Annotated in this window: 44 protein-coding genes (1 of these 44 only partly in view); 16 read left to right on the top strand and 28 right to left on the bottom strand. The window is 39.9% G+C overall.

All coding sequences use genetic code 11. The features are described 5' to 3' along the window. On the top strand, positions 1–394 hold the final stretch of the coding sequence (ggt, locus tag HII16_RS06060) for a gamma-glutamyltransferase (protein WP_211183430.1). It extends 1,301 nt beyond the left edge of the window; only the last 394 of its 1,695 coding nucleotides appear in the window; its start codon lies beyond the left edge, outside the window; it ends in the stop codon at positions 392–394. A 213-nt stretch (positions 395–607) separates the two neighbouring features. After that, entirely contained in the window at positions 608–1,180 is a 573-nt protein-coding gene (locus HII16_RS06055; RefSeq protein WP_169128379.1) for a cation transporter, read from the top strand. A gap of 261 nt (positions 1,181–1,441) precedes the next feature. On the opposite strand, the gene HII16_RS06050 is transcribed toward HII16_RS06055, so the two are convergent. The 5 genes from HII16_RS06050 to HII16_RS06030 form a co-directional block, all read right to left on the bottom strand. Continuing rightward, on the bottom strand, positions 1,442–2,116 hold the full coding sequence (locus tag HII16_RS06050; RefSeq protein ID WP_169128377.1) for a DUF4386 family protein: 675 nt from the start codon (positions 2,114–2,116) through the stop codon (positions 1,442–1,444). Between the two features lie 104 nt (positions 2,117–2,220). Further along, positions 2,221–2,577, bottom strand: coding sequence for a hypothetical protein (locus HII16_RS06045; RefSeq protein WP_169128375.1), 357 nt, complete (start codon positions 2,575–2,577; stop codon positions 2,221–2,223). A gap of 6 nt (positions 2,578–2,583) precedes the next feature. Then, the gene (locus HII16_RS06040; RefSeq protein WP_169128373.1) at positions 2,584–2,985 is read right to left on the bottom strand and encodes an ACT domain-containing protein; all 402 of its coding nucleotides are present in this window, start codon (positions 2,983–2,985) and stop codon (positions 2,584–2,586) included. Between the two features lie 64 nt (positions 2,986–3,049). Further along, entirely contained in the window at positions 3,050–5,458 is a 2,409-nt protein-coding gene (locus HII16_RS06035; RefSeq protein ID WP_169128371.1) for a penicillin acylase family protein, read from the bottom strand. 103 nt (positions 5,459–5,561) lie between these two features. Then, positions 5,562–7,700, bottom strand: a complete 2,139-nt coding sequence (locus HII16_RS06030; RefSeq protein WP_169128369.1) for a winged helix-turn-helix domain-containing protein — start codon at positions 7,698–7,700, stop codon at positions 5,562–5,564. Between the two features lie 147 nt (positions 7,701–7,847). On the opposite strand from HII16_RS06030, the gene HII16_RS06025 reads away from it, so the two are divergent. Both HII16_RS06025 and HII16_RS06020 read left to right on the top strand, forming a co-directional pair. Further along, positions 7,848–9,704, top strand: coding sequence for a serine hydrolase domain-containing protein (locus tag HII16_RS06025; protein WP_169128367.1), 1,857 nt, complete (start codon positions 7,848–7,850; stop codon positions 9,702–9,704). Between the two features lie 146 nt (positions 9,705–9,850). Next, positions 9,851–10,807: a S41 family peptidase gene (locus HII16_RS06020; protein WP_169128365.1), complete on the top strand. Its 957-nt coding sequence runs from the start codon at positions 9,851–9,853 to the stop codon at positions 10,805–10,807. A 49-nt stretch (positions 10,808–10,856) separates the two neighbouring features. On the opposite strand, the gene dmpG is transcribed toward HII16_RS06020, so the two are convergent. The 3 genes from dmpG to HII16_RS06005 are packed head-to-tail and all read right to left on the bottom strand — an operon-like array spanning position 10,857 to position 13,606. Continuing rightward, the gene (dmpG, locus tag HII16_RS06015; protein WP_169128363.1) at positions 10,857–11,879 is read right to left on the bottom strand and encodes a 4-hydroxy-2-oxovalerate aldolase; all 1,023 of its coding nucleotides are present in this window, start codon (positions 11,877–11,879) and stop codon (positions 10,857–10,859) included. Positions 11,880–11,881: 2 nt separating this feature from the next. Next, positions 11,882–12,775, bottom strand: a complete 894-nt coding sequence (locus HII16_RS06010; protein WP_169128361.1) for an acetaldehyde dehydrogenase (acetylating) — start codon at positions 12,773–12,775, stop codon at positions 11,882–11,884. Between the two features lie 42 nt (positions 12,776–12,817). Continuing rightward, on the bottom strand, positions 12,818–13,606 hold the full coding sequence (locus HII16_RS06005; RefSeq protein ID WP_169128359.1) for a fumarylacetoacetate hydrolase family protein: 789 nt from the start codon (positions 13,604–13,606) through the stop codon (positions 12,818–12,820). A gap of 143 nt (positions 13,607–13,749) precedes the next feature. Here HII16_RS06005 and HII16_RS06000 point away from each other — a divergent pair, with 143 nt between their 5' ends. After that, complete coding sequence (locus HII16_RS06000; RefSeq protein WP_135439173.1) at positions 13,750–14,670, top strand: LysR family transcriptional regulator; 921 nt, start codon at positions 13,750–13,752, stop codon at positions 14,668–14,670. Positions 14,671–14,701: 31 nt separating this feature from the next. Here the strand turns inward: HII16_RS06000 and HII16_RS05995 are convergent, their stop codons facing one another. Beyond that, complete coding sequence (locus HII16_RS05995) at positions 14,702–15,604, bottom strand: alpha/beta hydrolase (protein WP_169128357.1); 903 nt, start codon at positions 15,602–15,604, stop codon at positions 14,702–14,704. A gap of 183 nt (positions 15,605–15,787) precedes the next feature. On the opposite strand from HII16_RS05995, the gene HII16_RS05990 reads away from it, so the two are divergent. The 8 genes from HII16_RS05990 to HII16_RS05950 are packed head-to-tail and all read left to right on the top strand — an operon-like array spanning position 15,788 to position 24,618. Beyond that, positions 15,788–17,257, top strand: coding sequence for a 2-hydroxymuconic semialdehyde dehydrogenase (locus HII16_RS05990; protein WP_169128355.1), 1,470 nt, complete (start codon positions 15,788–15,790; stop codon positions 17,255–17,257). A gap of 48 nt (positions 17,258–17,305) precedes the next feature. Continuing rightward, positions 17,306–17,725 carry a RidA family protein gene (locus HII16_RS05985; protein ID WP_169128353.1) on the top strand — a complete coding sequence of 140 codons (420 nt, stop codon included), beginning with the start codon at positions 17,306–17,308 and terminating at the stop codon, positions 17,723–17,725. A 7-nt stretch (positions 17,726–17,732) separates the two neighbouring features. Further along, positions 17,733–18,305 (top strand): 3-hydroxyanthranilate 3,4-dioxygenase, encoded by a 573-nt coding sequence (locus HII16_RS05980; RefSeq protein WP_169128351.1) that lies wholly within the window; start codon positions 17,733–17,735, stop codon positions 18,303–18,305. A gap of 2 nt (positions 18,306–18,307) precedes the next feature. Further along, positions 18,308–19,300: an amidohydrolase family protein gene (locus HII16_RS05975; protein ID WP_169128349.1), complete on the top strand. Its 993-nt coding sequence runs from the start codon at positions 18,308–18,310 to the stop codon at positions 19,298–19,300. A 44-nt stretch (positions 19,301–19,344) separates the two neighbouring features. Next, positions 19,345–21,393 (top strand): kynureninase, encoded by a 2,049-nt coding sequence (gene kynU, locus HII16_RS16880; protein WP_248289518.1) that lies wholly within the window; start codon positions 19,345–19,347, stop codon positions 21,391–21,393. Between the two features lie 11 nt (positions 21,394–21,404). Beyond that, complete coding sequence (locus tag HII16_RS05960) at positions 21,405–22,769, top strand: NAD(P)/FAD-dependent oxidoreductase (protein ID WP_169128347.1); 1,365 nt, start codon at positions 21,405–21,407, stop codon at positions 22,767–22,769. Further along, positions 22,769–23,623 (top strand): tryptophan 2,3-dioxygenase, encoded by an 855-nt coding sequence (gene kynA / locus HII16_RS05955; RefSeq protein ID WP_169128345.1) that lies wholly within the window; start codon positions 22,769–22,771, stop codon positions 23,621–23,623. The genes HII16_RS05960 and kynA overlap by 1 nt, the downstream gene beginning before the upstream one ends. A 44-nt stretch (positions 23,624–23,667) precedes the next feature. Then, on the top strand, positions 23,668–24,618 hold the full coding sequence (locus tag HII16_RS05950) for a class I SAM-dependent methyltransferase (RefSeq protein WP_169128343.1): 951 nt from the start codon (positions 23,668–23,670) through the stop codon (positions 24,616–24,618). A 372-nt stretch (positions 24,619–24,990) separates the two neighbouring features. On the opposite strand, the gene HII16_RS05945 is transcribed toward HII16_RS05950, so the two are convergent. The 10 genes from HII16_RS05945 to HII16_RS05900 form a co-directional block, all read right to left on the bottom strand. Next, the gene (locus HII16_RS05945; RefSeq protein WP_169128341.1) at positions 24,991–25,644 is read right to left on the bottom strand and encodes a hypothetical protein; all 654 of its coding nucleotides are present in this window, start codon (positions 25,642–25,644) and stop codon (positions 24,991–24,993) included. Positions 25,645–25,803: 159 nt separating this feature from the next. Further along, complete coding sequence (locus HII16_RS05940; protein WP_169128339.1) at positions 25,804–26,166, bottom strand: hypothetical protein; 363 nt, start codon at positions 26,164–26,166, stop codon at positions 25,804–25,806. Positions 26,167–26,318: 152 nt separating this feature from the next. Next, positions 26,319–30,134 carry an RNA-directed DNA polymerase gene (locus tag HII16_RS05935; RefSeq protein WP_169128337.1) on the bottom strand — a complete coding sequence of 1,272 codons (3,816 nt, stop codon included), beginning with the start codon at positions 30,132–30,134 and terminating at the stop codon, positions 26,319–26,321. A gap of 30 nt (positions 30,135–30,164) precedes the next feature. Beyond that, the gene (locus HII16_RS05930) at positions 30,165–32,102 is read right to left on the bottom strand and encodes an ATP-binding protein (RefSeq protein WP_169128335.1); all 1,938 of its coding nucleotides are present in this window, start codon (positions 32,100–32,102) and stop codon (positions 30,165–30,167) included. A gap of 14 nt (positions 32,103–32,116) precedes the next feature. After that, positions 32,117–35,107, bottom strand: coding sequence for an HsdR family type I site-specific deoxyribonuclease (locus tag HII16_RS05925; RefSeq protein WP_169128333.1), 2,991 nt, complete (start codon positions 35,105–35,107; stop codon positions 32,117–32,119). Between the two features lie 2 nt (positions 35,108–35,109). Then, positions 35,110–36,261, bottom strand: coding sequence for a restriction endonuclease subunit S (locus tag HII16_RS05920; RefSeq protein WP_169128331.1), 1,152 nt, complete (start codon positions 36,259–36,261; stop codon positions 35,110–35,112). Beyond that, the gene (locus tag HII16_RS05915; RefSeq protein WP_248289516.1) at positions 36,261–37,727 is read right to left on the bottom strand and encodes a class I SAM-dependent DNA methyltransferase; all 1,467 of its coding nucleotides are present in this window, start codon (positions 37,725–37,727) and stop codon (positions 36,261–36,263) included. The genes HII16_RS05920 and HII16_RS05915 overlap by 1 nt, the downstream gene beginning before the upstream one ends. Then, complete coding sequence (locus tag HII16_RS05910) at positions 37,724–39,595, bottom strand: DUF262 domain-containing protein (protein WP_169128329.1); 1,872 nt, start codon at positions 39,593–39,595, stop codon at positions 37,724–37,726. Before HII16_RS05910 ends, HII16_RS05915 begins: the two co-directional genes overlap by 4 nt. Then, on the bottom strand, positions 39,595–41,070 hold the full coding sequence (locus HII16_RS05905; RefSeq protein WP_169128327.1) for a class I SAM-dependent DNA methyltransferase: 1,476 nt from the start codon (positions 41,068–41,070) through the stop codon (positions 39,595–39,597). The genes HII16_RS05910 and HII16_RS05905 overlap by 1 nt, the downstream gene beginning before the upstream one ends. Further along, positions 41,063–41,953, bottom strand: a complete 891-nt coding sequence (locus HII16_RS05900; RefSeq protein WP_169128325.1) for a WYL domain-containing protein — start codon at positions 41,951–41,953, stop codon at positions 41,063–41,065. Before HII16_RS05900 ends, HII16_RS05905 begins: the two co-directional genes overlap by 8 nt. 129 nt (positions 41,954–42,082) lie before the next feature. On the opposite strand from HII16_RS05900, the gene HII16_RS16755 reads away from it, so the two are divergent. Both HII16_RS16755 and HII16_RS05890 read left to right on the top strand, forming a co-directional pair. Beyond that, on the top strand, positions 42,083–42,337 hold the full coding sequence (locus HII16_RS16755; RefSeq protein WP_211183418.1) for an antitoxin Xre/MbcA/ParS toxin-binding domain-containing protein: 255 nt from the start codon (positions 42,083–42,085) through the stop codon (positions 42,335–42,337). A gap of 13 nt (positions 42,338–42,350) precedes the next feature. Beyond that, positions 42,351–43,055 carry a hypothetical protein gene (locus HII16_RS05890; protein ID WP_169128323.1) on the top strand — a complete coding sequence of 235 codons (705 nt, stop codon included), beginning with the start codon at positions 42,351–42,353 and terminating at the stop codon, positions 43,053–43,055. 27 nt (positions 43,056–43,082) lie between these two features. Here HII16_RS05890 and HII16_RS05885 read toward each other — a convergent pair whose 3' ends face one another. From HII16_RS05885 to HII16_RS05845, 9 genes are all read right to left on the bottom strand, one after another. After that, positions 43,083–45,251 (bottom strand): AAA family ATPase, encoded by a 2,169-nt coding sequence (locus tag HII16_RS05885; RefSeq protein WP_169128321.1) that lies wholly within the window; start codon positions 45,249–45,251, stop codon positions 43,083–43,085. Continuing rightward, positions 45,248–45,700 carry a VPA1267 family protein gene (locus HII16_RS05880; RefSeq protein ID WP_348981393.1) on the bottom strand — a complete coding sequence of 151 codons (453 nt, stop codon included), beginning with the start codon at positions 45,698–45,700 and terminating at the stop codon, positions 45,248–45,250. Before HII16_RS05880 ends, HII16_RS05885 begins: the two co-directional genes overlap by 4 nt. After that, positions 45,700–46,137 (bottom strand): hypothetical protein, encoded by a 438-nt coding sequence (locus HII16_RS05875; protein ID WP_169128319.1) that lies wholly within the window; start codon positions 46,135–46,137, stop codon positions 45,700–45,702. Before HII16_RS05875 ends, HII16_RS05880 begins: the two co-directional genes overlap by 1 nt. Positions 46,138–46,139: 2 nt before the next feature. Next, on the bottom strand, positions 46,140–48,185 hold the full coding sequence (locus tag HII16_RS05870) for an integrase (RefSeq protein ID WP_169128317.1): 2,046 nt from the start codon (positions 48,183–48,185) through the stop codon (positions 46,140–46,142). Then, on the bottom strand, positions 48,185–49,768 hold the full coding sequence (locus tag HII16_RS05865) for a site-specific integrase (RefSeq protein WP_211183417.1): 1,584 nt from the start codon (positions 49,766–49,768) through the stop codon (positions 48,185–48,187). Before HII16_RS05865 ends, HII16_RS05870 begins: the two co-directional genes overlap by 1 nt. After that, positions 49,761–51,077: a site-specific integrase gene (locus tag HII16_RS05860; protein WP_211183416.1), complete on the bottom strand. Its 1,317-nt coding sequence runs from the start codon at positions 51,075–51,077 to the stop codon at positions 49,761–49,763. The genes HII16_RS05865 and HII16_RS05860 overlap by 8 nt, the downstream gene beginning before the upstream one ends. A 357-nt stretch (positions 51,078–51,434) precedes the next feature. Beyond that, positions 51,435–52,127, bottom strand: a complete 693-nt coding sequence (gene ssb, locus HII16_RS05855) for a single-stranded DNA-binding protein (RefSeq protein ID WP_169128315.1) — start codon at positions 52,125–52,127, stop codon at positions 51,435–51,437. Between the two features lie 347 nt (positions 52,128–52,474). Then, the gene (locus HII16_RS05850; RefSeq protein ID WP_169128313.1) at positions 52,475–54,010 is read right to left on the bottom strand and encodes an SO2930 family diheme c-type cytochrome; all 1,536 of its coding nucleotides are present in this window, start codon (positions 54,008–54,010) and stop codon (positions 52,475–52,477) included. Between the two features lie 104 nt (positions 54,011–54,114). After that, positions 54,115–55,923, bottom strand: coding sequence for a parallel beta-helix domain-containing protein (locus HII16_RS05845; RefSeq protein ID WP_169128311.1), 1,809 nt, complete (start codon positions 55,921–55,923; stop codon positions 54,115–54,117). Between the two features lie 669 nt (positions 55,924–56,592). Here HII16_RS05845 and HII16_RS05840 point away from each other — a divergent pair. Next, a complete protein-coding gene (locus HII16_RS05840; RefSeq protein ID WP_169128309.1) occupies positions 56,593–57,408 on the top strand; it encodes a formyl transferase in 816 nt (271 codons plus the stop codon). Positions 57,409–57,671: the final 263 nt, after the last annotated feature.

The raw sequence follows: 57,671 nt of genomic DNA, 5'->3' as shown, positions 1-57,671 counted from the left end.
TACCATTATCCCAGCTTTTTTAACCAAAGACGGTCAACCATTGATGAGCTTTGGGTTAATGGGTGGCGCTATGCAGCCTCAAGGTCATGTACAAATGGTTGCCAACATCATCGACTTTGGTATGGGCGTGCAACAATCGGGTGATGCCGCGCGTTATCACCACAGAGGCTCAACTGAACCCACTTGGCAGGAGCGTATGCAAGACGGCGGTGTGCTTGAATTAGAAAGTGGCGTAAACGCTGACGTGGTTCTTGAATTACAAAAACGCGGTCACAAAGTGGATATCACCTCAGGTCCATTTGGTGGTTACCAAGCCATCTGGCGCGATCCTGAAACGGGTGTTTATTACGGTGCCAGCGAGATGCGTAAAGACGGTATGGCCATAGGTTACTAACCTAGACAACACTAATTAACCTCTCATTCTAAAGCCACCAAATAACGGTGGCTTTTTTATATCTAAACGCCCCAAAAAACATCGTAACTCAAGTATGATTTTGCTTGATTTGGATCAACGAAAAACTCGATATTTATTGTTGTTTATTTGACCAGGAGTAATATAGCCAGGTCGTAGGTTTCTCGATTTCTGTTTTGCAGTAAGGGCGATCAAATGAATGAACAAACGATACTAAAGATCTGTGTTTATACCACAGCATCCTTTTCTATTTTAGGTGTTAGCTGGGGCTTATATGCGGGCTCTGGCATGGTATTGTTTGATGGTATTTACTCCACCATCAGTCTGCTGCTTAGTCTGGTGTCTCTAATCGTTCTTAAACAAATTCAGTGTGAAAATGAAGACATGCGCTTTCCTTTTGGCAAAGCGCACTTTGAGCCTCTGATCATCATGTTTAAGTCGCTTATCATCATTGGTGTCTGTTTGTTCTCAAGTATCGATGCCGTATTAGTTGTGCTGCAAGGTGGCCGTCAGGTGGCGATAGAATCTGCGCTTATTTATGCTGTGATAAGCACCATAGGTTGTTTTGTTATTTTCATGTTTTTATTACTTAAAAACAGAAAGATAGGCTCAAAACTTCTTGATGCCGAAAAGAACCAATGGTTTGGTGACACCTTACTCAGTGCAGGTGTGTTGGTTGGCTTTAGTGCTTCGTTGTTCTTGAGAGATGGCCAATATAGTCACCTCATTCCTTTTGCCGATCCTGTAATGGTGGTTATCGACATCTGAGATGGACGCTATACGAAAAAGGCTAGGCAAAGCGGCAGAGCAAATTAACGAACAACACTGGGTAAATATCAACTTTACCGCTTGTGAAGCACGGTTGTAGATATATCAGCACGGACACCGGCGGAATCACATTTGTGTGCTACGTTGGCATTATTACACCCATGTCCATTAACCCACCATATTTTTGGTTGGGATCTTCGTCAGTGTCAAGGGACTCTGTAAGGCTGCTTTGTGCCATTTGCCACCAAAACCTCAACTAACTTACGCGTTCGCGCTCGGTTGCATTGGCTTGTTTACATCACTTTGACCTAACAAGGATATACCAAGCCAGATAAACCAAATGATCTGTGTAATACCAAAAATTTCGGTAAATATTTCATCGGGGTAGATTGTTGCCACACCAGCTATTCCGACAAAAACACCAAGGTAATTCAGTCCTCGTGAGAAGGTTTTCGATTTTAAAGCCGCGACACTGATTAAGAGTACCCAAAGTCCGCTAACAAGCTCGTTTCCTCCACCAAGACTTTCGATGATTACTGAAATCGTTCTCCACATATCAAAAGCTTTCTCGGCGGATACGTCCATCAGATTAACTGCGTGTGAAAGCCCTATATTTGCCAACATACCACTTGCAATGACCAGAACAACCCAAACAACGCCGAAAACAGATCCCACTTTCACAAGTAGTTCATTGGTTGATTTTAATTTCTCATATAAGCCAACAACAAGAACCGCGAGAAATATTCCAAATACCGCATACATTAAGAAATAAATCATCGAAAACACAAGCTGATTATCGGCCAAATAGGCCATTTTTTCTGATGCCGAATCTTGTGCGGGGTATGCCCAAAAAGCGCCAAAATATACGAAGGCAACAATATAAATTAACGCCTCAAAAATAGCTGAAATGCCTGCAACTTTTTGTAAATTATTCATTAAAACTATCCTGTTTTATTGGTAATGCTAACACCATCATCAAGCGCTCAAAACAGAGCGAAGTGGTGACTTTTGCTCTAGTGGCAACTGACTAAAAGACCTTGTTAGGAAACTTTACCAACTTTATTTAATGTGTCTTTCGCTAATTTCATGATCTGCATCCATTGTGGATCATTTAATAAACCATCAATAGAAAGTTCTTCATCATTTAAATTCTGCTCAAAGAGCTTTGTAAATTCCCAGAGTATTGATTTCTCGCTTGCATTGAAGCTTTCAGAAATTAATCTTGTTCCATTTGGTAAAGATTCCATAACTAAATCATCAAACCACCAACAAACAAATTCACTTTTATAATCGCTGTATTCTACTTTTGCAGCAAATTCTCTCTGTCGATATACAGGCGAGATAAAATTCAATGTATCTAAACACGAATTTCTGAATTCTTGAGCCGCACTATCCATAGCTATCTAACCGTTACTGGCAAACTCTTCTAATGCAGACTTTGCAATATCTGCTTTAGCCGTTTGTACAAAAATATGATCGTGATAATAAGCGGCAATAACATTTGCGCTTACCCCTTTTGAGGCTAACTTGCTTGCTACTGCCGCGGTAAGTCCTACCGCCTCTAAACTTGAATGGACCGTTAATATAATTTGGCTGTAAGTCCCCGAAAACGAAAAGCCTGCTTTCTCAGCAACTGACTTTTCAACAACAAGCGTTAGTCCTTCTGGCTCTATAAACGTTGCGACGGGATTTAACTCAACATACTCTTTTAGGTCACCTGAAACGGTACAAAATACAAACTCAGCGGCAACTAATTTTGGCCTCATAGAACGCAACAACTCGTCTAAATCGGTAATGCCTGACATGTATCGTTTCCCCCTTATATTGCTAACAATTTCATTAAAGATAAATCTGTACTACGTTGGCCGTCTACTTAGGCAAAAACTCAAGTGTGTATTTAGTGTCGCCCGGCAACAGTGGTGAGGCGATGCCTTTTACCCAATCGTCATGCCCCTTGCCATAAAACGGTGACAATGGATGGCCAGATTGTGATGATGGCATGTGAAAAATGGCCTGTTTTTCATGCCCCGGAGATACCACCATACGTTGTGATGAACCAAAGTTGACGCCTTGAACGCGAGGCATAAACGTATCGCCACGAACAGCTTCTTGTGGCATGTCCAATAGCCAACCCAATGCAGGTATGGCTTTTGATAATGGGTGTTGAATTTTGGTGGTGTTAAATGCGCCCCAAGTTGCGTTATCAATTGCGCCGTATTGTTCAACGAGCTCTTGGTAGGTTGATTGTGCAATCGATTGACTGAACTCTGCCCATGAAGAAAAACCTTCAGGTAGCAAGTGCTCTGGTTGCTCGGTTAGCATTTGCCACATAGGCACTTCAATCTGATTACGAATAGGTCGAAACGACAGTGGTAACTCATTTTCTTCATTCATCGACTCCATCATATTGATTAGCGGAGAGAATAGCTTATCTCTTAGATTCAAGCGAAATTGACGTACATACAAATAACCAACAGAATCAACCGATGCTCGTGCTTGCCAATCGTTTAACAAGACTACCAATTGGGCATAATCGTGCTGATTGACAAACTCTTCGGTAAATACCGTATCCAATAAATAGTTATGCCAAGGCGTTAAAAACACCGCTTTGTCGTCATTTTGAATGTCTAGTAAATCCTGTTCGCTGAATTGTTCAATCGCCATTAAACCGTCGCGAATTTGCTGGCTACGTGCGCCTAGTGCATAGCCGCCATTACCCACTTTTTGGTACATATTGCCACCAACCACACGGCTATTACCGGTCCATAATCGATTATGTTCTGGGTTAATCACCACAGGGTATTCATTTGATTCAATGTAACCAGACCAACCAACCGCACCGGTACTCCAGTCTTGCGGTATTGCCCAGCCTTGGCTGCCGGTATTATCCAAACCAAACTTTCTTGGCATGGCACCAGCTATTGTCCAAGCGATATTGCCATCTTTGTCACCAACCATTAAGTTTTGTGCGGGAATACCTGCACTGTGAGCCACATCGATGGCTTGTTGAACATTTTGCGCACGCTCCAAACCAAGCAGATTAAAATTGATACCTTCGGCATCATGAGCCACCCAACGCATGGCCAACAAATTGCCTTGATGATCTTCTCCAATCACAGGTCCCCATTGAGTCACTTTAATATCGATCAATTGTTCTTCGTCGCCTTTTATAGCGATACGCTCTTGCTCTACCATAAACGGCTTGTAGCCATCTGGGGTTAAATATTGGCTACCATCTTCAGATAGCACTAATTTGATCAGATCATTCCAATCGCCGTAACTGTTGGTAAAGCCCCAGGCAATGTTGTGGTTACTGCCAACCACAATAGCAGGTGTCCCAGGTAAAGAAACACCGTCAATCAATTGAGGTTTATTGTTGGCGGAATAACGTAAGCTGGTTCTGAACCAGATATTGGGTACATCAATGCCCAAGTGCATATCATCGGCGACAATTGCACTGCCGGTTTTAGAAATCTTGCCGGACACAGCCCAGTTATTACTACCCTTTTGTCCTTCTTGATTATCCGGAAATAGATTGAATTCTTGCGCTTGTTTTTTGGTTACAGATACAGTGTCATCAATAAATATCTTATTTGCAGGAATTTGACCTTTCGGCAACTCAGTTGCATCTACTGCCGCATCCCAGTTAGAACCTTCAGGGGTTAAGAATTGAAAGGCATCTGCCGATAATAAATCAGACATCGCCCCTAGCAATAACTCTCTATCGCCGTATTCATACTGCAAATCCAAATACATTGAATAAAGCACTAACATACTGTCTTCTGTGACCCAAGGCTTGGGTTCTGATCTTAATAAAGCATATTCAAACGGTTTTGCTGAAAGCTCGTATAAGCCTTGGTTAACGCCTGCGGTGTAATTTTGCAAAATGGCTTGTTGCTCATCGGTAAGCAGTTTCACATACTCGCCAACACGCTTTCTAAACTGGTGTTTACGAATTTTGCTATCGTGTTTTACGGCTATTTCACCAAATAATTCAGACAACTCACCCGCGGAATTTTTTCGCAAAAGGTCCATTTGGAAAAAGCGCTCTTGCGCATGCAAATAACCCAGTGCAAAACTGACATCTTGACGAGTACCACCGGTAATTTGTGCAATGCCCTGGTCATCTCGAGTTGCGGTTACGGCCTGCTCAACCTGCGCATCTACTTTACCTTCCAACTTAGGCAAGCTCTGGCGCAAATATAGATAGATAGCGACAGCCGCTACTATCAGAATAACGAGCGCTATTTTTGCAGATTTAACTAACCGATGAGTCATTAAGTTGTCCTTGTTTTTATTATTATGGTTTGATGTTTTAGTCATCTTACTCTGTATATACTGTCATTTTCGACCTAAACGGTCAGAAAAAACGATTAAGCCTTTACCAAGTTAATTGCACTATATCGCTTTCTGCACTTAATGATTCCACTAGCATCACTTTGTTGCTGTCGGTATTGATATCAAAGTTTAAGCGAAAGCGATTATCACCAATGGACCAACAGCTTTCTTTTTTCTCGCTAGGTTCTTGAACAAGCGCTATTTTACACAAGAATGCTTCCGGGATTTGATACTTGGTATAATAAAAAGCATCGTCCGTTAATCGCCAGCGATTTGGGCTTGCAGATGCCACTTTACCCAAGCTTTGCATCGGCTGCCATTGCTCATTTTCCTTTGTTAAACGAATAACCGTTAGGTCTGGCTTTATTCCTATGGCCTCATTTGTATGGTTAGCCCTAAGAGAAAAAGCCAACATGTTTTCAACCACTGGAAACATGTGTTGCGTTGTAACATCAAGTGACACGATATCCGGTTTATTGGCGGTCATTCGGGCGACATAAACATGGCGACTATCCAAATGCCAAACTGGATTGGCAAATCGCTCCAGAGCCGGAGTAATAAAAGTTACAGGGTTATTTTTATCACCATTCATTGGGGCGCTAAATAGCCGCCCACCAGAGGCACCAATAAGTAACGCCTTGTCCGGAGAAGCGGAAATTGAATTAAGCTGAGCACTATTTTCTAGTGTCGCGATATCTCGCAATTGATTCTGCTTTGATAGCTGCTGAAACTGCAACTGCTTGCCCTGTAGCGACACCAATAACAGTCCAGAATCATTACCTAAGTATTGAGGAAAGTCCTGAGCATTGGCGCGCCTGAGTAAACGACCACCATTAAGAATAGGTGCCGATTTATCCGCGTTATCTGGCAAGCGTAATGACGCCAACGGCGTTTCCTGTAGATCAAGAAAATTGCCATTATGCTGACGCAAGACATAACATTGTTCACCACAGGCTGCGAATAAGTCGAGGCTATGCTCAGGTAATGGTGGTGTATTTACGTACTGACCAGAAGCGATACTAAAGCGCCCATGTTCACCATAAAAGTTACTCATCGCAATGGTGTTGCCATCCGGTGTCCAGATAAGTCGACTGGGAACAAAAGGTAAGGTCGTTTTCACTACCAAATTGCCCGTCAACAATGAGGTGACTATTAAACTGGACTCTTGAGACACCTCTTCACGTAATATTGCCAGCAGTTCACCATTTGGCGACAAAGCCGCTTTGTAATCGCCACGTCCAGCCACATTGGGATTGGTTAAAGGTTGCAGCGTTTGCGTACTTGGATCAAATGCATAGATACGGTGTTGCTTATTCGGCTTAATGGTTTCAGCAAGCAATAAGCCTTTATCATCATGCAACCAACCAATAACGAACTTACCTTTCAATACAGGTGAATCGAGAGTTTGTAGATGGGTAACCTCACCGTTTTCATCAAAATCGGCGACATGAAAGCTCGACTTCTGAGCAAGCAAGCGCATAAATGCCAACTTGGAACCATCCGCTGACCAATAACTGTCGCTATAATTAGCCTCATCCCAACTTAAACGTTTGACGATATTGTCGTTTAGCGATTTAACGTACAGTTGCTGCGGGCTATTGCGGGTATCACGATGGATAAATGCCAATTTGCCTTGCTCGGCATGATAATTGGCGTCTACTTCCGAGCCGGTTAATTCGGTTAAACGGGTGAGCTTGGGCGCTTTATTTGTATCAAGGTTTGATTTGTCTGAGTTTGGAAGGTAAGAATTTAATAACATTGCTGCGATGCCAATCCCCCCTGCCATGAAAGCATATGTTAGCCATTTGCGTTTCGCCGGTACCTTTGCGGACATTTGCCCTTCTTCAAACTCAAAACTCACTTTGGCGAGCCATTTATAGCCTTGTTTTGGTATGGTCTTTATAAAGCTAGGAGAGCGAGCATCATCACCTAGCAAATCCCGCAATTTTTTCATGGCTGCACGCAGTGCTTCATCGGTAACCGGTCTACCACCCCACACGACTTGTTCAATCGTATTTCTGGATATAATGACACCGGGGTTTTCGATAAATAGCCACAACAACGAATACAGTTGCGGCTCAATTTTGACATGTTCGCCTTTTTTCATCAGTTGTTCAGTCGCCTTTAGCAGGCGAAATTCAGTGAAAATATAAATATCTGGTGACTGTGCTCTTTCTACCATAAATCAATGTTTTAGCTAATGTGACTTTTTGTGAAGTAGTCAGTTTGACACAAGTTAACGAGACATAACATAAGTTTTGTATCTTTACGTTTTCAAATAATTTACAACCTATTTACTTATCTGAATTTTGTATTTAAGGAGATGGGTTTGCAAAATCTACACAAGATCATAAGGCAATTATTAACGACAACTTTAGTGTTGGTATTGAGCTTTGTATTGGGCACTGCCAACGTCAATGCAAAGGCACCACAAGATATTAGACAACTAGATAAACAGCTCGTCGACATTGTTGCCAAACATAAACTGCCTTCACTAAGTTACGCTGTTTTAGAGCAAGGCAAGCCATTGCATCAACGTTCAATTGGTTTTGCCAATATACAGTCAAAACAAGCAGCAAGCATAGATACTTCTTATCGAATTGCCTCAGTCAGTAAAATGATTGTCGGCCTTGCTATCATGCAATTGGTGGAATCGAAACAATTAACATTGGAAGATGAACTAAAAACTTTACTTCCTGATTTGCAATTTCGAAACCAGTGGCAATCAACTCACCCAATAAAACTTGTACACCTAATGGAAAACACCACAGGTTGGGATGAAATCGCTTTGCAAGAATTTGCTTACAACAATGAATCACAGCTACCGCTGGCACAAGCACTGGCTTTGTATCCGGATAGCCGAACATCTCGTTGGCCACCAGGTACCCGTCACACTTATACGAACTCTGCGGCAACCGTTGCAGCTCTTATCGTAGAGACTGTGACGGACATGCCGTTTGATAAATATGTACAACAATATATTTTTTCGCCCCTCGAAATATCCACCGCCAATTACAGTAATGATAATCCCGCTAATGCCAAAGGCTATGGGCCCGTGCAGCAAGAAATCACATACAAGCCTATCCTGATGACACCTTCTGGTGGCTTAACCATTAGCTTGAATGACCTTAGCAAGATATTACATGCCTTTATTGTGCGTTCACCCAGTTTATTAAGCTCTGACAGTTATCAACGAATCGAGCACTCTCATTCAACAAATGCTGGAATTTTTCCTGCTGGGTACGGCATATTCAATTACGCCCGCTATTATCAAGGTTGGCGTTTTCGAGGTCACGATGGTGCATTACCTGGTTGGCGCTCTGAGTTGTCCTACTCGCCCGAATTCAAATCTGGCTTTGTTGTCCTACAAAACAGTGAAAATGATGCCGCATTTAGAGCGATAATTACCGCAATCAGTAATTTTGTTATTGCTAATTGGGATAAGCCGAGTTTAAGTGCAGCCGATCAATCAACAACACCTCAAGAGGTAACAGGCTATTACCGTTACCAAAACCCACGTAACGCCAAACGCTATTTTATAGAGCGTCTGGCAGCCACCAACAAATTAAGCGAACAAGCTGAAAGTACGACATTTACCAGTGTTTTTCCTCCAGGTTGGCGACGAGATTTACATTATGCAGGAGACAATAGGTGGAAAAATGATAAAGGTGAAGTGGTGATGATACAAACCACCGATCCACAGTTAGGCAAGGTATTTCATTACGGCGATCGCGTCTTTAGCCAAGTATCCGGATTTAGTGCTTGGATTGACAAGGTCCTTCTTGTTCTCTGGTTATTATGTTTGATCATTACCTTGCCAGTAGCGATATTTTGGTTAATTCGCTTATCGAAAAAACACTATCAAAATACCGCTAGTGAAAAATTACGTTGTGCGGTGTTATTGGCCTCATTAAGTGCTTGGTTATTTATATTCTTCCTTGCCTTCGGATTGTTGTCGCCAATAAATCGACTAGGTGGACCAACATGGATATCGATTGGCTTGATGTTGAGTAGTTTACTCTTAGTAGCAATAACCATGCTAGCTATAAGGTGGTATGCAAAAAACGTGAAACTGTCTGTGGGTAAATTTGCCAATGTCTTCGCGACCATCTTATTACCTATACAATTGATAATTGTTGTCTACCTTGGTTGGTACGGCGTAATCGGCGTTCAATCCTGGACCTAAGCTGGTTATAAATAGCAACAATCTAAAAGGTGTATATGCATTCAAATATACACCTTTCTTGCTTCTAGGTTACTTTTGCTATTGAAAACAACAAAATAAATACAATATTCATATAGGTAACAGATAAATTTAACCTAAGAGCAATTATGCAACGACTATGGATTCTAATAACGTTTATTCTTTCCACTTGTTTTGTCCAAGCAGGGCAACAACAGCGTGATGACAGTTCAGTCATTTCTTCCAGCGAAGCTAAATTGGTCATAGGTAATATTGTATCTGAACTTGAGCACACCTACCTTTATCCAGATAAAGGCGTAAAAGCATCTCGTGCATTACAACAAGCTTCAGACAGCAAAGACATGCAAAGCAATCAAAGTAGCGAATGGTTTCGAGATGAAATTCGCCGCATTTTACTCACTAGCACTCAAGATACAGGCTTTGATATTGTTCTTGAAAAAGAATTACTGCAATCGTCAGCAAATGGCACTGACTTTGATAAATTGTCTAACGGTAATGTTAATGTGGAAATTCTCGAGTCGAACATTGGTCACTTGACGATAAGCGAAAATTTTATCTTTGCAGATTCACATCAAATATTGCTTGATGCTTTCCAGCTAATGGCCAATGTTGAGGCAATGATCATTGACCTGCGAGCCGCAGATCATGTCGATTTATCGCTGGTTCAGCAAATGATTAGTTTTTTTATTAAACCTGAGACTCTCATAGGCAATGTTCAATTCAACAACCACACATCACCATTGATGTCATTAAAGACACCTGGTTATGACAAACTTAAAGATGACTTCCCTTTGTACATTATCAATTCAGCCTTTGTGTCTGGCGAGTGGGAGTTCTTTAGTCATTCCCTGCAACAGTTTGATAAAGCCGTGGTTCTTGGCGCGGAAACGATGGGCTTAGGTTATTTCACCAAACCAATTAACGTAGGCTCACAATTGATAGTAAAAATACCGTATGCGGTGATCAAAGACCCGGTATCGGAAGAGTCTTGGGATAAACATGGTGTCACACCGGATGTATTTGCCAAAGATGAAGAGGTAGTGGATAAAGCGTTTCATTTGGCTTTGACTGCGCTGTCTGAATAAAAATAAAGGGAGCATAATGCTCCCTTTTAATTTGAATGTGTTTTGACCATTAAGACTGTTTTCTTGCCAGGTTTAGCGCCACATCTTCAATCATATCTTCCTGACCGCCAACGGTTTTCATACGACCAAGTTCCATTAAGATCTCTTCTGAGCGAACACCGTATTTAGCGGCAGCACGTTTAGCATGTAACAAGAATGATGAATAAACACCAGCGTAACCAAGAACTAAAGAGTCGCGATCAACACGAATAGGTTGTTCCATCATAGGCACGACAATTTCTTCAGCTGCTGCCATTAACTTGAATACATCAACACCAGTATGTGCGCCCATGCGAGTAGCTACCGCATTAAATACCTCCAACGGTGTATTGCCTGCACCAGCGCCAAGACCCGCTGCTGAACCATCAATTCGGGTTGCGCCCGCTTCCACAGCCGATAATGAATTAGCAACACCTAATGCTAAGTTGTGATGGCCGTGAAAGCCTATTTCAGTTTCTGACTTTAATCCGTCTCGTAACGCGCTAATGCGAGAGTAAACATCGTCTTGTAGCATGTAACCCGCAGAGTCTGTGCAATAAATACAATTCGCACCATAGCTTTCCATAAGCTTGGCCTGCTCAAGCAGTTGTTCTGGTTCAAGCATATGCGCCATCATCAAGAAGCCAACGGTATCCATGCCTAGCTCACGAGACTTGGCAATATGCTGTTCGCTTACATCTGCCTCGGTACACTGGGTGGCGACACGAATGGTATTAACGCCTAGCTCATGCGCCATTTTTAGATGATCAACGGTACCGATACCTGGCAATAACAAAGCGGAAATTTTCGCTTGCTTCATCTTTGGAATTACTGCAGATAAATACTCTTCATCAGTATGTGCCGGAAAGCCATAGTTAACCGAAGCGCCACCCAAGCCATCTCCGTGGGTTACTTCAATTAAAGGCACGCCAGCATCATCCAGTGAGGTAGCTAAGCTAACCATTTCATCCAAAGATATTTGATGACGTTTAGCATGCATGCCATCGCGTAAACACATGTCGTGCAAGGTAATTTTTTTATTGCGTAAATCCATAATTATTCTCCTTGCTCTTGCATATGTCTGGCGATCATCTCACCGGTTTTCAATGCTGCCGCGGTCATGATATCGAGGTTACCAGCATAGGTTGGTAGATAGTCACCAAGACCAGCAACTTCTAAAAATACCGATACGCGTTTGCCATCAAACACAGGGCCATTTTTTAACGTATAACCTGGTACATACTGTTGCACAGATTCAATCATGGCCAATACCGATTCAGTAATAGCTTGCTCATCGGGTGTATCTGCCAGCAAACAGTGAACCGTATCGCGCATCATTAAAGGAGGCTCAGCCGGATTCATAACAATGATGGCTTTACCCTGTTTTGCACCACCAACTTTTTCCAGAGCACCTGCCGTGGTACGAGTAAATTCATCGATGTTTTTTCGGGTCCCAGGCCCCGCTGATTTTGATGCAATAGTTGCAACAATTTCTGCATAATCAACATCTTGCACTCGAGAGATGGCATTAACAATTGGAATTGTCGCTTGACCACCACAAGTGACCATATTGACGTTATCCAGATTCGCTTTGATGTGCTCATCTAAGTTGACCGGCGGCACACAAAACGGACCGATAGCGGCAGGAGTTAAATCGATGACCTTAACGCCTTTGCTTTGCAGCTTGGCATTATTCTCACCATGCACATATGCCGACGTCGCATCAAAGGCGATTTGAATATTGTCCGCTTCAATATGTTCTAGTAAACCATCAACACCCTCTGCCGTTACTTTTAAGCCGGCGGCTTTGGCTTTTGCCAAGCCATCCGATTCTGGGTCAATGCCGACCATCCATACCGGGTTAATGATGTCGCTTCTCAGTGCTTTTATCATAAGATCGGTACCAATATTGCCCGAGCCAATTAACGCGACATTAATCTTGTTTGTCATATAACTTTTCTCTTTACTTTCGTAAGAACAGGTAATGTTTATTTATTCGATAAATTGATAGTTGGCGCTGCCAACACCATCAATATGCATACGCATGTCGTCATCAGACTTGCACGGGATCATCGCCGCTAGTGAACCAGACAAGATAATTTCGCCGGCTTTTAATGATTCACCGTAATCACCCAATGCATTAGCTAACCAGGCAACGCAATTTAGCGGGGAACCTAGCGCAGCACTGCCCTGACCCTCTGCAATAAGTTCATCGTGGTTATGGATCTGCATCTGACAATTCTCAAAATCCACCGAGCGCGGATCGACTCGTTCATCACTTAATACAAAAATACCGCAGGACGCATTATCAGCAACGGTATCTGTGATCTTGATGCGCCAATCTTCAACTCGAGAATCGACGATTTCAAAACAAGCAGCAACGGCTTCTGTGGCTGCTAACACATCTTCTGGGGTAACACCTGGACCTTGCAAATCGTGCTTTAAAATAAAGGCTATTTCACCTTCAGACTTTGCTTGAATTAAGTCCTTAGAAAATGGAATTTTTGCACCACTTTGATAAATCATGGCATCGGTAAGAAAGCCAAAGTCTGGCTGATGTACGCCTAACATGTCTTGTACAACCTTACTGGTTAAACCGATCTTTTTACCAATAACCTTTTCACCACGTTGCAGACGTTGTTGTAAAAACAATTGCGACACTATATAGGCGTCATCTAAGGTAAATTCACCTTCTCGTTCGCTGATTGGTGTGATTGTCTGACGTGACGTTAATGCGCTGTATAGCTCATCGGCCAGTGCTTGTAATTGTTGCTGTTGCATAACGGCTGAGAAACCCTTTTATTCAATAATTTATTGCCAAACTAACTCTACTTGATAAAATTAAATAAAAATAATTGAATTAAGTTAAGCTAATCATTCAAATCTTGAATATTTAGTATAACCACAGCGAAAGAAATGCACCTATGGATCTTGCCAAAAGTCAGCTCAATATCAGTCATTTAAAGATGATCAGTACCATCGCTGAGTCAGAAACAGTAAAAGAGGCTGCTGAACGTTTGTTTATCACCCAACCAGCGTTAACCAATCGCATTAGAGAAGCCGAGCGACGCTTGAATACCGAGTTATTCGTAAGGCGAGGACGTAAACTGATCATCTCTTCTGCTGGTAAACGCTTATTGCATTCAGCCAATAAGATATTAGAGGAGCTGGCACGGGTCGAGCATGATATTGCGCGTTTAACCGACGGTGTGGAACAAGTGGTACGCTTAGGTTTACCAAACTATTCATCCTTTAAATGGTTGCCAGAAACCATTCAGGCATTTGCCAAGCATATGCCACAGGTTGAATTGGAAATTAATGCCAACGCACAGCTGCAACCACTTAATGCGCTGTATAACGGTGATATTGATATCGCCTTGATTTGCAGTGATAACCAAAACCTAAAAATCGATGAAAGCCAATATCAGTCGATGTTTATTCATCGCGATGAGCTTATGGTGTGTTTGAGTAATGACAACCCATTGGCAAGTAAAAGACACTTAGACATTGAAGATTTTAAACAGTCAACTTACATCACTAATTCAACGGTACCCGAGAAACACCGTGAATATGAGTTGTTCTTCAAGCCCAATAACATCATTCCTAAAAAGGTAATGCAGGTTGGTTTTAATGACGCCATTATTGAGCTGGTCAATGTTAACTTGGGTATTTCAATCATGTCGAAGCACTTGCTGTTACCATACAAGAATAGCCACAACATTCGCACCGCAAAGGTTAATAGCGATGGATTGCATGTGTATTGGCATTTGGCATTCGCCAAACGTGAAAACATTCAGGCGCCAGCGAATTTATTAGCAACGGCTTTAAGTCATTTCAGCTCTTAAGCTGTATAGAATTTGTGGCCAGTTTTGTTACCTAAGCCAACTCCATTTGCTTAATCACCTGCTGAGACAATGTCGAATTGGCATCACTAAGTTCCATGATCACATCAAAGTGATTGCATCGGGCAACTTGCAAACTTGTGCAGTCTAGGCGACGCGCCATGTCATCACTTTGGCGTTTAAATTCGCTGGTTTCATTGTCACCATAGGCAATAATGACATGACATTGTGGCGTTGATAATCGTATGGGGCTTAAGGTTTGAATTTCTTGCTCGCTTAACTGCAGCGGCTCATTGATATAGGTATGGGCAATAGGCTCGAGATCATATATGCCACTGACTGCGCATATTCCTTTGATAAAATCGCCATTCTCAATACCGTATTGTCGCCAGTCGGTTTGCGCCATCAGCATCGCTAAATGACCACCAGCAGAGCTACCAGACAAGTATATTTGTTCAGCATCATAACCAAACTTATCGGCATTTAAGTAGAGCCAGGCAATGGCACGACGGTTTTGTTCAACAATATCCGCTAGACGCACTTTAGGCGCCAGCGCATAGTTGATCACAGCAAAGTGACAGCCCAGCTGCTGAAAATTATTGGCAGCAAAGGCACTTTCATCCTTGGTTAATTGTTGCCAATATCCGCCATGAATATATACCTGTAATTTACCTTTGGCTTGCTTAGCCGTTGGTAAATACATATCAATCAGTTCATCCTCACTGTCGCCATAAGCTAAGTTGCTGCGCAGGCTTTGATGTTGCTCAGCCCATAGCGCCGAGGATTTACTGTCATCAACATAACGCTGAATAAACACGTTAATATCGTCAATACAGCTACTCGGTGAGTATTGAGATTCTAATTGTTCAAGGTCAAATTCACGGTACAACATGGCAATATCCGAAACGTTGTTAAAGGTTATTATTATTGTTTTCACACGTCAGCTAAAAACTATAGACCCGAAATGGCATTTCGATAAATTGAATTAATTATCACTAAAGATAAATATTTTGAATATAAAAGCATTCACAATATTTATTAAAAACGTAATTTTTTAAAAATTTTGTTATTTAATAAAACGCGCTAGAGTTAATAATTATTTGTTAACACCGTGTTTACTATGTCCAATATTCAGGATTTATATTGCTATGTTGACGGCGAATTTGTCGAAACAAGGCAATGTTTTGACAACATCAACCCGGTCGATGGCAGCAAAATTGGCGATATTTACCAAGCCGACAAGCCATTGATTGACCAAGCCGTATATGCCGCTCGTCATGCCCAGCAACATAGCTGGGGCAAAATGACCGTTAATCAACGTTGCGCCTTATTACATAAAGTCGCTGACCGAATGGCCGAGCGAGAGCAAGAATTTATTGATGCAGAAATGCGCGACACCGGTAAGTCATTGCATCAATTAAAAACCATTGATATTCCGCGTGGCACCGCAAATTTTAGAACCTTTGCTGATATGGTTAAGTTTCAGGGCGGTGAAACCTTTATGACCGAACAAGCCAATGGTGATAAAGCCTTAAACTACACCATCAATAAACCGTTAGGTGTGGTTGCTATTATCTCTCCGTGGAATTTACCGTTATTGTTAGCGACATGGAAAATAGCGCCAGCGATGGCCTGTGGCAATTCAGTTATTGTAAAACCTTCTGAAGAAACCTCGTCGACCATGTATTTATTGGCGCAGATCATGGATGAAGTTGGCATACCAAAAGGTGCATTTAACCTCATATTGGGTCGTGGTACAGATATTGGCGATGCCATAACCGCGAACACCGGCATTAATGCGGTTACCTTTACCGGTGCGTCAAAAACTGGCAAACACATAATGCAAAACGCGGCTAGTACGGTAAAACCCTTGTCATTTGAACTAGGCGGCAAGAACTCGGCCATTGTATTTGCAGATGCTGATCTCGATAAAGCCATCAAAGGCGTTGCCCGCTCTACGTTTACCAATTGTGGTCAAGTGTGTTTGTGCACCGAAAAAGTCTATGTGCACCGCAGTATTTTTGCCGAATTTGTCGGCGGATTAAAACGCGAAGCAGAAAACATCACCATAGGTTACCCAACCGATGAAAAGGTTTTTATGGGTCCTTTGGTATCGCAAGCTCATCAACAAAAAGTGTTGGCATGCTACCAGTTAGCCAAGGATGAAGGGGCGACGTTTATTAGTGGCGGTAGCGTACCAAAATTTAACGATGAACGCGATAACGGCTATTTCATTGAACCCACCATCATCACCGATTTAGACGATACCTCTCGCACTAATCAGGAAGAGATTTTTGGCCCGATTTGTCATGTCTCAGTATTTGACGACGAAGATGAGGTTCTACAACGTGCTAATAATACCGAATACGGTCTCGCAGCCTCGATATGGACAGAAAACTTAAGCCGAGCGCATCGCACAGCAGCACAATTAGATGTTGGCTTGGTATGGGTTAACACCTGGTTTTTACGGGATTTACGTACCCCATTTGGTGGTATGAAGTTATCCGGTGTCGGCCGTGAAGGTGGTCAGCATTCGCTAGGGTTCTACAGCGAGCCAAGCAATATTTGTATCCAAATAGAACAACAATAAAATTAATAACACATTAAATTACAACAAGTTAAATATACCGAGAACAGTATGACTACAGAAGCAAAAGTTGTCAGTGGCAAAGCCACACCAAGAGGTAAGTTTCCCCACGTTAAACGTGCTGGCGATTTTATTTTTATCTCTGGTACCTCATCACGCCTGCCAGATAACAGTTTCGCCGGTGTCAGCGTCGATGCCATGGGCGTTACCGATTTAGACATTCGTGAGCAAACTCGTGTGGTTATCGAAAACATCCAAGATTTATTAAACAGTGTTGGCGCCAGTCTTGACGATTTAGTTGAGTTCAATACCTTTTTGGTCAACATGAATGACTTTGGCGGTTACAACGAGGTGTATGCCGAGTTTTTCGATTACGACGGCCCTACTCGCACCACCGTTGCGGTTCATCAATTGCCTCACCCGCATTTGTTGATCGAATGCAAAGCGGTAGCCTACAAACCACAAGGATGAGCACAATATGTCAGCGTTAAAAGCATTTAATTTTCATGCCTGGATTGAAGAGCATAAACACTTATTGAAGCCACCTGTGGGCAATGTGCAAATATGGCAGGATACCGACATGATGGTGACGGTTGTGGGTGGTCCAAACCAACGCACCGATTTTCACGACGACCCGGTAGAAGAGTTTTTCTATCAACTTAAAGGCGACATGGTTCTTAAAGTCATTGAAGACGGTAAATGCAAAGATGTGTTTATTCGTGAAGGCGATATCTTCTTCTTACCGAAACATGTACGCCACTCACCACAGCGCCCACAAGAGGGCAGCATCGGTTTGGTTATTGAACCCAAACGCCCTGGCGGCATGAAAGATGCCTTTGAATGGTACTGCTTCAACTGTGAATCATTGGTGCATCGTTCAGAAGTCATATTGAAATCCATCGTTGATGATTTACCTAAGGTTTATCAAGCCTTTTACAATGATCAGCAGGCGCGTACTTGCCCCAATTGCGGTGAATTACACCCGGGCAAGCAACCACCACAAGGCTGGGTACATATCCCACCTCGCGAAGAACAACAAGGAGAGTCATAATCATGCGTGTTGTTGATATTCACTCTCACTTTTTCCCCAAAACATGGCAAGACTTACAAGCCAAATTTGGCGGTGACGACTGGCCTTGGCTGCGTCATCAGGACGATGGCAAAGCCATGCTAATGAAAGGCCAGCAAGAATTTCGCCCGATCTATTCCGCTTGCTGGGATCCTGCTGTACGCCTTGAAGAAATGGACAGAGATGGTGTAGAAAAACAAATCATTTCTGCGACGCCGATTTTGTTTGCCTATCAAAAGCCGCCAGAACAAGCGCATTATTGCGCACAAATATTTAATGATGCGGCAATGGAGATTTGTAGTCATAATTCAAACCGTCTTTTTGCCATGTCACAAGTGCCGCTACAAGATGTCGATTTGGCCTGTGAAGAAGTGAGCCGCGCCAAGAGCATTGGTCATGTTGGGGTGCAAATCGGTAATCATGTTGGCTTAAAAAATATGGATGATGAAGGTGTGCTGACTTTCTTACAACATTGTGCCGATGAAGATATTGCCGTATTCGTGCATCCTTGGGACATGATGGCGAGCGAGCGCACCAAAGATTACATGATGGGCTGGACTGTGGGCATGCCCGCAGAAACGCAACTGTCTATTGTATCTATGATCTTGGGCGGTGGTTTTGATCGCGTATCCGACAACCTGAAAATATGCTTCGCCCATGGCGGCGGCTCCTTCGCCTTCCTACTTGGTCGCCTTGATAACGCCTGGCACCACCGTGATATTGCTCGTGGAAAATCAGAGTTTCCACCAAGCCATTATCTCAACCGTTTTCATCTCGATACCGCTGTTTTCGACCATGACTCTCTAGAGTTATTGGTGAGAAAAATGGGTACCGAACGCTTGATGTTTGGTACAGACTACCCATTTCCGTTGGGCGAACAACAAATGGGCCAGTTAATTAAAACAGCGCCAATGTTAAACGACGATATTAAACAAAAACTGCTGGCTAATAACGCCGAGCAATTTTTTGGTATTTAACGCCAGCAAATATGTATTAAAGAATTAAAGTAAAGAATTTTATTATGTTAAACGAATTAGCAATCAAGTTAGACAAAGCCGCGATGAACGCAGAAAGTGTCGAGCAACTATCTATAGACACAGAACTCTCATTGCCAGACGCGTACCAAGTACAAAAGTTAAGTATTGATCAACGCTTACAACGCGGTGAGCAATTGGTCGGCTACAAGATGGGCTTCACCTCTCGTGCGAAAATGGTGCAAATGGGCGTTGATGATCTAATCTGGGGTCGCCTTACCGATACCATGTTCATCAAACAAAACGAAAGCATTGATTTAAATGATTACGTGCATCCGCGCGCCGAGCCTGAAATTGCTTTCAAATTAAAAGCGCCTTTATCTGGCATAGTAACGCCAGAACAAGCACTCGCCGCGGTAGAAGCCATAGCACCAGCCATTGAAATCATTGACTCGCGCTACCGTAATTTTAAGTTTTCATTGTCCGATGTTATCGCCGATAACTGCTCTAGTACCGGCTTTATCATTGGTAACTGGCACCCAGCCGATACTGATATCAGCAAATTACACATGGACTTACTGGTCGATGGTGAAAGCGCCGCCAGTGGTGATAGCAGCGCGATTTTGGATCATCCATTAAACTCTCTAGTAGAGGCTGCTCGTTGCATTGCCGAATCAGGCGAAGAGCTACTACCTGGACAAATCATTCTCGCCGGCGCCGCCACGGCTGCCGTTGCACTGGAGGCTGGTCAACATATCAGTGTTGAGGTTGAAGGCTTGGGTGGCTTTGGTTTCCATACCTTGCCAGAGCGCCAGTATGAAAATAGTGAAGAGTTTGCCGCTCAGCTTGATAATAACGACCCGTTAAAACAATACCGCGATAAGTTTCATCACCCAGTAATTAACGGCGAGCAAGTCTTGTACTTCACCGGCAACTCATTAGGCCTGCAACCAACAGCGGCTCGCGATTACGTTAACACCGAGCTAGACGAGTGGGCTAAGTGGGGCGTTGAAGGCCACTTTGAAGCGAAAAACCCTTGGGTTAGTTACCACGAATTACTCACCCCACAGTCAGCACGATTAGTTGGTGCCAATGAGTCAGAAGTGGTGTGCATGGGCTCGTTGACCAACAACCTGCATCTATTATTCGTGTCTTTTTACAAGCCAACAGCAAAACGCTTTAAAATCATCGCCGAAGCGAAAATGTTCCCGTCTGATCGTTACTTGTTAGAGACGCAAGTACGTCATCATGGTTTTGAGCCGGATGAAGCGATCATTGAAGTGGCACCGCGTGAAGGCGAACACCTTATCCGTGAAGAAGACATCATCGATACCATCAATCAGCATGGCGATGAGGTTGCATTGGTGTTCTTAGGCGGCGTCAACTATTTCACCGGTCAAGTGTTTGATATGCAAACCTTAACGAAAGCGGCTCATAGTGTTGGTGCCTTAGCGGGTTTCGATTTGGCGCACGGTGTTGGCAATATCGAACTGCAACTGCATGACTGGAATGTCGATTTTGCCGCTTGGTGTACTTATAAATACCTGAACTCTAGCCCAGGTAATACCGCTGCTATTTTCGTTCATGATAAACACGGCAATAATACTGAACTAAATCGTTTTGGTGGCTGGTGGGGTCATAACAAAGAGCGTCGCTTTTTGATGGAAAACAGCTTCCAACCAATGACAGGAGCCGAAGGCTGGCAACTTAGTAATGCGCCAGTCATGGGTATGGCCGTATTAAAGTCATCTTTAGATATGTTCGATGAAGTCGGTATGGCAAAACTGCGCTCGAAAAGCTTAAAGCTAACCAGTTACTTAGAGTTTATTTTTAACGATATTGTAGGTCAGTTTGACAATATTGAACTGCAAATTATCACCCCAAAAAATCCAAATCAGCGCGGCTGTCAGCTATCCGTTAAATTGGTGGGTACCGATAAATCATTCTTTAAAACCCTAACTGAAACTGGTGTTATTGCCGACTTCCGAGAGCCTGACGTTGTGCGTCTTTCACCTGTGCCTTTATATAACAGCTTTAGCGACGTTTATCGCTTTGGTCAGGTATTAAAGTGCCTGTTGGCTAACTGGCAACACTAGGGATTAGGATTATGAGCAAAGAACGTATTGCCATTGCCGGTGCCGGTCCAGTCGGCAGTTTGCTGGCAGTGATGCTAGCCAAGAAAGGTTATAAAATAGATTTATTTGAGTCGCGCCCAGATTCTCGTCAAACCAATATTTATCAGGGTAAGTCGATTAACCTGGCGTTATCTGATCGCGGTTGGTTGGCTTTACAATCAATTGGGCTTGATAAAGAAATTCGTGAACACGCCATTCCGATGTATTGCCGGGTTATGCACGACAAACAAGGCAACTTGAGTACATTCCCATACGGTAAAGATAATCAGGCTATTTGGTCGGTTTCTCGTGCAGGCATTAACGAGCAACTAATTGATATCGCCGAGCAACTAGACAACGTCAGTGTGCATTTTGAGCACCGACTTGCCGATCTTAACTTTGACACGGTGGAAAGTGAGTTTAATTGCAAAACAGGTAAAGCTGAGTTTAACAGCGACCTGATGATTGGTGCCGATGGTGCCTTTTCAAAAGTACGTCGTCTTGCACAAGAGCTACCGGGCCAGCGTATCAGTCATTCGTTAGAATACATGCCACAAAGCTACATGGAACTGAGTATCAGTGCCAATGCTGATGGCAGCCATAAGATGGAAAAGAATGCGCTGCATATCTGGCCAAGAGGCGAGTTTATGCTGATCGCTCTGCCAAACCCGGATGGCTCATTTACTTGTACCCTATTCCTTGATCATGAAGGCGAACTGAGCTTTGAATCATTAGATAATCAAGAAAAAGTTAAGGCCTTTTTTGAAGACAACTTCAAAGACGCTTTGCCATTACTTGATGATCCGATTAATGACTTTTTTAGCAAGCGTCCATCGTCTTTGTGTCTGGTACATATTTACCCGTGGGTATTTAACAATAAGGTCGCCCTTATTGGAGACGCCGCGCATGCCATGGTGCCATTTTACGGTCAGGGCATGAATTGTGGCTTTGAAGACTGTCGCGTTATGGACGAGCTGGAAAGTGAATATAACGGCAACTGGCAGCAAATATTGCCAGCTTACCAAACAGCTCGTAAAGCGAATGGTGACGCCATCATTGAGCTGGCAAAGCGTAACTTCATTGAAATGAGTGAGTTAAGTGGTGATGCAAACTTTTTGTTACGCAAGAAGATAGAAGCCAAGTTTAACGAACGCTACCCAGAGCTTTGGGTGCCTTTATACTCTATGGTAACCTTTTCGCCTCAAATACCTTACGAATATGCATTGCGTACCGGCGATATACAAAAGCAAATCATGGATGAAATCATGCAAATCCCTAACATTGCACAATGTTGGCAAGAAGAGCATATTTATGACCGTTTGCACACCTTAGCCGTGGCGAAATTGGAGGCTGCATAATGTCTTGTCCTTACCATCAAGAAAAGAACGTTAGAGACTTGGAAGACAGTATTCATACTGACTTTAAAAATGACATGTCTTATGGCGACTACTTATGTCTTGATCAAATTCTAAGCGCACAAAAACCACTGTCCGATCAACATGATGAAATGTTGTTTATCACCATTCATCAAGCCAGTGAACTTTGGCTGAAGTTGGCAGGCTTTGAGCTTAGCGCTGCCGTTAAAAACCTGCAAGACGGTGACTTTGGTCATGCCTTTAAAGTGATTTCTCGCGTTAAACAAATCTTTATTCAGTTAACTCAATCATGGGGCGTGTTATCGACGTTAACACCTGTGGATTACTTAAAGTTCCGCGATGCTTTGGGCCACTCTTCTGGCTTTCAGTCTTATGAATACCGTAAGCTGGAATTCTTACTTGGTAACAAGAACAAAGCCATGTTGAAAGTGCACGAAGCCAAACCTGATGTGCATGCTGAGCTTGCCAAGGTATCAGCGGCGCCGAGCCTTTATGACGAAACCATTAAGGCGTTAGCCAAAGCAGGTTTTGCCATCGACAGTGAGCAACTTGAACGCGACTTTAACTTGCCATACAACAAGAATGAGTCGGTGTTAAATGCCTGGTTAGAGGTGTATGCCAACTCACAGAAATACTTTGAATTGTATGAACTGGCAGAAAAGTTAATGGATATTGAAGATGCCTTCCAAAATTGGCGATTTAAGCACATGTATACGGTACAACGCATCATAGGCAATAAGATGGGCACAGGCGGCTCATCTGGCATAGGCTTTTTGAAAAAAGCACTGGATATCAGTTTCTTTCCAGAACTTCTTGAATTACGAACACGTTTGTAATACAAGACAATTAAACCTAATGAATAACAACAAGGAATGGCCTAATGCAACATTGGGACGACTATTGGCATAGTGGCTTTTTAACGTCGTTTGGCAGCGCTTTCAACGATAATTATCAAGGCGTATATCTAGAATTTTGGCAGGCCATTTTTACCAGTCTGCCTAAAAAGGCAAAGATTCTTGATCTCGCCACAGGCAATGCATCCTTGCCTTTAATCGGCGCTAAAGTATCAAATAAATTAGCACTTGAACATCATTTTTGTGCAACTGACCTTGCTAACATAGATATCAAACTAATTAGCGATAAATTAGCTGATATTTCATCACAAGCTAAAGATACTGTAGAGCTATACCCTAGCACCTGCTCCACTAAATTGCCTTTTGTTGATCAAACTTTTGATTGTGTTACTTCGCAATATGGATTCGAATACAGTGACCAATTACAAACGTTGACACAAATATCTAGAGTCTCTAATCCGCACGCACAAGTAATTCTAGTTACCCACCATGCTGATTCTGTAATTTTAAAAAGGAACAATAAAACCATTCAGTTGTTAACTAAAATCTTAAGTAGTAATGGCTTGCTTGCCATTATTATTAAGCTAGTAAAGCAACTTGGCGATGATGAAAATCGCTTTGATAGCAAGTCGGAAAAACTAAGAAATAAACTAAACATCAAAATACGCAGTTTAGAGCAAGATAATAAAACTAGCTATATGGATACTAATATCCAAGAGCTGATTTTAACATTGTTTAAGCAAGGGACACTTAGCCAGCAGCAAAGACTCAGTAAAATAAGCACCTACAAAATGGAAGCGAGAAGTCACATACAACGTCTTTCTGACTTGAAAAATGCCGCAATTAGCGAGAAAAAGCTCGAGCTACTGTTAACTCAAGCAGACCAATTAGGCCTAAAACCTATTGCTAAAGAGTTGCTACGTGATAATAAAGACAACTTGCTAGGTTGGATAATAAAGCTAAATAAACGTGGTTAAGGCGATCTTAATAAGAAGTTTTAATAAAAAGCCCAGTCAAATGACTGGGCTTTTTTAATTCAATTAACGCCTATCCCTAAAATGGTTATAGTTACTTCAAAGCAAACAAACCAAAAACTTAACAAATAATACTCTTTAGTAAGGGCTAGAACGGAAGTATACGTAACTTTTCCATGAAAAAGCGAGTGAGTGAGTGACTGCGTGAGTCATAACCTTTAAGTTACCTGACTTTTTAATCAAAAATAGCTTTTTCATTGCCACCTTAATTTTACACTTTATAAATTTCCGTAAATTAAAGGATGAAAAATAAGTATTAATGCCAAAAATCATCTTTTATTTTTACAGTTTTTATAGAAGATCTATGTACTAATTTTACCAAGTAGCCCCTGCTGACTGACAAACATCATAGTGATAAAACAATGCTCGTTTTTCCCTATAGTCACTTCCTAAATTAGAATCCTGCATTTTATTAATCAACACATAAAATAGATCATCTTTTGGTAATTCATATAGTAACTCCATATCAATATTGAAACATTTTTCCATCAAATAATGAAAGTGCTCAATACTAATATCAGTATCCGATATTAGCTCTTCCAGGTTACTGCAATTGTTAAAATCATAAGTTTCTAATAATGCATTAGCTCTTAGATTATCTAAATTCCTTTTAACATTTAAGCACTGCAAAGGAAAATGGTGAATAGGAACAGTTTCGAACTTATGATAAGACATGATCTTATGTCTACATTGCTCAGGCGAGTCTTCCAAAGAAGCTATTGCATCGATAACACAAGAGCAACAAATCCCAGTATCAATAGATATGTCTTTAATCGACTCATTTCGATAAGAAAAGTAAAACTTATTCAGGCAAAATACGACACTATATAGTTTTGAATCTAAACTTGGGTCACTTTCCGCTTCTTGAAAATCGTGTAAGAAATATGAGTCCACACTTTCAAAGACATATTTGAACTTTTCTTTGATGATGTTGGACGCATTAGTGAAATTACAGACAGGGCAATTCATAATAATCCTCAATAAATAAGGCCTACTAAACGCTTACTCATTTTAAATATTATAAATTGTTCGGGTGCATCGACTTTGCCGCTTTTTAAAGTAGGCGCAGGCTGCCCGACAGCCTTGCTTTGATTCTATACCGTTTTTTAAGAAAATGCTTTTGATAATTTAATTTTGATTAATGGCACTTTCAAATTCATCTTTAGGCATATTTAAGATACATGCTATGACCTCTAAGCGATCAAAGTTTGTCAGGTACTCAACTTCATTAAAAGCGGCATTAATTTCTTCCCAATGACGCTGAAGGCTAATTAAACACTCTGGCGATGAAGAGAATTCTAATAGGTTTATTGTATCTCGTTGAGCTGTGCCGTTTTCCAAGCTCAATTTTAAGTCCTTTAAGGACTTATACCCATAAAAATCAATCGCAATGGTTCTTTGTGCCTGATTCAATTTGCATTCAGTAAAATTAGCTAAACGGCGAGCTTGTCGTTTAAGTATTTTTTCATATTGTGATTTTTCTTCAGGCACTAAAAATCTCCATAAGTACCGAAGCATCCACAGCATATTCGTTACTTAAGAAGTATTAGCAAATTTTATAATGGGCTTTCGCTTTGTTTTTGTGGTCACAGGCTACCATTTCAGCCTTATATACATATATAAAAGTAGTTTAATATACTTATTTATATTCCAGCAGGTTTAGTTTTAACTTTCTTCCCACTTTTAAACGAAGCTCCTCCCTTTCTAAAATCAAACATATTCATTTTAAAGCTTGAAATAGAAACTTGCTGAGCTCCGTGGACATGAGTAATTAGTTTTTCATGTCTCTCTTTATATGGTGCTTTAGCGACAGAACCACCAAATTCACCTGTATTAACCAAAACTACATGTTGGTACATATGATAAAAAAGGGCATCAACCATTGAATCAAAGGTACTAACATCCATGTTTAATGCTGGAATTAAATAAGCGTTAGACTTGTTCTTTAAATCAGCACTCATTGCAATGTCAGTCGAATCAAAGCAAATAGAGCCTGTTAACCGGAACCCATCTTCATTTTCAAATGCAGGGTGAAGTAATTCAATAAATAGCTGATACGGTCTCCAAGGTTTTATATGTTTGACTTCATCCTTCATCATATGATACTTCCCCTGAAGCCTTTCAATAAACGATCTACCACTGGCTAGTTTATTAGGAATTATCCATTTAGCTACGTTATTCGGCCCATCTACGTTAGGAATATTAGTAAAATTTAATCCTGTAAATATTATTGCCCCTGTTTTATCAGAGAGCCTTTTCAAAATATCAATATCTTCAGTATTTACTGCTAGTTCAGGCCAAACAATTAAGTCAACCTTTCCTGATGTATCATTATTTAGAGATTCATGGCTATATTTTTTGTGCAAAATTAACTCTGCGACCGATGCTACATGGCGTCTATGCTTAACACGGTACTCCTCTGTATCTAGCTGTAAACCGTGTTCAACAAAATCGGACTTCTGAGGCAAAAGCGACTGCACCATCACAACATCAAGATCTTGTTTGTTCTTGTCCCACCCAAGGCTTATTTTTTCTACGTAACCAGGGATGCCTGATAGTTGGCAGAACATACCTTTTTGTTGCTCAATTCTAGCTTCAATCAGCTTTTTGAGGGAAGTTAAGTCCCAATTAGTCGGCCACATACGCTCTTTGTCAAATACCTCTAAGCCTGGCCATTGAAGTAAATTAAATAGTAAACCGGATAACCAGCTGCTCATAGGTGCGACTTCACCATTAATACTTTCAGGAGAATGCATCATTCCGAACTGGCGTTTTAAATACCCTGACTTAATACCACTATATTGCCCTTGCTTATTGCTATATGAATTACCCAGTGACCAATCTAATGAGCCAGTTAGACAATTACGAATAAACATACCGATATGATATAAAGGTTTATGCTCTTTTGAGACCCAATCAGGAGCTTCAAACAGTGGAAATTCATCACTGATAATATTCACTTCTAGCCGTATTTCTGATGCTAGGCTTTGAATTGAGGACCAGTTTGAACATTTTACCTGAGAGTTAATTAAGTCTATCGGCTTTTCAAAATCAAAACCTTTTAGGCATTCATGGATTAGTAACAGAACAGCGTTTTCATGCTTAAAGGGGTTAGAGTTGTGCTTAATCACACCCATTATCGGGTATAGCCTTTCAGGGTTTTTGTCACTAACTAGAACTTCTTTTTGGTATAGGCCTGCTTGCTTGCAGATTGAGTTATCAGCCTTATGCCAACTAAAGTCATTTTTATTACTATACTCGATTAAGTCTGAAAATAAGGATGGTGACTCCCTAGCAATTTCAGTCATTAAGTCTGTAACATTTCGCTTATTTAGTTGTTTAACTCCTTTTTTAACAGCTCCTTTTTTACCGATTTTTTCTAAGAAGTTCGATAGCGACCTAATAACATTTTCATTACTCTTTGAAAGTTGATGCGCAATAAGGGCATTCGAAATAAACTCTTCATGGTTCATGTCATTCGCTATAGTTCTATGACCTTTGATCATCTTAGATACAATATTGAAGTCCTGATCATCCTTATCTTCATATGAGAGTAAACTATCGTTTCTAACTAGTAGTAAGAAACGAGCCTGCTCCTTTACTCCTTCAGAATAATTTCCAACCCCTTGGAGAATATCAACGGCTAAGCATTGGAGATATTCGAAAAAATCATGGTGATTTGAGTGGGCAGGAAAAGACCATTTTGATTTACTATGGATAACTGTAGCACTATGCCTAAAGACTTCTCCTAAACAATACTCCATGACAAAAGACTGCCTGCAATCCTTTCTATTCCTTACAAAATTAAACTGTGAAATCAAAGCTTTGATGATTTTTACATCAGGAAAAAGCTCTAAACCTTTTTTGAGTAATAGAACTAAAGATGGATCTTTAGTCCAACAAGCAATGAACTTTCGTGCCATTCTTTCTTGTAAAAAATCCCAACTACCAGGAACCAATTCACTTTTTTCATTTAACTCTTGAGTATAAAAGCTTCGTTTCTGCTTTAGTAAATTATGAATTTTATTAGCAGCAAACCTAACCAATGTGTCTTCTCTTACATCATGATTTGGAGCTTCAATAAGAGCAAGTGGATTTGTACTTAATAAGTTGGTTGGCACAGCACGAATATAATCAGCTAAATTAATTAATCCTTCTAAGTGACCTAACTGTTCATCTACTTCACTATTAGAAATTGGACCGCTGACTTTCCCTTGAATGGTTTTTAACTTTTGGGATATACCTGTTCTTTTTAATTGAAAGGGTTCAACTTTAGTTTTCTTTTTATTTAGCTTCAAACCTAGTGCTTTCAGCTCATTATCAATAAAAGACTCTAATTCGTCTTTAATTGACTTGCTTTCATTGGCTTCAGAAACTATTACCAAACGCATATCATCAACGTAGCGACAGTAATCAACTAATCGGTATTTATCGGCAATTGTACTACCAATTAAGTCTGCAAACTTTTCATCAAAGTCTAATAAATAAACATTGGCAAAAAAACCTCCAGACACTAATCCTTGTGGAATACCCATTGGAATGGTCTCTTGATCTTTTTGGCAAACATCTTCATATAACTTTGAAGAATTTGAGTCCCATGACCAACTTTCAAAAGAACTAAGTAAATAACTTAATATTGGAGATTTTTCCTTATCGAAATCCTCGATAAGTTTAGTGATTCTCTCCGTTAGCTTTTCACGATCAATAAAGTCATAAAAACTTTTTAGATCTAAATGAACTTCAAAAACGTTTTCTTTATCTACTTTTGATTCGATAGCCTGCTTTGCAAAGTGGTAAGGGCGCTCTAAGAACCTCTGGTAATCAGTAAAATACTTACTATATATGGTGCTATTTCCCCATGGGAAAACCGCTTGTTCATTTATAAAACGACAAAATAATCGATTACCATAATTAACTATTTTTCTTTCATGAACATCATCTAATGTCGTTGAAGTATCGCCTTGCATTGTTTCGACATGATTCGCTAAACACATCATTAATGCTGTGAACAATGTTTGTTCTTTGATAGGCACGTGTGCAAGAGGTCTAAGGGGAGGGACAGTTCGCTCTATTTCCTCACTTTCATCCTTTTTTGTTCCTATAGGTTGCCAAGTTTGATTTAATCCTTCTAAAGCTTCTGCTTGTCCTAATATTTTTGTAGGTTCATTAACTGGTGGAAAAAGTATAGATTCAACAAACTCCCATTTGGTAGATTTTGGTGCTGGTACTAGCCTTAGAGGGGTCAAACTATAACTTATCGACTCTAGTTCATTTTTCCAGCGTTCCAAATTAGAGGAGAGTGATAAGGTTGATTGATCTAACTCAAAAGTATTTGCATACCAGTTTGTAGAACGAATATAACTTTGCGCTTTCTTCCATGCCTGCGCTAAAACAATTTTATCGCATAAATACGAGTCCGTAGGCTTTAAGACTCGGTATTTTTTATCTAATAATCCCATAAATATCTCAAGTTAATTCGTCAATTTACTTTAGTTTTGACCTGATGCTAAATCGAGCTTGCTCTGTAAAGGCTCACCTAACAGCTCATTAAGTAGTTCATTGTCTTCTATGTTTTCATACCTATTTTCAATATTTTCTTTTAGCAAAAATAATCTTGCTTCAGCAGTACGAACCATTTCATTAAATGTAATAGCATGCACTTCTCCAAACTGTTGTGATTCTGAAGAGCCAATTTTTTGAAACTTACTTGCTTTAGGGCAAATAGAATCACCCACAACATAGGCTTTTATATATGGTTGTGACGAATCAACCCCTGCATGCCAAATATCTTCAACATAACGCTTCGCTTGGTCAGTTTCATCTCTACCTATTTGAAAACCACCTTTTTTTAATTCAATAAGCAGTACCTTTTGGGTTTTCTTCAATTCACCTACAAATTGCTCAAGACCCACTAAACTAACTGATGAGTCTCCACCGACAACAATATCTGGCCTTTTAGCTGAATTTAAAAATTGTTCTTTTTTAAAGCTTTTTTTAAAAACAATTTCCATTGTTTTTCTTAAACCTTTATTGCTCGCATACTCAGGAGTATCAAATTCAGGACCAAAAACCCACCTAGCCCTTTCAATTAGGGGGTGCAACGTATGTAATTCATCTACAGTATGATCATCACTCAAACGTTGGATGGCTTCGATCACTTTAATTCGAGCATCAATTTCAGCAAGAATCACCATGGCATCACTTACATTCCAGTCATCAAGAAATTGATCTAATGCTTCTGCATCTGAAGCATTTATATCTGTGAGTTTATGAAACAGAGATATACCTGCTCTAGATTTTTCTAGATTGATTGCAGCTTTAAAAGCTAACTCTAATAATTCTATTTTTATATCGGGATTTTCAGATAAAATTGAATCTACAAAGTCATACAGCTCTTTTTGAGCTAGTTTGGGAAGCTCTCTTAAATCAGATTTATGATTACTAAATACATGTCGTTTAGCTGAGTCAACCTCTGTCTTAGATAGCTCAAAATAACAAGCTTTCACGAAAGAAGATATTTGTTCGGTTATTAACTCTATCGCTGAAAAATCATTTTTAAACCCAGACCAATCGGCCTCAACATAGTCTAAAAGGTCATCAGACTGAGCGATTAGGGTGTAACGCTTAGCAAAGGTTTTACGGCCATCTAAAACTTGTTGACCTTGAATAGACCAACTTGGAGAGCCTAAAAGTCGCCCTCCAAGCCAAAAAGCTACGCCATGTTGGCTAGCACTTTTAGATACTGAAGTTGAATCTACAAGTGAAAGCTTTAGCTTAATATCACCAACAGGGTTTATTTCTGTTTCTTTTATAAGCCCCGGGTGCTCAGATAAAGTGATTAAACTTCCATTTATGTAAACTTTGAACTCAGGATTAAACAAGAAGCGAGCTGATATTATTTCTTTTAGCTCATCTAAATTTATCAAATGCCGCTCTGCTACAACGCTTATTTTAGTGCCATGTCCTGTCGCCTCTCCTTCACTATGAGAGTCAACTTTAATTGGCTGAGCACCTGAAGATAAAACTAAAACATATATATTTTTCTTAGATTCCTTCCATGTTTCAACAGTATAAGTATCACTAAAGCAAAGACCAGCGTGGCGTCCAACACCGTTTCGACCAAAAGCTAATCTTTTCTTTGAAAGTTCATTATCAATAGGAATCTCCACAAATGAACCTTGGTGTTTGCGTCTGTCGTACCGTAACTTCAACCAGCGTTGCTCAAACTGCTGGTTAGTCATTCCAATACCGTTATCTTCCACAGTGATTACACCACCGACTTCCTCAGGGAATATGATTTTTACCTCTGATGCTCCTGCATCATGTGCATTAGCAATTAACTCCGTAATAGCTACATCAGCTTTGGTAGATATAGAACCGATTTCTCGAAGTAAAAAATCATCTTCATATGTTACTGAATAACTCATATAACAACGTCCTTTTAGTAATATTCCTTGATGTAACCATACGCCCTATCAAACAGCACTTGGTCTTTATGTAATTTGTATTTAAGTAGTGCCTTACGAAGTGACTTTTGTACTTCACGTTCGCCGCCTGTGGTGTTTTGCCAGCCAGGGAAGTTAACTATGCGAACGATGGCATCAATATCAGTAACGATACGTTCTACTACCGCAGGTGTTTCATCGTTTTTAAGCTCTAAAAACAAGTCTGTTAGTGCCGCTTTAGGTGATTTTTCTTGTACTTCTTGCTGTAAGTCTTTTTCAGCAGATACCGTATCTTTAGCTATTGCACAGAGCTCTTTAACAAACTCAATTGAGGTGATTAAACCTTTCTCGGCTTTGTCACGTAGCTCTTCTAAGCGTTTACTGAGCTTTTTAAACTCAGCATTGCCGCCGTGTTTTTTAAAACGTTGTATTAAGTCTTTTTCAAGTTGCTTGATTTTTTTAGGATCGGGGTTGTTGAAGATGTTTTCAATGACATCAGCATCAAGTACAAACTCATCTAGGGTGTGTACTTCACCCACATGAATGTTTTCATGAATTAGCTGAGTGGTTTGAGCCCCAAGCGCTAACCACAGCATTTTACCTACGTTATCTGAAGCAGGCTTTACAGACTCAAATACTTGCGCTAGCCATTTATAGTCTTGATTGTATGGGTCTAAAATATTATCTGGTGATAATGATTCCCATAGTTTTGATAAGTACTTAAAGTCTTTGGCAAAGGCGTCTTTTTTATCATCTGTGCTAATGGCATTTTGTGCCGCTTCTAAGCCTTCGAAACCATCGAGAGTTCTATCTACACCGTCAAAGTGATTTAACGCATCAGCCATGGCTTGTGGTAAACGCGAACGTAACTCACCTAAGTTAGTAATAACTTGTTGAACGCTTTCTTCATCAAACTCTAATGCTTTTGCGGCATCGTCAAATACACCAAAGTAATCAACAATACAGCCGAAGTCTTTATTTGGGTATAAACGATTGGTACGACATATTGCCTGTAACAAGGTATGGTCTTTTAATGACTTGTCTAAATACATGGTTTGACAAATCGGCGCATCAAAGCCAGTTAATAACTTAGCGGTAACAATAATAAACTTAAGCTCAGATTTAGCATCGTTAAACTCATCAACAATCTTTTCTTGTTGGCTTTTATCAACGCCCCACTTTTGTTTAAACTCAAAGTCATCATTAGCCGTGGTTGAAATAACCACTTTACTGGCTACCTCTGGGAAGTAGTTATCTAGCTCTTCTTTGTATTGCACACAGGCATGTCTGTCTGGGGTGACTATCATGCCTTTAAAGCCTTGTGGCACTACTTTATCTTTAAAGTGCTCGGCTATGTCTTTAACTATTTTGGCAACACGCTCAGGTGATTTTAAGAAGGCTGACATTTTGGCTGACTTTTTATTTAGCTCATCGGCTTCTTCATCACTTAATGCGGCGCTTTCTTTAAATTCAGCAAAGGCTTGGTCAATGGCTTGAGTATCAACATGTACATCCACTAAACGTGGCTCAAAATGCAGTGGTAATGTGGCTTCATCTCGAATAGAGTCATGGAAGGTATAACGCGACATATAGCCGCCTTTATCTTCTTCTGCGCCAAATGCCCAAAAGGTATTTTTATCCGCTTTGTTTACAGGCGTACCAGTTAAACCAAATAAAAAAGCATTAGGTAAAGCGGCACGCATTTGACGGCCTAAATCACCTTCTTGGGTGCGATGCGCTTCATCGACTAATACAATGATGTTTTCTCTATCATTCATATTAGGTTTGGCATCACGGAACTTAAAGATGGTTGAGATAATGATCTTACGGGTATCACGCTCAAGCATTCGTTGTAATTCTTTAATACTATCGGTTGATTCCACGTTAGCGACATCAGCGGCATTAAAGGTGCCACTAATTTGGGTATCTAAATCGGTTCTATCAACCAAAACAATTACTGTTGGGCTTTTAAGCTGGGCAGCTCGGCGAAGCTTTTGTGCAGCAAATACCATTAATAACGATTTACCAGAGCCTTGAAAGTGCCAAATTAAGCCTTTCTTAATTTTACCCTCAATGACTCGTTCAACAATTTTATTCGCCCCTTCATATTGTTGAAATCGAGGAATAACCTTAATACGTTGTTTCTTTTTATTGGTGGTAAATAATGAGAAGTTACGCATAATATCGAGCAAGCGTGCCGGGCTTAATAAGTCAGTAAGTTCTTTACCAATTTCAGCTAAGCCAAGTGCTTTGGAGATTTGGTTATCATCATTTTCTGTGCGCCAAGGAGCCCAGAATTCTAACGGACAACGTATTGCGCCATAGAACAGCTCTTTTCCTTCAGTGGCAAACGACAAGATATTAGGCACAAACAGTTGCGGTACTGCATTTTCATAAATGCTATGTACTTCATGGGCACCATCTAACCAACTAACTGATGGGCGAATCGGTGTTTTAGCTTCACCAACAACCACAGGAATACCGTTAATCATTAATACTACATCAGGTATTTTAGTTTCACGATGATGGATACGGAATTGATTAGTCACAACATAATCATTACGGGTTAAGTCATCAAAGTCGATTAAGTTTACAGGCACATGGCGATTATTTTCACCAAATGGCATGGTTTTTTCACCTGTCATCCAAGCAAAAAATTCTTCATTGGCTTTAACTAAGCCCATTTGGTTTACCGAAATTAAAATAGCACGGAGTTTATGTATTACTTCATCTGCCAAATTTGGGTTAGCTTCAATCTCAGGATTAAGGCGAATTAATGCTTTAACCAATTCAGACTCAACTAATACCTCGTTAACACCACGGCCTAATTGCCCAATCTGTTCAGCCGATTGAAATTGCCATTGAACACCAAAAGTTTTTGGCTTTGGTTCTGAAACTTCATTCTGACTATGAGAGTCGTTTAAATTAACGCCAGTCATTTGATGGATGATGTAGTGTTCCACACTATTTAATTCGGTAAATCCCATACCTAAAACACCTTACTATTTAATTGTTTTTGTAGCTCTTTAGCAGATTGTAAGCCATCCTTGAAATCACTGATTACATGATCATGCTTAATAACTTCTGATACAAACCTCTTTATCAAACTAAAGTTTAAAATAGGTAATGTTATTGATTCAAATTCCGTTTTATTAATTATTGGTACCGCAGTTACACCTGTGTTTGCCAAAATTTTGGATTTGTAAAATTTTAATAAATACAATATGTACAATGGATCAAATTCAGGAAAGGGAATTAGTGAATTTATTTGTTGGTTCGTACAACAATCTTCAGTTGCGATTGCAACTTTGCCAATTGTCGAACCTATACAAACAGTAAGAATTGAACCTTTGGGAATTTTTCGAGACTTTAAAGCCCCTTCTTGAGTCAAATTTCTTTCAACATTAGATATAAATGGCGTCTCATCAATATCAGCCGGAGTTACAAAATCTACATTCCCTCCCCAATATTCATCATTTTTAGTTGATGGTGTATTTCCTGTAATTACATTCCCTAGCTCTTTTATTTTTTTTCTATGTTCAGATTGATCAATATAAAACTTGGTCAACGATTTTTTTGCTATTATAGCCTTCGTTAGAGCTATGCGTGTTTTTTCAATAGAATCGTTCTTAGAACTCAATAATGCTACTAAGTCTATTTGTGATTTTTTTGAGGGTAACTTAAATTCATAGCTACAAAGATCTTTAAACTTAACCCGTGGTGACAGTCCTCCCGCAGAATGCTTAACAGCAAAATCGAAAAAATTATCATTATTAACAATAAATGGAAGAAGCTCTGGTACTAGTAACTCATCTCTTGCCCTCATCACCGTTATATCACCTGAACAAATCCCTTCAAACTCTGCTTTAGCTGCTTTTTTTAAATAAGCTCGGCGGCGGCCAAACAAAACATCACCTTTACTAAATTTTTTAGTGAACGTTGTGCTTTCTTCAATACTTGCTGAACGACGTAAATGCATATCTTCACTGTCAATATGCTCTAAACCAACTACATGCTCGATGCCTTCAGAAACAGGGTCTTTAACTGACTCTTTAGGTTCAAATACCACATCCCCAAACTTAACCTTCTTCCAGTCTGATTTATCAATTGAAAAGTTTTTAATAGCTTCCATGTCTAACATTAAACTAGCTCCTTAAATAGCTTTTCCATTGATTGCTTTAAGTTTTCTGAAGATTGTTGCCATTCTTGATACGTTGTTGCAAAACAAGCTTCTTCTCCACTTACTAGAGAGTCAGGGCGAATATAAAGGTTAATAGCCATATTCCCTTTTTTATCTAAAACCTCTTGCTTATCAACTAACACAGCGAAACTTTCTTCACTTTCAAACTTATTGTAAGCATTAAATATTTTATCGATATGAATTTGATCTAGATAGCCAATGTTTTTATCTTGTCTTACTTCTTTTACCGCATTAATAAACAAGATTTTATCTTTTTTATTAGCTTCTTTGTTTGTTTTGGTAATAAGTAAACACGCTTCCATTGGCGAGTTATAAAAGAGGTTTGGCCCAAGACCAATGACACATTCTACTTGGTCTTGCTCAATCATTTTTTTGCGCATTTCAGCTTCTGAATCACGGAACAAAATACCGTGTGGCCATAATGAAATGGAACGTCCATTACCTAAATCTAGGCTTTTTTGGATGTGTTGTTGAAACGCATAATCCGCACAACCTTGCGGTGGAGTTCCCCATACATTTCGGCCATGCGGGTCGCTTTCAAAAGCTTTGCGATCCCAGGATTTAATTGAATATGGAGGGTTAGCTAAAATTACGTTGAATTTTTTCAGCTCGTCATTTTCAAGCAAGCCTGGATTACTTAAGGTATTACCACGCACAATATCGAACTCTTCAATGCCATGCATAAACATGTTCATACGGGCAATGGCTGAGGTTAATAGGTTAATTTCTTGGCCGTATAATTTAAGGGTGCGGTATTCTTTGCCCTCATCTTTAAGGTGCAACGCACAGTTAAGTAATAAACCACCCGAGCCACAGGTAGGGTCGTACACCGACTCGCCTGGTTGTGGGTCCATTATCATGGTCATTAATTTAACCACGGTACGGTTGGTGTAAAACTCTGCTGCGGTATGGCCGCTATCGTCAGCAAACTCTTTAATTAAGTACTCGTAAGCATTACCTAGCTTATCGTCTGGTACATTTTTTAAATCAAGGGTGTGCTGTGAATAATGCTCAATTAAGTTGGTGAGCATGGCATCAGAAAGACGGTCTTTATTGGTCCAACTGGCATCACCAAAAATACCTTCGAGAGTATCAGGATTAGCCTTTTCAATGGCACGCATTGCGTTTTGCAGCGCTAAACCAATGTTAGTGGTGGTTTCACGTACATCTTTCCAATGAGCACCATCAGGTACTTGAAAGTGATGGTTTTCAGCAAAGGCGGCGTATTCTAAATCACCATCACTTTCTGCTAAGGCGTTGTTAAACTCTTCATCGTAAACGTCAGAAATACGTTTAAAGAACATGAGTGGGAAAATGTACTGTTTGTAATCACCGGCATCTATGGTGCCTCGAAGCGCAGTGGCTGCGCCCCAAAGGTATTTTTCTAATTCTTGTTGGGTCATCATGCTGATGGCTCCTCTGTTACAGCGACTTGTTGTTCAACGTCTCTAATAATTTCAGATGCTGTAATATCTCGACCATCTGCTAATATCTCGACAGCTTTAGCTACATATGCTGCTCTTTTAGCAATAAACTGAGCAAAGTCGCTTTTAACTTTACTTACTCTTTCTTCGCCAACTAACCCTGTGTAATCGCCGCACTTTAATTCATCTAATGGGATTAGATGTGATTGAAGCCGTGCATTAACGATATCTTCACTGGTCCAGTTATAACGATCTTTTAAATAACTAAGCGGATCTTTATTACTAATATTTAAATTAGTTTTGTCTGTGATCATTGCACAGTTCAAAGCAAAATAACTTTCAGTTTCTACTTCTTTTAATAAGGCATCAGGAAAGACATGGTGGTAGTGTCTTCGGCCATCGATAAGTTGCTGCCTAGTTAATGGAGCTCCGTCAGCAAAATCATGTGCGCCTAACTTACTGAACACGGCCATTATTCCACGGCCTCGTATATTTTCACGCTTAGGCCAACCAACACGCTTTAATTCATCATCTGTAGAAAGTGGATATAAATCTCTATTCAATACAGGAACATCAGCTTCAGTATAATTAGAACCATCAGTTTTAGTTGTTGCTGTAATTATATTTTTAAGCGCAATAAAATCGTTAAATGCATGTGAAGCTGCTGAGTTTTCATAACGGTCGGTAAAAAAACTAGACCATAAATACTTTTTAAGGAGAATTTCGAAGTTGCCTCTAGAATCTAAGTTTTCCGGGATATCAACATATAAAGCAGCAATAACTGCTAACACTGCATTGGTTGGTAAACGGCTTCGATCATAAATAGCTTGGCTTTCCATGAATGTCGCCATTTTAGACAAACCTAATGACATTTCATCCCAATTATCTACCATGTCTTCTTTGCTCATATCCCACATGCCACGTTGATTAGGTAGCTTTCCCTGTATAAGAGCTGACGTAGCAAGTATCAGAAATGGTAATTCGAAATAATGATGAATAGCGGGATATTTTTGATCTAACTCGGTTTGGTAATCATCTAAAGAAACACCTTTAACACCCTCTATTTCAGCTCGAATTATATCGTACTGTGATAAAGGTTTACTGTTGGTATTCATATTAATGAATACTTGTAAGGCAGTTTCTTTTGTCGTTTGAGAAGGTAATGCAAGGTATGGAAGATTAAAGTGCGTAATAGTTTCTCTGAAGTCTCTTATTTGATCTTTTAACTGAGTTTTTTTAGTCATCCAGTTCATCAAAAGAGATTCATAGTTATCTTCTGATGACGCAGGTTTTAAAGCCGTTAAAGCTTGATCTACCCATACGTCTATTTCACTAGCAATATCTCCTGGTCGAAATAGATTCATTGGTAATAACCCACGTTTCAAGCATTCACTTGGAACATCAACCCAGAGTGGCATTGTTTTACCGTTTTTATTTGTCCAACGGCTTTCATACCACACTTCGGATTCGTCTGACTTTTCTTCCTCTGGTACTCTCTCGTCATAAGTGTTGAGGTATAGAAAGTAATTAAGCGCATCGTAATTATTATGTAATGCACGCCACAATGCAGTTAAACGTTGTTGACCATCTAATAAATGTTCGGTAACTCGACCTTGTGTTTCTGGCGCACTAACCAAGTATCTAGATACAAATTGCTCTTTATCTACATCAAGTAATAAGGTTACTCCTAATGGTAAGTTTTTAGTTACTGTATCAAGAAGACTACATACACGGCTTTTATCCCAAGCTTGATGACGTTGAAAACGAGGTAGCTTTATTTCACCACTTTGAATTTTTTGAAACCAGATAGACACTTGTCTGTCTTGAGCTGAACTTGATGGCATCTTCATTATAAAAATCCTTTTAAAACGTTCTTGAACTTTTCTTCAGCTTCAAGGCTTGCTTGCCATGCTTGTTTTAAATCGCTCATTGCTTCTTCTACTGACGGCAGGTTATCTTCAATGATTTTTTCAACGTATAGCGGAATGTTTAAGTTGAAGTCGTTTTCTTTTAACTCATCCATTGAAGCGACTTTTACGTAGTTTTCTACATCTTGATAATTGTGATACCAGTCGTAAATTTGTTGAACGTGATTTGGCTCTAGGAAGTTTTGTGCTCGGCCTACTCTAATTTGGTCAGAAGCATCAATAAACAATACTTTGCCTTTTTTATCGGCTGATTTATTTTGTTTAAACACCATGACACAAGCAGCTAACTGGGTGCCGTAGAACACGTTAGGTCCTAAACCGATAACGGCTTCTAGCATGTCTTGTTCAAGTAACTGCTTACGAATTTTACCTTCGGCTGCTTTCCTGAATAATGCACCATGTGGTAATACAACTGTCATACGGCCAGTACTGTTCATGGATTTAACCATGTGTTGCACCCAAGCCATATCACCATTACCTTTTGGCGGTACTCCGGCTATGTTTCTGCCATATGGATCATTGGCCCAGTTTTCAGCGCCCCAGTCTTTTAGTGAAAATGGTGGGTTTGCTATTACGCAATCAAAGGTTTTAAGACCATCTGCTTCAAAAAATGCTGGATGACGTAAGGTATCGTCTCGCAAAATTTCAAAGTCTTCAATGCCATGTAAGAACATGTTCATACGGGCAATTGAGCTTGATGTAAGGTTCTTTTCTTGTCCGTATAATTTTAGTGTTCGGTAATCTTCTTTGTTGTCTTTAAGGTGATCAACACACTCAAGCAACATACCACCTGTACCACATGCTGGATCGTAAATAGTTTCGCCTTCATGCGGGTCTAAGATCATTCCTAGTAAATGCACCACCGAGCGAGGCGTATAGAATTCACCGGCTTTTTTATTGGTTAAATCCGCAAAGTGTTTAATTAGGTATTCGTAAGCATTACCGAGCATATCAGGGTCAACTTTTTGATTACCTAATGTGTACTGTGAAAAATGCTCGATAAGGTTTATCAGTAATGCATCAGAAAGCTTATTTTTGTTGCTCCACTGAGCATCACCAAAAATACCATAAAGGAACTCTTGGTTAGCTTGTTCGATACCACGTAAGGCGTTTTCAATTGCTGCACCTACGTTTGTGGTTGTTTCACGAACATCTTGCCAATGACAACCGTCAGGTATTTCAAAGCGATGCATTTCTGGTAATGCTGCGTATTCTTCATCACCATCTGACTCTTCAAGTGCTACTCGATATTCCTCATCATAAACATCGGAAATACGCTTAAAGAAAAGTAGTGGGAATATGTAAACTTTAAAGTCAGAAGCATCAACAGGACCTTTTAAGATCCAAGCTGCTTTTGATAGGTATTGCTCTAACTGAGAGAGCGTTATTTTATCCATAATTTGGTGTCTTCGATTCCTGTTGATAGCCTGGTGCAATAGCGAGATTTTCAGCACCGTATAATGTTTGATTGTTTTGCAAATAGAGTTGGTATTCTGGGCCTGAAAGTGAACCACTTTCAGAACAGTCCACGTTCCAACGTCTTAATAAATATCCTGCCATAGCGGCACGCACGTTAACTTCTAACATGCCTTTCTCCATGCCAAAGTCGAGCTTGATGGCTGTTGGGTGCTTTACGTTATTTGGATGCGGAATAATTTGTAATGGCACCATTCGCATCCATTGATGATCTTCCAACTTATCTTCTTCAGGGGATGGTGTCTGTGCCAGAATTGTAACTTTGGTAATGCGAGTTAACACAAAGTCTCTGAATGATTTTGATTTGCGATCATACGCTCTTAAATGCCAACGTAAGCCATTATCTACTATTGAATGAGGCACTAACTCTCTTGCACCTGAACCACTGCTTAAAGACGTATATATAACGCTAATAGGCTTATGATTGATGATTGCTTGAGAGAGCTTAGCGATAATATCAATATCAGGCACGTTTAACGGGCTTGGTGATTCAATAGGGAATGACGTATCACCAATAGAATCAAAGCCATCACTGATGTTATTCGCTAACTTAATAAGCGTGCGGCGTGCATCATGCTTAAATATGGGCTTGAATTGCGTTGTGATGAAGTATTTTTTCTCTACATTGTCATACGCCATATTATCAGGCGCATTTTCTTTGTAGAATTTTAAATCTCTGGTTGCAGCAGCAAGGCCTAATTCGAAATGACTCACTATCTCACTGCGAGTTACCATCCCAGTAAAATAGAGCTTAAAGTCGATATAAGCTAGGCGCTGCTTCTGTGCAAAACTAAATTCGTCCATTCGATAAATCTGATTCTATTGACATTTTCTATTCGAGTTGAAATAGTATGTCTCATTATGAGTTAGACAGCAAATAGATTTTATGCTTTAGTGTTGATACAGATCATCACTACTTAAAAGCTCAAATTTATGCCCAATCAAAACGCCAAACCTTCTACAGAAAAACATACTAATTTAACTGAACTAGAGCATTTAAAAGTCGAGCATTTTGATATCTATCAGGAGCTGATGAAGCAATTTAAATTTGATGATCGGGTGTGCCATGAATGGCTAATGAAACCCAAACGCCCCTTGCAAGGTAAGTCACCGTTTGAGCAATTATCCATAGATACTGATGAAGTGATGGATATGCTAGTTCGTATGAAGACAGGTGATTTTTCGTGAGGGGCAAGCACTAGTGAATATTCTCTTTTTATGCACCGCCAATATTCAGCGCAGTAAAACAGCTGAAGAGCTGTTTCGTGCTGCTAATAAAAAACATCAATACAAATCAGCAGGCCTCAGCGCCAAGTATGTACAGAAAGCTAATTCAACACTTTGCACTGAAGAAATGCTGCAATGGGCTGATCAAATATATGTATTTGAGGAGCAACATATTGAACGAATTCAAAAGTACACTGGTGATGTTTATTTGCCTAAAATAACCAATTTAAACATCCCAGATGAATATCAATATTTTCAACGAGAGCTTGTTTTGCTTTTACTAGAACGAGTTAAATTATCAAATTATGAGCAGACTCAAAGCATAAACCATAGTGTAGTTTTTGATTTAGGGACTAGCCTTCTTGAAAAATGGGGTTGTACTACTTCCCAGAAATTAGCAATTTTAGGAATAGCTAAAGCTGACTTTACTCACTATCAAAAGAACTCAAGCGCAGTATCTTTAAATACTGAGCAACTCCAGCGTATCAGTTATCTAACTAATATTCACCAGAGCCTTAAATACATTTTTTCTAATCCAGAGAACCTGTATGGCTTTATGAACATGAGAAACAATAATTCATATTTTAATGGCAGAACTCCGCTATCGATCATAGCTACGGGTAAAGTCGACGATTTTTCTGATGTATTTAAGTGTATTGATAGCATGGTAATTAGATAACAAAAGAAAATCTATCAGAATTATTTCTTATATTTTTAACAGATCTAGCAAGTAGCTGTTGCGCTTATTTGAGTTGCTTTCATTTCGTATTACTTGAGCAAAGTCATCAGAGTTCCCTACAATATGAACTTCAATTTTAGCTCTAGTGATTGCTGTATACAGCCACGATCGGTCAACAATGCGTCCTTTCTGAAACGCAATAATGATACGAGGAAACTGTGAGCCCTGAGCCTTATGAAGGGTAATTGCATAACCAAGCTCCATACAATCTAGTATCGATTGATCAATTTCTATCGTTTCCCCTGTATCAAGCGTTACTTTTCCAAAATTATTAGCCGTTGGCTCAACACTACTTAAAATACCAAGAGAGCCATTTTGAATTCCTTTTTCATAATGGTTTTGAGTAAAAAGGATTGCATCATTTACTCGTAAATTTTGATGGTAACTTTCCCCGTGCATTTCAAATTTAAGTAAGCTGCCTTTGGGGTTAGTTGCAAGCTGAGTAAGTTTATTTATATCAGAGACTAACTGTTTTGTTGGAGCGATAATACGGCTGTTTTCTGGTGAGCGCTGATATAATTCACAACAAGCCTGAGCAATATTTTTCTTGTCTGTTTCATGAAAAAAAATAGAACCAGTTGAAAGATGAGCAGGTACTTCTCCTTGATTAACTAAGCAGGAATACTCTGGTATTCCTGAGCTACCTTCTTGACGTTTCACAATCTCAAGTTTTGTATTGGCAATTTTCTTAGCTAGAACAATATCAGCTAATAACTTTCCGCATCCTATAGGTGGAAGCTGATCTGGGTCGCCTCCAAAAACAATCCTTACCGATGGGTGAATATGATTTACTATACGGTACATTGTCGGTAGATCTATCATGCTTGCTTCGTCTATTACCAACAAATGATCTTTGTGCGATAAATTTGGAGCAATACTTTCTCGTCTCAATAAAGCTGCAATTGTAGAAGTTTTAAAGCCCACGGATTCATGTAAACGCATTGCAGCTCTTCCACTAAGTGCCACAGCATGTATTTCAAAACCCATTTGATGATAAGCGCCTAGTACAGCTCTAAGCACTGTAGTTTTACCTGTACCGGCACCACCTGTAATACAGCTTACTGCATTATATAGACAACGGATAACAGCTTCGGCTTGTCCTTCCGTCAATTCATAAGGTGATTCTGCAATCGCATTAAGATAAGCTAGCTCTACTTGCTTATCATAAAAAGATGTTTGTATTGCTAGTGACTTTAGCCGCTTAGCTACAACATTTTCCATTAACAGCTGGGCTGTTGGATGATAACTTCCCGTATCTGGATTGAGAATATACTGCGCTCGGTCATAACCCGCTTTAAAAGCTGCATTAACAAGCTCATTACTTTTCAAAAACTTGGCTAATCTAGGCCGTAAATTATCCTGCGAAGTATATGTGTGACCTTTTTCAATTTCTTTTCGAATAGCCATTTCTATGGCTGCACTTAAACGTCTGTGATCACTTAGCTCAACTTGAAAGCTCAACGCTGGATTTGTGGCTATTTGGTCAATATCACTAAATGACATACCAAATCCAACCAATGCAAACGGGTTAGCCTTTATGGATTCGATAGATTTTTCACCATGATGCTTTATTAAACGCTGTTGAACACTTGTAGGTATACTATGCTCTGACATCCAGTTACAAAATGCTAAATTTTTATATTTTGAATAGCCCTTAAACAGGGTATCAATAGACTCATCACTCAGAATACTTTTAAGCTTTTTTCTTACATGAGCTGTATCATCTTTCAATTCTGAATGAATGTTTTTGCCCAATAAGTTCCATACCGCTCTAGCTTTAGATTCTCCGATACCTTTAAAGTCAGCATTACTAGCTATAAATCGAATTAGTTGCTCTCCATTATTTGGCAAAGTGCATTTAGTTTGAACTGGTGACTTATAGGTATGCTGTTGCATTATGTAGTCGCCGATATCCATGTCTTCAACCAGCTTATTGCCTTTAACATACCAATGCTGGCCTATTTCCGGTTGTATAGGGATATAATCGGGGTTTACTTTGATCGTAACGTAATATTTACCACTATTTTTTTTATATGAGCCTTTATTAAGAGGAACACCACTAAAAATAACGATATTTTTCGATGAAAGTGGGATGCTAGTTACTCTAAAAAAATCTTCATACTCTACAGGGTTCATCTAGGTATAAACCCCATTTCAGAGATTGTTTCAGTGAGCTCACCATACCTTTCAAGTTGATTTTTTAAGCCTTTTATTACTGATTTTAATTCAATGTTTTCAGCCTCTAGTAAAGCAAGGCGCTTGGAATTTAATCTACTTAGATTGTCAGAGCTGTCATATTCTTTTGATTTAATATCTGTTTCTTTACCACTATCTGTCAGTTGAGGAAGTATGTTTCTTTTTCTTAGATCATCCTCTAATGCTTTAAGTTCTCTTTTCAAGTTAGGGTTTTGAGTTAGAGCCGACTTACCACACCCCGTTGCCTTTGATAATTCACTTCGATTTAATTTACCATCACGTGCTATTTGTTTAAAATCGTCATCACTTTGCGTGGCTACCCATACCCTAAATTTATCTAGATTTTGTTGCGCCGCTTGCTGCCCATTTATTCCTTTTGCAGTAGCCACTACGCACCTCCAGATTTACGCTTAATTTCAATTAATGGCTGCTCTAACATATTTCTCGCATCATCGAGTGTATCCATACGAATTCCATTTATATATGCATTATGTTGCCAAAGGATAAATCGCTGTTCATAAGCTTCTATTTTCATCTCAGCTCTATTCAACTCAGCTTCTAGACTTGAAATTTGGTTATGTAAATACTCAACATCACTACTTTGTTTAGAATCATCTTGAACCTCTTCTCGCAAGGCTCTTTGACGTGCAGTAAATGCTTTTTGGATAATTTCATAACTAGATAATGCTTGTCGCGTAACACTATCAAGCTCAAGCATTTTTATAACCTCCTTACACAATAAGGGCCAAGTAAGTTTGCCTTTCCATGTATCAATTAGGTGGACGATATCAATTATATTCTCCGCTGTTATTACGATTTTAGGCATAATTACAACTCCATTATTTTGAAAATATCATCAGGAACATCTAAATCAGCAGGTTGCTTAATATCATTAGCGAGCCCTTTATCTCTGAGCATTTCTTTAACAGGAGAAGGGTCGTATTCTTCAGGCATTCTGATGACCGCACCCTCAGGAATATTTTCATTCTCAAGTAAGCTGATTTTTGTACGGATATGAGTTATTCGCCAAATATGACTACTAACCCAACGATCAGCTCCAAATACACCTGCACCTTCATCTTTTATCGCTTTACTTAACTGAGCTTTAACTTCAGTCTCTCTTTTTTTAAGTAACTGCAAGGAGTCACTAAAACCCTTGATACACACTAATTCTTTACATGTTTCGCAGTCCCCATTGCTCTGGCAGGGTAATATTGCATAATCATGCTCACAGATACCAAGCTCTGTAACTATTGCAGAACCAGGCAAGCTTTTCCCCAAATCAACAAATGAGATAGGAAGTCGATTTTTGATTTTTTCCAGTACATTTGCGTCTTCCGGTATCATTAGATTTGCGGTTTGTTCAGCTTTCTCTGCTTCTGGTCGATTATCATATTTTCTGTTATCGCTTACTTGAGCTCGTCCCGCCCAGTTTGCTAAGTGAAGTTCTCCCATACCTCCATCTTCACTCATTGTACTTAACCAATGCCGTGCACAATGTGTATTCAATTCTATAGACTCACCACTTTTTAAACTAAATCCATGTTTTGCCCATAAAGTACGATCACCTTTTGCATCTTTTTCAACAAAACGATCGTTTACGTGATTAACCGTAGGTAAAGAAAATGAAAAACCACGAGGATTGAAATCTGCATGGAACTCATTTTCACGATGAAGCAATAGTGCCTCAGAAGCTTTTACATTTTTATTCTTATCAACATAAGGCCAGTTTGGAAATTTACGAGTGTATTTCTTATATTCATGAGCCCCTAATGCTCGATAAGATATATTTCCATTAGTTTCGTTATATAGTTCAGTTAACCATATGACACCACTATTAAAGTTGGCATAATCTGTTGATATAGCTGCATTAAATTGTTCGATTGATAATGCATCATCAAGAGAAAAGCCTGTTGGTGTGATACACCCTGAATGTATGTTAAATTGCCCTGGGTTTTCTTCTGCAAATTTTGCAGCTTCGCGAGCTGGTTTTCCAATTCGTTTTAATCGTTCAACTGCTTCGACTACCACATCTTCTATTTCAGTTGGCACCCATTTAATCTTCGCTTTGCCTTTTTTAGCGGCCACCCAACGAATGCCTAGCTTTTCTACTCCGGCCCGGTTTTCTTCCCACTCCAGGCAGTTAACAGGTAACTCAAACTCTTCAGAACACCTGCTAGGTGCGCACATCAAAAGTGCAAATATTGCTGTAAAATATTCAGCTTCTACTCCTAACATTGGAGCCTTACTAAATATATCAGCAACAAGCATCATTTCTTCATTGGTTGGCATTTTTTCTTGTCGGCATTCATCTCCTTTTTCATCAACTGCGATTGTTAAATCTTTTTTCTTAGGATATGGATTAGACCATTCAGGCAACCCTGGAGCGATCAATTGTTTTCGACAAAACTTTAATATTATCTCCATTTGATAGCCTGCTTTATTTCGTGCAGTAGAATCAGATAGTTGCCTGTGGAACACCTCATTTAGACGAGCTAAAACAGTTCCATCAATGCGTAATATATCAGCCTCTCCTACGCCTAAAATTAGTGCTTCTTCGAGTATACGAATTGCTTCCATATGTCTTTGTAAATTGGAAACGGGATTGTCGGTGTATACATTTTTTATGTATGCTTTAGCAAAGTCGATAAATGGTGATGAAAGAGGTTCAAAATGGTATGAATTTGACGGCTTTAAATTAGTTGAAAACCGTGCAACAACCTTGCGAGTATTCTTATACGTATACCAATTATCTTCTAGCCAATTATCAGATCCAAATGCAATCAAATGGTTTCGACAGTTTTCAATAAAGTCCTGTAAGTTTTGTTCTGCTGTCCACTCAGATTTTGCCTTGAACCTTACAACGTTAGTCATTATTGGTTTCTCCCTGTTTGATTCTTATTCATCTCAGCGCAAGTTTGTACAACCCATTCAACGGCAAGAATCAAAGTGTCTTTAGTGGATGCGTATTCTTCACTTTTCGTTGTTTTTAACCTCGCTTCTTTTTCTTTGTATAGGCTTTCCAGAAACTTCTCATGAGGTGCATCCAGCAAAGGTCTAAATTTTTCACATACATAGCAAGATTCATAACCTTTAACGCAAAAATCATTAGTTCCACATGCACCAACTACGTCATTATCTTTATTTGGTATTTTAGCGGTAGGATCATCGCCTCGTTCACCATCGGTACTATTGCAAATAATCTCCCCTTTAAAAGCTCTCGCAAATGGCGCTAACTGTTTACCAACAGCCTGATCAATATAGGTCACTGTATCCGCTGTGTTCTCCGTATAAACCATAACGTTTTGTGTATCTGAATGGTCTAATGCCTCAGCTATTACCGCAGCACTAATACCTTTTCGCCCAAGATTAGTACCACGAGTTCGACGAAAGCGTCTTGCTGAAAGGTAAATTCGATCACCTGTTCGCTCACTAATAGCTTCATGATGAATATTTACTGCTCTCATAAAATTGTCACGAAGCTGAATTGTCGAACTATGAAGTAGATCTGTTTTTAACAAGTCATCTAATTTAATTGACTCTTTTGAACTAGAGAAAATTTGTTGAGTAATACTCCAGTCAACGAATAATGGAGTTAAGGTTTTTTGAAGCGGACCCAATTTTAAGCCATACGCTTTACTTAATTTCTTTTGTTGAGCTTTACTTAAATTCAATAGAGTAAGATACAATTCTTCCGTTATTGCTACACGTTTAAAAGCTTGCCTAAAGCCTACACCCTGTTGTTTCGCTCTCGGCACATTAAGGTAGTAATTTGATGTGTTTTCACCCTCTGATTGCTCTTTGATAATATCTTGAGCTTTAAGTTGACGAAGTTGAATTGCTCTTCTAGCTGTTGCTTGCAGAGTTGAAAGATAAGAATAACAATCGAATGAAATGAGATCTTCAGCAAATAATCGAACTAACTCACTGGCAATAGCCAGTTGCTCATTCTGACTGAACCCACCATATAATGGGCATCGATTGGCTATGGCAACTCCTTTAACAGAACCTTTTAAACGCATTCCTTCTAATACATCTACAACCGATTGTGTAATGCCAGAGTAGCCATAGTCATACCAACTAATTAAAAAGCTTCGAAGCGAGCCCAAATACCATTCATTTTCATCATTAAGCATTCCGCGCCAGTTACGTATAACATTGTCATTTACTTCTTTGGATCCAGTATCACGGATCATTCGTTGGAATCGCAGATACATATTAGAAGTATGGCCAACAGAATACTCTTCGGCGTATCTTGCTAAGGTTCTTTTAAAGCCTTTTAACGTTTTTGGCTTAATCGCTAAAACATCAGGCTGAAAGCTAATTTTAGTTTCTTTGTTTAATATCCATACATTACTGTTAGTATTAAATGTATACCCGTCTCTTGATATTCTATAGGAAGAGTTAAGGGTCGATATTGCTCTGCTTTCATTATTTGTCAATGTTAAATCACTCATGGCAACCTCGACCTTTTCGGGCTTGTTCTACTTTTTCTTTTAATTCATTTTGTTCAGTCAGAGATACCTCATTTGCTTTTTTCGCTATGTGGCGCTGGTTGTAGATGTCTCCAGATTTTTCACTGGAATGCCCCATGTAGTGCATTCTCATTTTTGCTTCGCGACCACTATCTATATGTGTATAACCTTCAATATTCGCAGCCGCTAACTCGTTGTTAGCATCGACTTTTTCTGAAAACTCTTCGTTCCAATCATGTCTAAAAAAATGAGGATGAATTAAGCTAAATTTCTCATCTACTTTTTTCATCGTTGGTACGATAGTGTTATCAAAAGTCGAGGTAGAAATAGGGTCTCCTAGTGTTTCACCTTTTCTATGCACCACAAATAAATAAGGATGTTTATTTGCATTTGGCACTTTGCTTCGATAATCACCTATATAAGTATTTAGTAGCTTAGCTGTCTCATCATCGATCCGAAGCATTCGCTCTTTCGTTTTTGCAACCGGTTGTTTATTTCTTGTGTCATTTTTGTCATCGTGTGTTCTTTTCACCCAGACGCACTTTTTATTTCCGTGTAACACCATGTGAGTTATTTTCAGTGACAGTAACTCTCCGCGTCTAATGGCCAGTTTCTTGAGTAAATGAAACATTAAGTGGTTTCTGTAACGAACGCTTTCTACCGAGAATGGATTTTTAGGGTTGTCGTAATGTGCAACTTCCATAAATTCTTGGATTAATTCTTTTGGTATGTTTTTACTATTGACTTCATCTTTGACTTTTTTCCCTTTTCTTTTTGGTCTAGATTTTTTGAAGCGTTTTTCCATTATTTCAATCTTGTTGTTAATGTTGGAGCTATTGATATGCTGTGTTGCAACCTTCGCTAAAAATATTAAGTACTCAATTACTGATGTCATCCGGTTGTAATGATGGTCGCTGCCAACAGATGGCGTAACATCAATGAATTTAGGCGCTATATTCATTGATATGACTTTATTTTTCTTATTAGCTTTTTTGGAATATTTTTTTAAAGGGATATTTACTGCGAGGTAAGTTTTGAGCTCTTCAATATCTAAATCTGTGAGAAATTGGCCTTTTTGAAATTCAACATAAAGATCTCTTTGCTTTTCCTGCTGCCATTCTAAGAAATACTTAATATGATTAAGCTTATTCTCTATCGTTTGCGCTGCCCGAGATTCTGGCCTTAGTTTAGAGGTAACCCAAAGAGTGGTGTGAAAATGGGGGAAACCATCATTACCCCAAAGTACTGGATATCTTTCACCATTTTGAAATTGTATTGTCTTTACGAACATTCTTAACATTCCCATGCAGCTAGACCTAAAAGCTAACATAAGAAAATTTGAAGTTAAAGACTGATATTTTTTATAAGCATATGATATAATTAGACTTATTATACTGATTCAGCCTAAAAATGTCAATAGAGTTCGATTTTAGAACTATATGTATTGACCAAAATTCTGATCGCCAATCGAAATTCACTCACTCATTTTTTGTTTTATTTTTACAATTTTGTTTACGTTGATCCTACTAATAGTTCGATATTTCATCATTTAAAAGTGTAAAAATAAAAAACCCAGCAAAAATGCTGGGTTCGTCATAATAACTTGTAAAATATGCGCTTAATTTAACACTTTTACATTTAACGTGATCTAGAATGGAATATCGTCATCAAAATCCATTGCTGGCTCTTGAGGGTTCACTTTAGCTGCTTGCTGGTTTTGCTGACCAGAGAAGCCGCCTTGTTGACCACCTGATTGCTGACCTTGGAAGCCACCTTGTTGACCACCAGAGAAACCACCTTGTTGGCTGCCTCCTTGCTGGTTAAAGTTAGCGCCTTGATTTTGCTGGTAACCACCTTGCTGCATAGCTGGTTTGCCTTGACCTTGGTTGAAGCCACCTTGGTTTTGCTGAGCAAATCCACCAGAAGCTGCACCTGCTGCCGCGCCGCTCGCTGCTGCGCCACCTGAGAAGTTACCGCCAGCGCCTTGACCTGCGCCTGCACCACGAGAGTCTAGCATTTGCATTTCGTTTGCACGGATTTCAGTGGTGTACTGATCTTGACCTTGTTGGTTTTGCCATTTACGCGTACGTAGGCTACCTTCGATGTAAACCTTAGAACCTTTTTTCAAATACTCGCCAGCAATTTCAGCTAGACGACCATTGAAGACAACACGGTGCCATTCAGTTAGCTCTTTCGGCTCACCTGATTGTTTGTCTTTCCAGCTTTCAGAGGTGGCAATAGTTACATTACATACTGCTCCACCATTAGGGAAAAAACGTGTTTCTGGATCTTGGCCCAGATTACCTACAATAATTACTTTATTTACACCACGACTGGCCATGTGAAAAGTCCTGTTTCTATTTTATGTGAATCATTAAATAACTCGTCGTTGACGTTTGGAAACGAGTTACGATGCCTCTATACCAACGTATAAAGATGAATTGAAATGCATTATCAAATTCAGTTAAGTCTGCCATCTTAGCACTGAATTTTGAATTTAAAAAGCACAATTAAAGGGTCAAATATAAGGTTTTTTATCAATCAGCAATCAAGCGATTGGGAACTAACTTAAAAACAATATTTTAGCGCGTCATTGCTCAAAATTAAGGCAAAAAAAAGCCGATAACATTGGTTATCGGCTTACTCTCCCCAGAGTACTATTGCCTAATGGTTATTTATTATTATTAATTAACACTCAGGCAAAGTTTTAATCCATTCTGCTATCAACTCAACACCTTCTATATGGTGGATACTGCGGCCCAAAGGTGCCATACGCTGATTGGCATTATTTGTTGTCATACGATAAAGCAAGTAAGACTTTTCCGGGTGACCTGGTACAACATCGTATTGCAGGCTCTCTGGGAACTCGTCTTTTAGCTCTTCGCGGTTGGTGTCATCACGGTTAGCAATCGGTTGCTTACACAAACCAAACTTAGACGTTTCTTCATTTAAGTCACGGTTAAACTCAAGTTGCAGACCGGTATAACCTGCAGGTCCTGTGTACTCATCTAAGCCACGTTCTGACAAGCTAAGCTCTGAACGGTGACAATGTGCACAGTTACTATCTAAGTAACCACGCGCTGCATTATCAAGCTCTTCTGCTGACAACTGGTTCAATTGTGTGTCATCTCTGAATAACATCAGTTTTTGCAAGCTATCTGCTGCTGACGGCATGCCCGCTAACAAACCATTATCTTGCCAGTAGGTTAACTGGTTTTCAGTGCCTGACGCGTAATCGAAGTCTTTATTCAAATTACGTGCTTTTGGACCAATTGGCGTGAATTCAAGACTGCTTTCACCTTCTAATTGGTGACATGCATTACAATCTGTCGCTTTCGGTACACGGTAGGTGAAGTCTAGTTGCTCACCTTTGTGCATCGTAGTCACGTCTAGGCTGGCACCGGTAATCGCAAGTTTCGCGTCTTTACCATCTGCATATTCAGCATCCCAATAATAAGGCAATGCTTTCCAACCGTTTTCGCGGTGAATTAACAAACGCGTTTCGATAACCAGTTCGTCACCGCTTCGGTCCGCTGTATCTACTGGCATGGTAAATGTTTTCACCAACACAGTACCTACAGGAAAATCAAAGATTTCATTTTCAGTATATTTCGCTTGCGTACCACCTGGTAAAAAGGCGAAACGATACTTACTCGAGTAGTCGGTAAACAGCGGAATCGCTAAATCAAATGGTACACCACCTGAATTAGTACCCGCTGTAGGATCTGTGCTGTCTGTAAACAAGTTATATGAAGACAAGCTTGCACAGTTCTTGGTCATCAACGCATCCCAGTTAACACCGTCAACATCAGCATCACAGTCGCCTTCGCCACCTGTTGGGCCACCAGCGTCTTCGTTGATTGGACGACCACTGTCAGCGTTATCGCCTATGCCATTGCTGTTGTCATCTTTCCATTCATTTGGATCGTTAGGAAATACATCGATATTATCACCACGGCCATCGCCATCGCTGTCTAATTGTTCGGTTTCATCATGAGGGAATGCATCAGCATTATCACCAACACCATCGCCATCTGTATCAAACCATTCGTTTGCATTATCAGGAAAAGCATCATTGTGATCAGCGTAACCATCGCCATCAGCATCTTGCAAAACGCTTTGGTTGTTTTCTGGCAAACTTTCACTGTCACTGCCACAAGCAGTTAAACCTAAGCTGAAAATAGCTGCCAGTGAAATGAGTTTTACACTTCTAGAATTTTTCATTTTATTCACCTACCCACTACAAATTTTTTACAAGTTTTGGGTTCAAAATTAAGGCGGGCAGTGCCCACCTTAAATTACCTTGTCATGCGCGTCTCTTTGAACTCTTATAAGTTACAAGAGAAAGCTGTTTGATCATCACCATTACAACCGTATTTCATACCTCGGAAAGTTACCGTTGTTGGCGATAGTCTTTCTTGAGTACAGGCGTATGGGTGCGCATCACCGTGAATATTATCTAGAGCGAATACTGGTGCAGGTAAGCCACCAGAAATACCTTTAACTGCTGCTCCGGCCATATCCACAGGGAATACGGTACCGATTTTGGCATCGCCAAATTCGCCATGAGAAGCCGCAGAATTGCCATCAATGTTATTTTGTAAACACAAACCATCTTCACGTTCGTATGCCGTGAACGCATCCTTGTTTGCTGTTAACGCCAATAGTTGCTCATCTTGGAATAAGTCCGTTTGCGTAAATACAAATTGGCCGATACCATCAAACAAAATCGCAGGCATTAACTTACCGGTGTTATCAACAACACCACCAGTTGGCATAGACTCAAATGTTATTGGATCAGCAACTAGCTCAAGCGTAAGGCCAGTAAAGCCATTAGCGATAGTGAATTGTGGAGTACCCTCTGGCACGCCAGCAGGGAGTGGAACGATTTCAGCTTGTAACAACAAACCTGCCCAGTCAGCGCCAGAACGCTCAATCACGTTGTCGTGAACATAGTTCAATTTGTAGTTTGGCGACCAACCTTGAATCATTGTTGCCAAGTAATCATTCTCATATTTTGAGAAATCATCTTGAACTAGGAAGTAGCTCGCAAACTCCATTGCTGATGTTTTGTTATCACGGAAGTAGTTGTGATAAACCTCAACACCTGAGGTCGCCAAGTTAAGGAAACCAGTGCCTGGTGGTACTAAACCAACAGTAGAGGTAAATGGCGCAACGTTTTCGGTATTATTGGCAATCATTTCGTTATCGAATACACGAACATTACCGCCGTAAGCTTGCTCAAGACCAGGTAAATCGAATACCAAAATACCACCGGTATTTTCAATCGCTAGGTTTTTGTATACATCGGCATTCATAGTATTTTCAATTTCAATACCTGCTACGTTCATACGTGCGACGTTATGACGAACAACAACATTGTTTGATTGACCAACATAGATACCCGCATCAGCAGAACCATAAGAGTAGTTATACTCCATGATGATATTGCTTGAGCTTACTGGGTATAAACCGTAGGCGCCATTGTCTGATTTAAGACCTTCTGGCCAAACCGCACCAGTGTATGCCATTAATACACCATCACTGCCTTTAACTTTGATACCGTTTTTCTTTGGATCAAGTACAGTGAAATCACGGATTTCAACATCTTTACAGCCTTCGAAACGAACCGCGTCTTCAGCCGCCGTTGCTTCTTTAAAGCTAAGTTGCGTTTCATTAATACCGTAACCTGTGAACGTCACATCTTCCATGTCTTGAATAAGAATGGTGTCAGAAACTTTAAAGTTACCTTGTGGAAGAACGATAGTTTGACCATCTTGTAGGTCAAAAATAGCCATGTTAATCGCATCAGTAATGTCAGCGCCGTCACTTAGATCGCCGTCAAAATAATCTGCTACAAAAATTGAATCAGAGTAAATGGCGTAATCTGATGTGGTGTAGGCAAATGCTGAAGCACCAGAACCATTTTCGCCAGTACCGCCAGAGCTTTCGCCATCTTGACCGTTGTCACCTGTTGGACCTTGTGGCCCTGTTGGACCTACTGGACCTTGTAGACCTGATGAACCTTGTGCGCCGTCTTCCCCATCTTCACCGGCACAGCCTGTTAACATTAGTGCTCCCGATACTGCAGCGACTAATAACGATTTCTTCCAATCGTTCGCTTTGTTGTAACCCATTTTCACCCTCTTTTATATTTTTAATTGTTTATTGAGCATTTATTGGTCAGAGGTCTAACTTGTAACATAAAGTTCACAAAACAGACAATAGTTTTTTTGTTAATCCGTGGAATCCAATAAAAGAGGGGAGTATAAAATCCGATTTAACCATTTGATAAATAAACAATTTATCAATGTACTCCTAAACCATAATTATTAAAAACTGACCAAGTCGCGCAATAAACTAAACTGGACATTTATCCTACGATTAGTATGGAATGAAACTTACATGGAGTTACATTTGATTACAAGAGCAACAAATTTCGGTGACATCTAATGTGGTTAATTTTTAATGATACAGTTGTTAATAGTTGTTTAATAAGTCATCAGACCATAGACCACCTACCAGATCGAACTCTAATTAAAAATTCGCTTTATATAACTTTCAATCCCTTTAATAACAACAGCTTTCTAAAGAGCAATTACTCCAAAAACAACATTATAGAGTAATTACTTTATAAAATTTGCATTAGTAAAGCTTTCTACTGGTACGACCATCAAAAAAAATTGTAACCGCAGCGAAATTTTTGCCATAAAGTTGCTTACTATTGCTAATATGGCTAAAAATAGCAGTCATTAAAGCGATGCATTAGGAAACCCGAGTGGTTGTTGACGTAGTAGGCAGAATGAATGAATATTTTAATTGTCGCAAATAAAGATCTTGCCGCGAATGTTTGTCTAAACAAAATCTTACCCAGCTTAGCGCAGCAACACAGGCTGAATTTGTACCTATCAAACGCTGTTGGTAAACGTACACAACAGCACCCAGACGCGCTGCAAAACTTAAAGCAGTTTGAGCAACATTGGGATGATTTAATCCCCATTAAAACGACGCATTCAGAACAGCCTCTGCAACCAGAAGCACACAGTAAGTACGTGTCGTTTGAACAATTGAATCCCTATTTACAATCACCAATCGAGTTGGTCAATAACATTAATCAAGACGAGTCACTGGCAAAACTGAACGAGCTAGCGCCGGAGCTTATTGTCTCTATCCGCTATGGTTGTATCATAAAACCACCAGCAATTCGTGTAGCCAGTAACGGCGTTATCAATCTTCATTCTGGGGTATTACCTGACTATCGAGGGGTGATGGCAACGTTTTGGGCAATGCTTAACAATGAATCTAAGATAGGCACAACATTACACTTCATTAATGACGGCAATATCGACGCTGGTGACGTCATCAAAATATCTAAACAAGCAAGAGATCCACAGGCATGTTACTTGTCTCAAGTATTAAGCCTATATCAACAAGGCAGTCAGGATATACTGCAAGCGATTAACGCCATAGATAATGAACAAACGATATCGGCGCTACCGCAGCAAGGGCAAGGTAACTACTTTAGCTTTCCAAGCCAGGAGGATTTACAACGATTTGACGACGCCGGTATGCGCTTAGTAGACAAGGATGCTTACAATCGTTTTATTAAACAGCATTACTAATACCACATTTGTAGAGCGATGAAGCCTAGAAAGCAAATCCTAGAAAGTAAAAAACCAGCCATAAGGCTGGTTTTTTTATATATGGTGCCCACGACTGTATGGATGCAGGAGGTAGAGCAATGCAGGGAGCAATTGCCGAGAGGCGGTTCCGCCGGCAGGGCTCTAGCTTACTCTAGCAATTAGCTAGGTATTGTTAGTAAACTTAAAACCCAATTAAAGAAAGCAAATCCTAGAAAGTAAAAAACCAGCCATAAGGCTGGTTT

It is taken from the genome of Thalassotalea sp. Y01 (genome assembly GCF_012932945.1).
Classification (GTDB): domain Bacteria; phylum Pseudomonadota; class Gammaproteobacteria; order Enterobacterales; family Alteromonadaceae; genus Thalassotalea_A.
Note: the sequence above shows the minus strand (reverse complement) of the source record. Positions and strands in the feature narration are given on the sequence as shown.

What these genes read in the sequence shown, in the direction of transcription:
- HII16_RS06055 (WP_169128379.1), top strand. Translation starts at nt 608, where the DNA reads ATGAATGAACAAACGATACTAAAGATCTGTGTTTATACCACAGCATCC.
- HII16_RS06050 (WP_169128377.1), bottom strand. Translation starts at nt 2,116, where the DNA reads ATGAATAATTTACAAAAAGTTGCAGGCATTTCAGCTATTTTTGAGGCG.
- HII16_RS06045 (WP_169128375.1), bottom strand. Translation starts at nt 2,577, where the DNA reads ATGGATAGTGCGGCTCAAGAATTCAGAAATTCGTGTTTAGATACATTG.
- HII16_RS06040 (WP_169128373.1), bottom strand. Translation starts at nt 2,985, where the DNA reads ATGTCAGGCATTACCGATTTAGACGAGTTGTTGCGTTCTATGAGGCCA.
- HII16_RS06035 (WP_169128371.1), bottom strand. Translation starts at nt 5,458, where the DNA reads ATGACTCATCGGTTAGTTAAATCTGCAAAAATAGCGCTCGTTATTCTG.
- HII16_RS06030 (WP_169128369.1), bottom strand. Translation starts at nt 7,700, where the DNA reads ATGGTAGAAAGAGCACAGTCACCAGATATTTATATTTTCACTGAATTT.
- HII16_RS06020 (WP_169128365.1), top strand. Translation starts at nt 9,851, where the DNA reads ATGCAACGACTATGGATTCTAATAACGTTTATTCTTTCCACTTGTTTT.
- dmpG (WP_169128363.1), bottom strand. Translation starts at nt 11,879, where the DNA reads ATGGATTTACGCAATAAAAAAATTACCTTGCACGACATGTGTTTACGC.
- HII16_RS06010 (WP_169128361.1), bottom strand. Translation starts at nt 12,775, where the DNA reads ATGACAAACAAGATTAATGTCGCGTTAATTGGCTCGGGCAATATTGGT.
- HII16_RS06005 (WP_169128359.1), bottom strand. Translation starts at nt 13,606, where the DNA reads ATGCAACAGCAACAATTACAAGCACTGGCCGATGAGCTATACAGCGCA.
- HII16_RS06000 (WP_135439173.1), top strand. Translation starts at nt 13,750, where the DNA reads ATGGATCTTGCCAAAAGTCAGCTCAATATCAGTCATTTAAAGATGATC.
- HII16_RS05990 (WP_169128355.1), top strand. Translation starts at nt 15,788, where the DNA reads ATGTCCAATATTCAGGATTTATATTGCTATGTTGACGGCGAATTTGTC.
- HII16_RS05985 (WP_169128353.1), top strand. Translation starts at nt 17,306, where the DNA reads ATGACTACAGAAGCAAAAGTTGTCAGTGGCAAAGCCACACCAAGAGGT.
- HII16_RS05980 (WP_169128351.1), top strand. Translation starts at nt 17,733, where the DNA reads ATGTCAGCGTTAAAAGCATTTAATTTTCATGCCTGGATTGAAGAGCAT.
- HII16_RS05975 (WP_169128349.1), top strand. Translation starts at nt 18,308, where the DNA reads ATGCGTGTTGTTGATATTCACTCTCACTTTTTCCCCAAAACATGGCAA.
- kynU (WP_248289518.1), top strand. Translation starts at nt 19,345, where the DNA reads ATGTTAAACGAATTAGCAATCAAGTTAGACAAAGCCGCGATGAACGCA.
- HII16_RS05960 (WP_169128347.1), top strand. Translation starts at nt 21,405, where the DNA reads ATGAGCAAAGAACGTATTGCCATTGCCGGTGCCGGTCCAGTCGGCAGT.
- kynA (WP_169128345.1), top strand. Translation starts at nt 22,769, where the DNA reads ATGTCTTGTCCTTACCATCAAGAAAAGAACGTTAGAGACTTGGAAGAC.
- HII16_RS05950 (WP_169128343.1), top strand. Translation starts at nt 23,668, where the DNA reads ATGCAACATTGGGACGACTATTGGCATAGTGGCTTTTTAACGTCGTTT.
- HII16_RS05945 (WP_169128341.1), bottom strand. Translation starts at nt 25,644, where the DNA reads ATGAATTGCCCTGTCTGTAATTTCACTAATGCGTCCAACATCATCAAA.
- HII16_RS05935 (WP_169128337.1), bottom strand. Translation starts at nt 30,134, where the DNA reads ATGGGATTATTAGATAAAAAATACCGAGTCTTAAAGCCTACGGACTCG.
- HII16_RS05930 (WP_169128335.1), bottom strand. Translation starts at nt 32,102, where the DNA reads ATGAGTTATTCAGTAACATATGAAGATGATTTTTTACTTCGAGAAATC.
- HII16_RS05925 (WP_169128333.1), bottom strand. Translation starts at nt 35,107, where the DNA reads ATGGGATTTACCGAATTAAATAGTGTGGAACACTACATCATCCATCAA.
- HII16_RS05920 (WP_169128331.1), bottom strand. Translation starts at nt 36,261, where the DNA reads ATGTTAGACATGGAAGCTATTAAAAACTTTTCAATTGATAAATCAGAC.
- HII16_RS05915 (WP_248289516.1), bottom strand. Translation starts at nt 37,727, where the DNA reads ATGATGACCCAACAAGAATTAGAAAAATACCTTTGGGGCGCAGCCACT.
- HII16_RS05910 (WP_169128329.1), bottom strand. Translation starts at nt 39,595, where the DNA reads ATGAAGATGCCATCAAGTTCAGCTCAAGACAGACAAGTGTCTATCTGG.
- HII16_RS05905 (WP_169128327.1), bottom strand. Translation starts at nt 41,070, where the DNA reads ATGGATAAAATAACGCTCTCTCAGTTAGAGCAATACCTATCAAAAGCA.
- HII16_RS05900 (WP_169128325.1), bottom strand. Translation starts at nt 41,953, where the DNA reads ATGGACGAATTTAGTTTTGCACAGAAGCAGCGCCTAGCTTATATCGAC.
- HII16_RS16755 (WP_211183418.1), top strand. Translation starts at nt 42,083, where the DNA reads ATGCCCAATCAAAACGCCAAACCTTCTACAGAAAAACATACTAATTTA.
- HII16_RS05885 (WP_169128321.1), bottom strand. Translation starts at nt 45,251, where the DNA reads ATGAACCCTGTAGAGTATGAAGATTTTTTTAGAGTAACTAGCATCCCA.
- HII16_RS05875 (WP_169128319.1), bottom strand. Translation starts at nt 46,137, where the DNA reads ATGCCTAAAATCGTAATAACAGCGGAGAATATAATTGATATCGTCCAC.
- HII16_RS05870 (WP_169128317.1), bottom strand. Translation starts at nt 48,185, where the DNA reads ATGACTAACGTTGTAAGGTTCAAGGCAAAATCTGAGTGGACAGCAGAA.
- HII16_RS05865 (WP_211183417.1), bottom strand. Translation starts at nt 49,768, where the DNA reads ATGAGTGATTTAACATTGACAAATAATGAAAGCAGAGCAATATCGACC.
- HII16_RS05860 (WP_211183416.1), bottom strand. Translation starts at nt 51,077, where the DNA reads ATGTTCGTAAAGACAATACAATTTCAAAATGGTGAAAGATATCCAGTA.
- ssb (WP_169128315.1), bottom strand. Translation starts at nt 52,127, where the DNA reads ATGGCCAGTCGTGGTGTAAATAAAGTAATTATTGTAGGTAATCTGGGC.
- HII16_RS05850 (WP_169128313.1), bottom strand. Translation starts at nt 54,010, where the DNA reads ATGAAAAATTCTAGAAGTGTAAAACTCATTTCACTGGCAGCTATTTTC.
- HII16_RS05845 (WP_169128311.1), bottom strand. Translation starts at nt 55,923, where the DNA reads ATGGGTTACAACAAAGCGAACGATTGGAAGAAATCGTTATTAGTCGCT.
- HII16_RS05840 (WP_169128309.1), top strand. Translation starts at nt 56,593, where the DNA reads ATGAATATTTTAATTGTCGCAAATAAAGATCTTGCCGCGAATGTTTGT.